At 70.7% G+C, this 57,671-nt stretch carries 47 protein-coding genes (2 of these 47 running past the window's edge); 17 read left to right on the top strand and 30 right to left on the bottom strand.

The window, feature by feature from the left end:
• The 3 genes in view from ettA to CU044_RS25945 are tightly spaced (at most 1 nt apart) and all read left to right on the top strand, a layout consistent with a single transcriptional unit that may run on beyond the window.
• Positions 1–1,242 carry the 3' portion of an energy-dependent translational throttle protein EttA gene (gene ettA, locus CU044_RS25955; RefSeq protein ID WP_129771163.1) on the top strand. 423 nt of this gene lie to the left of the window's left edge, so 1,242 of the gene's 1,665 nt are visible here — the last part of the coding sequence; the start codon falls outside the window, past its left edge; the stop codon is at positions 1,240–1,242.
• 1 nt (position 1,243) lies between these two features.
• Positions 1,244–1,714 carry a thioesterase family protein gene (locus CU044_RS25950; protein ID WP_129771162.1) on the top strand — a complete coding sequence of 157 codons (471 nt, stop codon included), beginning with the start codon at positions 1,244–1,246 and terminating at the stop codon, positions 1,712–1,714.
• Positions 1,711–2,409 carry a hypothetical protein gene (locus tag CU044_RS25945; RefSeq protein WP_129771161.1) on the top strand — a complete coding sequence of 233 codons (699 nt, stop codon included), beginning with the start codon at positions 1,711–1,713 and terminating at the stop codon, positions 2,407–2,409. Before CU044_RS25950 ends, CU044_RS25945 begins: the two co-directional genes overlap by 4 nt.
• A gap of 75 nt (positions 2,410–2,484) precedes the next feature.
• On the opposite strand, the gene CU044_RS25940 is transcribed toward CU044_RS25945, so the two are convergent.
• On the bottom strand, positions 2,485–2,889 hold the full coding sequence (locus CU044_RS25940; protein WP_129771160.1) for a globin: 405 nt from the start codon (positions 2,887–2,889) through the stop codon (positions 2,485–2,487).
• A 135-nt stretch (positions 2,890–3,024) separates the two neighbouring features.
• On the opposite strand from CU044_RS25940, the gene CU044_RS25935 reads away from it, so the two are divergent.
• Positions 3,025–4,098 carry a methyltransferase domain-containing protein gene (locus tag CU044_RS25935; protein WP_129771159.1) on the top strand — a complete coding sequence of 358 codons (1,074 nt, stop codon included), beginning with the start codon at positions 3,025–3,027 and terminating at the stop codon, positions 4,096–4,098.
• Here the strand turns inward: CU044_RS25935 and CU044_RS25930 are convergent.
• From CU044_RS25930 to CU044_RS25865, 14 genes are all read right to left on the bottom strand, one after another.
• A complete protein-coding gene (locus CU044_RS25930; protein ID WP_129771158.1) occupies positions 4,079–5,323 on the bottom strand; it encodes an FHA domain-containing protein in 1,245 nt (414 codons plus the stop codon). The genes CU044_RS25935 and CU044_RS25930 overlap by 20 nt on opposite strands.
• Positions 5,324–5,452: 129 nt before the next feature.
• Positions 5,453–6,811 (bottom strand): VWA domain-containing protein, encoded by a 1,359-nt coding sequence (locus CU044_RS25925; RefSeq protein ID WP_129771157.1) that lies wholly within the window; start codon positions 6,809–6,811, stop codon positions 5,453–5,455.
• Positions 6,812–6,937: 126 nt separating this feature from the next.
• Positions 6,938–8,455 (bottom strand): PP2C family serine/threonine-protein phosphatase, encoded by a 1,518-nt coding sequence (locus CU044_RS25920; protein WP_129771156.1) that lies wholly within the window; start codon positions 8,453–8,455, stop codon positions 6,938–6,940.
• Between the two features lie 3 nt (positions 8,456–8,458).
• Positions 8,459–11,251, bottom strand: a complete 2,793-nt coding sequence (locus CU044_RS25915; protein ID WP_129771155.1) for a serine/threonine-protein kinase — start codon at positions 11,249–11,251, stop codon at positions 8,459–8,461.
• A gap of 52 nt (positions 11,252–11,303) precedes the next feature.
• Positions 11,304–12,635 (bottom strand): hypothetical protein, encoded by a 1,332-nt coding sequence (locus CU044_RS25910; RefSeq protein ID WP_129771154.1) that lies wholly within the window; start codon positions 12,633–12,635, stop codon positions 11,304–11,306.
• Between the two features lie 105 nt (positions 12,636–12,740).
• On the bottom strand, positions 12,741–13,799 hold the full coding sequence (locus tag CU044_RS25905; RefSeq protein WP_129771153.1) for a glutamate ABC transporter substrate-binding protein: 1,059 nt from the start codon (positions 13,797–13,799) through the stop codon (positions 12,741–12,743).
• Between the two features lie 11 nt (positions 13,800–13,810).
• Positions 13,811–15,148 carry a hypothetical protein gene (locus CU044_RS25900; protein ID WP_240045847.1) on the bottom strand — a complete coding sequence of 446 codons (1,338 nt, stop codon included), beginning with the start codon at positions 15,146–15,148 and terminating at the stop codon, positions 13,811–13,813.
• 375 nt (positions 15,149–15,523) lie between these two features.
• The gene (locus CU044_RS25895; RefSeq protein ID WP_129771179.1) at positions 15,524–16,507 is read right to left on the bottom strand and encodes a BadF/BadG/BcrA/BcrD ATPase family protein; all 984 of its coding nucleotides are present in this window, start codon (positions 16,505–16,507) and stop codon (positions 15,524–15,526) included.
• A 29-nt stretch (positions 16,508–16,536) separates the two neighbouring features.
• Positions 16,537–17,802: a 6-phospho-beta-glucosidase gene (locus CU044_RS25890; RefSeq protein WP_129771152.1), complete on the bottom strand. Its 1,266-nt coding sequence runs from the start codon at positions 17,800–17,802 to the stop codon at positions 16,537–16,539.
• Positions 17,803–17,807: 5 nt separating this feature from the next.
• Complete coding sequence (locus CU044_RS25885; RefSeq protein WP_129771178.1) at positions 17,808–18,719, bottom strand: carbohydrate ABC transporter permease; 912 nt, start codon at positions 18,717–18,719, stop codon at positions 17,808–17,810.
• A 1-nt stretch (position 18,720) separates the two neighbouring features.
• Positions 18,721–19,662 carry a sugar ABC transporter permease gene (locus CU044_RS25880; RefSeq protein ID WP_129771151.1) on the bottom strand — a complete coding sequence of 314 codons (942 nt, stop codon included), beginning with the start codon at positions 19,660–19,662 and terminating at the stop codon, positions 18,721–18,723.
• An 18-nt stretch (positions 19,663–19,680) separates the two neighbouring features.
• Positions 19,681–21,015 carry an ABC transporter substrate-binding protein gene (locus tag CU044_RS25875; RefSeq protein WP_129771150.1) on the bottom strand — a complete coding sequence of 445 codons (1,335 nt, stop codon included), beginning with the start codon at positions 21,013–21,015 and terminating at the stop codon, positions 19,681–19,683.
• 156 nt (positions 21,016–21,171) lie between these two features.
• Positions 21,172–22,335 carry an ROK family transcriptional regulator gene (locus CU044_RS25870; RefSeq protein ID WP_129771177.1) on the bottom strand — a complete coding sequence of 388 codons (1,164 nt, stop codon included), beginning with the start codon at positions 22,333–22,335 and terminating at the stop codon, positions 21,172–21,174.
• A 226-nt stretch (positions 22,336–22,561) separates the two neighbouring features.
• A complete protein-coding gene (locus tag CU044_RS25865) occupies positions 22,562–23,629 on the bottom strand; it encodes a mechanosensitive ion channel family protein (RefSeq protein WP_129771149.1) in 1,068 nt (355 codons plus the stop codon).
• Between the two features lie 283 nt (positions 23,630–23,912).
• On the opposite strand from CU044_RS25865, the gene CU044_RS25860 reads away from it, so the two are divergent.
• On the top strand, positions 23,913–24,452 hold the full coding sequence (locus CU044_RS25860) for an HNH endonuclease (protein ID WP_129771148.1): 540 nt from the start codon (positions 23,913–23,915) through the stop codon (positions 24,450–24,452).
• A 326-nt stretch (positions 24,453–24,778) separates the two neighbouring features.
• Here CU044_RS25860 and CU044_RS25855 read toward each other — a convergent pair whose 3' ends face one another.
• Positions 24,779–27,823, bottom strand: a complete 3,045-nt coding sequence (locus tag CU044_RS25855; RefSeq protein WP_129771147.1) for a beta-N-acetylglucosaminidase domain-containing protein — start codon at positions 27,821–27,823, stop codon at positions 24,779–24,781.
• A gap of 288 nt (positions 27,824–28,111) precedes the next feature.
• Between CU044_RS25855 and CU044_RS25850 the strand changes: the two genes are divergently transcribed.
• The 3 genes from CU044_RS25850 to CU044_RS25840 all read left to right on the top strand — a co-directional run bounded on the left by CU044_RS25850 (position 28,112) and on the right by CU044_RS25840 (position 30,882).
• On the top strand, positions 28,112–28,345 hold the full coding sequence (locus CU044_RS25850) for a hypothetical protein (protein ID WP_129771146.1): 234 nt from the start codon (positions 28,112–28,114) through the stop codon (positions 28,343–28,345).
• Positions 28,346–28,364: 19 nt separating this feature from the next.
• Positions 28,365–30,548: a 4-alpha-glucanotransferase gene (malQ, locus tag CU044_RS25845; protein ID WP_129771145.1), complete on the top strand. Its 2,184-nt coding sequence runs from the start codon at positions 28,365–28,367 to the stop codon at positions 30,546–30,548.
• A gap of 103 nt (positions 30,549–30,651) precedes the next feature.
• Complete coding sequence (locus CU044_RS25840; RefSeq protein ID WP_129771144.1) at positions 30,652–30,882, top strand: hypothetical protein; 231 nt, start codon at positions 30,652–30,654, stop codon at positions 30,880–30,882.
• Between the two features lie 6 nt (positions 30,883–30,888).
• On the opposite strand, the gene tgmC is transcribed toward CU044_RS25840, so the two are convergent.
• From tgmC to CU044_RS25825, 3 genes are read right to left on the bottom strand one after another with little or no spacing between them, the layout of a single operon-like run.
• Positions 30,889–32,088, bottom strand: coding sequence for an ATP-grasp peptide maturase system methyltransferase (gene tgmC, locus CU044_RS25835; RefSeq protein ID WP_129771143.1), 1,200 nt, complete (start codon positions 32,086–32,088; stop codon positions 30,889–30,891).
• Entirely contained in the window at positions 32,085–33,065 is a 981-nt protein-coding gene (gene tgmB, locus CU044_RS25830) for an ATP-grasp ribosomal peptide maturase (RefSeq protein ID WP_129771142.1), read from the bottom strand. Before tgmB ends, tgmC begins: the two co-directional genes overlap by 4 nt.
• Positions 33,066–33,068: 3 nt before the next feature.
• Positions 33,069–33,335 (bottom strand): putative ATP-grasp-modified RiPP, encoded by a 267-nt coding sequence (locus CU044_RS25825; protein WP_240045839.1) that lies wholly within the window; start codon positions 33,333–33,335, stop codon positions 33,069–33,071.
• A gap of 154 nt (positions 33,336–33,489) precedes the next feature.
• Between CU044_RS25825 and CU044_RS25820 the strand changes: the two genes are divergently transcribed.
• Together CU044_RS25820 and CU044_RS39735 are read left to right on the top strand one after the other, a co-directional pair.
• Complete coding sequence (locus CU044_RS25820; RefSeq protein ID WP_129771141.1) at positions 33,490–34,854, top strand: Tat pathway signal protein; 1,365 nt, start codon at positions 33,490–33,492, stop codon at positions 34,852–34,854.
• A gap of 15 nt (positions 34,855–34,869) precedes the next feature.
• Positions 34,870–35,163, top strand: coding sequence for a DUF6087 family protein (locus CU044_RS39735; protein ID WP_129771140.1), 294 nt, complete (start codon positions 34,870–34,872; stop codon positions 35,161–35,163).
• A 33-nt stretch (positions 35,164–35,196) separates the two neighbouring features.
• On the opposite strand, the gene CU044_RS25810 is transcribed toward CU044_RS39735, so the two are convergent.
• Both CU044_RS25810 and CU044_RS25805 read right to left on the bottom strand, forming a co-directional pair.
• Entirely contained in the window at positions 35,197–35,391 is a 195-nt protein-coding gene (locus tag CU044_RS25810) for a DUF397 domain-containing protein (protein ID WP_129771139.1), read from the bottom strand.
• Positions 35,392–35,396: 5 nt separating this feature from the next.
• Positions 35,397–36,248 carry a helix-turn-helix transcriptional regulator gene (locus tag CU044_RS25805; protein WP_129771138.1) on the bottom strand — a complete coding sequence of 284 codons (852 nt, stop codon included), beginning with the start codon at positions 36,246–36,248 and terminating at the stop codon, positions 35,397–35,399.
• Between the two features lie 211 nt (positions 36,249–36,459).
• On the opposite strand from CU044_RS25805, the gene CU044_RS25800 reads away from it, so the two are divergent.
• The gene (locus CU044_RS25800) at positions 36,460–36,834 is read left to right on the top strand and encodes a hypothetical protein (RefSeq protein ID WP_129771137.1); all 375 of its coding nucleotides are present in this window, start codon (positions 36,460–36,462) and stop codon (positions 36,832–36,834) included.
• Between the two features lie 46 nt (positions 36,835–36,880).
• On the opposite strand, the gene pepN (CU044_RS25795) is transcribed toward CU044_RS25800, so the two are convergent.
• Positions 36,881–39,448 (bottom strand): aminopeptidase N, encoded by a 2,568-nt coding sequence (pepN, locus tag CU044_RS25795; RefSeq protein WP_129771136.1) that lies wholly within the window; start codon positions 39,446–39,448, stop codon positions 36,881–36,883.
• Between the two features lie 147 nt (positions 39,449–39,595).
• Between pepN (CU044_RS25795) and CU044_RS25790 the strand changes: the two genes are divergently transcribed.
• Positions 39,596–40,102 (top strand): DUF1203 domain-containing protein, encoded by a 507-nt coding sequence (locus CU044_RS25790; protein ID WP_129771135.1) that lies wholly within the window; start codon positions 39,596–39,598, stop codon positions 40,100–40,102.
• 170 nt (positions 40,103–40,272) lie between these two features.
• Here CU044_RS25790 and CU044_RS25785 read toward each other — a convergent pair whose 3' ends face one another.
• The 4 genes from CU044_RS25785 to pepN (CU044_RS25770) form a co-directional block, all read right to left on the bottom strand.
• A complete protein-coding gene (locus CU044_RS25785; RefSeq protein ID WP_129771134.1) occupies positions 40,273–41,301 on the bottom strand; it encodes an aspartate-semialdehyde dehydrogenase in 1,029 nt (342 codons plus the stop codon).
• 208 nt (positions 41,302–41,509) lie between these two features.
• Complete coding sequence (locus CU044_RS25780; protein ID WP_193564071.1) at positions 41,510–44,821, bottom strand: S8 family serine peptidase; 3,312 nt, start codon at positions 44,819–44,821, stop codon at positions 41,510–41,512.
• Positions 44,822–45,173: 352 nt separating this feature from the next.
• Positions 45,174–46,295 (bottom strand): hypothetical protein, encoded by a 1,122-nt coding sequence (locus CU044_RS25775; RefSeq protein ID WP_129771132.1) that lies wholly within the window; start codon positions 46,293–46,295, stop codon positions 45,174–45,176.
• Between the two features lie 133 nt (positions 46,296–46,428).
• Entirely contained in the window at positions 46,429–49,101 is a 2,673-nt protein-coding gene (gene pepN / locus CU044_RS25770) for an aminopeptidase N (protein ID WP_129771131.1), read from the bottom strand.
• A gap of 149 nt (positions 49,102–49,250) precedes the next feature.
• On the opposite strand from pepN (CU044_RS25770), the gene CU044_RS25765 reads away from it, so the two are divergent.
• A complete protein-coding gene (locus CU044_RS25765) occupies positions 49,251–49,874 on the top strand; it encodes a DsbA family protein (protein WP_275670222.1) in 624 nt (207 codons plus the stop codon).
• 173 nt (positions 49,875–50,047) lie between these two features.
• On the opposite strand, the gene CU044_RS25760 is transcribed toward CU044_RS25765, so the two are convergent.
• The gene (locus tag CU044_RS25760; protein ID WP_129771129.1) at positions 50,048–50,689 is read right to left on the bottom strand and encodes a superoxide dismutase; all 642 of its coding nucleotides are present in this window, start codon (positions 50,687–50,689) and stop codon (positions 50,048–50,050) included.
• A gap of 305 nt (positions 50,690–50,994) precedes the next feature.
• On the opposite strand from CU044_RS25760, the gene CU044_RS25755 reads away from it, so the two are divergent.
• Positions 50,995–51,579, top strand: a complete 585-nt coding sequence (locus CU044_RS25755; protein WP_129771128.1) for a biotin transporter BioY — start codon at positions 50,995–50,997, stop codon at positions 51,577–51,579.
• Between the two features lie 91 nt (positions 51,580–51,670).
• On the opposite strand, the gene CU044_RS25750 is transcribed toward CU044_RS25755, so the two are convergent.
• A complete protein-coding gene (locus CU044_RS25750) occupies positions 51,671–53,122 on the bottom strand; it encodes an amino acid permease (protein WP_129771127.1) in 1,452 nt (483 codons plus the stop codon).
• A gap of 197 nt (positions 53,123–53,319) precedes the next feature.
• Between CU044_RS25750 and CU044_RS25745 the strand changes: the two genes are divergently transcribed.
• Together CU044_RS25745 and CU044_RS25740 are read left to right on the top strand one after the other, a co-directional pair.
• Complete coding sequence (locus tag CU044_RS25745; protein ID WP_129771126.1) at positions 53,320–53,808, top strand: ribose-5-phosphate isomerase; 489 nt, start codon at positions 53,320–53,322, stop codon at positions 53,806–53,808.
• Positions 53,809–53,927: 119 nt separating this feature from the next.
• Positions 53,928–54,737 carry a DNA-formamidopyrimidine glycosylase family protein gene (locus CU044_RS25740; RefSeq protein ID WP_129771125.1) on the top strand — a complete coding sequence of 270 codons (810 nt, stop codon included), beginning with the start codon at positions 53,928–53,930 and terminating at the stop codon, positions 54,735–54,737.
• 52 nt (positions 54,738–54,789) lie between these two features.
• Here the strand turns inward: CU044_RS25740 and CU044_RS25735 are convergent, their stop codons facing one another.
• A complete protein-coding gene (locus tag CU044_RS25735; RefSeq protein ID WP_129771124.1) occupies positions 54,790–56,025 on the bottom strand; it encodes a GNAT family N-acetyltransferase in 1,236 nt (411 codons plus the stop codon).
• Positions 56,026–56,131: 106 nt separating this feature from the next.
• Here CU044_RS25735 and CU044_RS25730 point away from each other — a divergent pair, with 106 nt between their 5' ends.
• Positions 56,132–57,316 carry a PP2C family protein-serine/threonine phosphatase gene (locus CU044_RS25730; protein WP_129771123.1) on the top strand — a complete coding sequence of 395 codons (1,185 nt, stop codon included), beginning with the start codon at positions 56,132–56,134 and terminating at the stop codon, positions 57,314–57,316.
• 91 nt (positions 57,317–57,407) lie between these two features.
• Here CU044_RS25730 and CU044_RS25725 read toward each other — a convergent pair whose 3' ends face one another.
• Positions 57,408–57,671, bottom strand: partial view of a cation:proton antiporter gene (locus tag CU044_RS25725; protein ID WP_240045838.1) — the end only. The gene runs 972 nt beyond the window's last position; the window shows 264 of its 1,236 coding nt (coding positions 973–1,236); its start codon lies beyond the right edge, outside the window; the stop codon is at positions 57,408–57,410.

The raw sequence follows: 57,671 nt of genomic DNA, 5'->3' as shown, positions 1-57,671 counted from the left end.
GAACAGGCCATGGACGCGCTCGGCTGCCCGCCCGGCGACTGGCCCGTCACCAACCTCTCCGGTGGTGAGCGCCGTCGCGTCGCGCTCTGCAAGCTGCTGCTCGAAGCCCCCGACCTGCTGCTCCTCGACGAGCCCACCAACCACCTGGACGCCGAGTCCGTGCAGTGGCTGGAGCAGCACCTCGCCAAGTACCCCGGCACCGTCGTCGCCGTCACCCACGACCGGTACTTCCTCGACAACGTCGCCGGGTGGATCTGCGAGGTCGACCGCGGCCGTCTCCACGGCTACGAGGGCAACTACTCCAAGTACCTGGAGACCAAGCAGGCCCGTCTCAAGGTCGAGGGCCAGAAGGACGCCAAGCGCGCCAAGCGGCTCAAGGACGAGCTGGAGTGGGTGCGGTCGAACGCCAAGGGGCGCCAGGCCAAGTCCAAGGCGCGACTGGCCCGTTACGAGGAGATGGCCGCCGAGGCCGACAAGATGCGGAAGCTGGACTTCGAGGAGATCCAGATCCCGCCGGGCCCCCGGCTCGGCAGCGTCGTCGTCGAGGTGGAGAACCTCTCCAAGGCGTTCGGCGAGAAGGTCCTGATCGACGACCTGTCGTTCTCGCTCCCGCGCAACGGCATCGTCGGGGTCATCGGCCCGAACGGCGCCGGCAAGACCACGCTCTTCAAGATGATCCAGGGCCTGGAGGAGCCGGACTCCGGCAGCATCAAGGTCGGCGACACCGTCAAGATCAGCTATGCCGACCAGGGCCGTGACAACATCGACCCGAAGAAGACGCTGTGGGCGGTCGTCTCGGACGAGCTGGACTACATCAACGTCGGCCAGGTCGAGATGCCCTCGCGCGCCTACGTCTCCGCGTTCGGCTTCAAGGGCCCGGACCAGCAGAAGCCGGCCGGTGTGCTCTCCGGCGGTGAGCGCAACCGGCTGAACCTGGCGCTGACCCTCAAGCAGGGCGGCAACCTGCTGCTCCTCGACGAGCCGACGAACGACCTGGACGTCGAGACACTGTCCTCGCTGGAGAACGCGCTGCTGGAGTTCCCCGGCGCGGCCGTGGTCGTCTCCCACGACCGGTGGTTCCTGGACAGGGTCGCCACGCACATCCTGGCGTACGAGGGCGAGTCCAAGTGGTTCTGGTTCGAGGGCAACTTCGAGTCGTACGAGAAGAACAAGGTCGAGCGGCTCGGCGCGGACGCCGCCCGTCCGCACCGCGCCACCTACAAGAAGCTGACGCGAGGCTGAGATGGCCCGCCACTACTACAACTGCCCGCTGCGCTGGTCGGACATGGACGCCTTCGGGCACGTCAACAACGCGGTCTTCATCAGTTATCTGGAAGAGGCCCGTATCGACTTCATGTTCCGGCTGGCGCCGGGGGACGGCTCGCCGTCCTTCTCCGGCGGGTCCGTGGTGGCCCGGCACGAGATCGACTACAAGCGGCCGCTGGTCCACCGGCACGAGCCGGTGACCATCGAGTCATGGGTGACGAAGATCAACGCCGCGTCGCTGACGATCGCGTACGAGATCAAGGACGAGGGCCAGGTGTACGTACGGGCCTCGACGGTCGTCGTGCCGTACGACCTGGCGGCCGGGCGGCCCCGGCGGATCACCGAGGAGGAGAAGATGTATCTCCGGAAGTACCTCGACGACGAGGCCGCCACCGGCAGGGGCGAGAGCCCGCGGGACGCCGGGGACAAGGACGCGCTCGCGGCATGACGGCGCCCGAGCAGACAGTGGAGTTCGCCGACGCGCGGGAGGCGGCCGATCTCGGCGCCTTCCTCGGCCGGCTGATCCACTACGACCGCGCCGCCGCGGTACGGCTCCAGGCCGGGGGCGGCGCGCTCGCCGTCTTCGGCCGGCCGGCGTCCTTCGAGGTGCTCGCCATCCGTACGGCCAGGCTCGCAGCGCCGTACGCGCTCGATGTCACCGTCTCCGCCGGGGAATTCCTCGAGGCGATCGACGAGGCGGCGGGCAGCGCGGCCGTCCCGGCGGCCGTCACCGGCCCGCCGTGGGCCGGGGTGCTGCCACCGCGCGGCGGCTGGCGGCAGGTGCCGGGGCTGCCGGGCACGGACGCCATGCGCCGTGCGCTGGCCGCCGCGGTCGCCGAATTCCGTTCCCGCGACGAGCGGTTGACGCCCGGCGACAGGACCCGTACGGAACGCGACCGGATAGGCCGGGAGATCTGGTCCCGGACCCTCGGAGACACGCGTCTGCCGCTGCGGGCCGTGCACGCCGCGCAGGCGCTGGGGTTCCTGCGACCCGTCCGCGCCATGGTGCCGGCCGCCGCACCCGTCGAGGAACAGCCGGTGGCGCTGCTGGAGTCGGGCGGCTGGCTCCGGCTCCGCACACCGTACGGCTCGATCGCGGTACGGCGCGCGGGGATCGGCGGTCTCACGGTCACCCCGGTCTGAACCGAACGCCTGAGGACCTGAACCGAACGTCTGAGGACCGGCACGGGACCGGGCGTCGGGGGACCGGGGAGGAGATCAGCCCGCGGCGTTCACCATGGAGGCGGCGGCGTAGGTGAGGTAGTCCCACAGCTGCCGCTGGTGCGCCTCGGAGAGCCCCAGTTCCTCGACGGCCACCCGCATGTGCCTGAGCCAGGCGTCGTGCGCGGCGCTGTCCACCGTGAACGGAGCGTGGCGCATCCGCAGCCGGGGGTGGCCCCGGTTGTCGCTGTAGGTGCGGGGACCGCCCCAGTACTGCATCAGGAAGAGCGCGAGCCGCTCCTCGGCGGGGCCCAGATCCTCCTCCGGGTACATCGGCCGCAGCAGCGGATCCTCGGCCACCCCCTGGTAGAACCGGTGGACCAGGCGCCGGAAGGTCTCCTCGCCGCCGACCTGCTCGTAGAAGGTCTGCTCCTGAAGCGTGCCCCGCGGAATCTCGTTCACCTGTCCATGGTCTCAGACGGACCGGCGGAGGACCTCGGCCCTAGGACCATCCCCTGTCCGGAGGCTGTCCGAATACTGGCGCGCAGATGCCAAGGCCCACTCGCTTCCCGGCCGCTCACCCAGGACAGTGGGGGGATGGGTGCACACCGGGAGGACGTGTACGGGCCGGACGAGGCGGACGTCGCCGACGCACGCGCCGGACTGATCCGGGAGATCGCGGTGACCGGGGCGCTCGACGACCCGGCCTGGCGCGAGGCGTTCGAGGCGGTTCCGCGCCATCTCTTCGTGCCGTACTACTTCGTCGGCCGCCCCGGTGGCTACGACCGGCTGTGGAGGGGTGACCCCGACCCGGTGCGGCGCCGGCGCTGGCTGCGCGGGGCGTACGTGGACGGGCCGCTCGCGACCCGGGTACGCGACGGCGAGCTGATCTCGTCCAGCAGCCAGCCCTCGCTGATGGCCCGGATGCTGGTGGAGCTGGATGTACGGGACGGGGACCGCGTCCTGGAGATCGGCGCGGGCAGCGGCTACAACGCGGCCCTGCTCAGTCACCGGCTGGGCGACGAACTCGTCACCACCGTCGATGTCGACCCGGAGATCACCGAGTGCGCCCGCAGCCATCTCGCCGCGGCCGGCTACCGGCCCGCCGTCATCACCGGTGACGGCGGACGCGGCTGCCCGGAGCGCGCTCCGTTCGACCGGATCATCGCGACCTGCACCCTGCCGTCGGTGCCGACGGCCTGGTTGTCGCAGTGCAGGCCGGGGGCACGGATCCTGGCGCCGCTCGCCACCGGACTGATCAGCCTCCGTGTCGGGAAGGCGGCCCACGGGAACGGCGCACAGGGTGGTGGCGGGAGAGGGCGCGGCGAAGGAGAGCGCGGCAGCTGCGCGGAGGGGCACTTCCTGAACACCGCCGCCTACTTCGTACCGCTGCGGGGCGTGCCGGGGAGCACGGCCCTGGCACGCCGGCCCCTCGGCGGACTGCCGAGGCGCGCGAGCGAGAACGAACTCTTCCGCTTCCTGCTGACCCTGACCGCGGGCAGCCTGGATCCGCACGAGGCGCTCTCCCTCTGGGAGCGCGAGCGCCACCCGGAGCGGGAGCGGTTCGGCGTCACTCTCACCGGCGGGCGCCAGTGGGCCTGGCTGGACGACCCGGCGGGGCCGTACGTATGGCCCCTGAGCGCGGGTGGCGTCAGCCCCGGCGGATCGTGATCGTCGTCCAGGCGCCGACATGCACCCGGTCACCGTCCTTGAGCGGGACGGGGACATAGGGCTGTATCGGATCCTCGGCTCCGTTGAGCGTGGTGCCGTTGGTCGAGTTCTGGTCGACCACGGCCCAGCTGCCGTCCGGCTGGTGGACCAGGACCGCGTGCTGGTGCGAGACGCCCGGGTCCTCCGGCGGGACGGACAGGTCGATCTCCGGCGACTCACCGGTGGAGTGTCTGCGGCGGCCGATCGAGACCTGGTTCCCGGCCAGCGGCAGACGCTGCTCGGGGGAGTACGCCGGCAGATTCAGGCCGGTGGCCTCGGGGCCGCTGCGCTGCATCATCGCCATGAAGTACTCACGGTCGGGGCCGATGACCGCCGTCCAGCCGGCCGGCGCCTGCTGGTACTGCCGCATCGGGTCGTGCTGCTGGGGCACCTGCGCCGGTGCGTGCGGCTGCGACTGCTGCGACTGCTGTGACGAATGCGACTGCTGCTGTGAGTGCGGAGCCTGGAGGGCCTGAGGAGCCTGAGGGACCTGGGGAGCCTGAGGCTGGGCCGGGGCCGACATACCCGAGGGCGGCGGCAGCATCCAGTCGTCGTCACCGGCCGGCCGCGCGGGCGAGGGCGACCGCGGGGCGGCGGACTGCTGCTGGAAGGCGGGCGGGGGCGGCGGTCCCTGCTGCTGATACGACGGCGGGGGCGGCGGTCCCTGCTGGTGCGGGTTCTGCGGCGAGGGAGGCGGGGGTGGCGAGTGCGACGAGTGCGGCGACGCGGGCTCGGGCGACAGCGGTTCTGCGGGCCGGTTCAGCTGCGAGGGCCGCGAGCTCTGGTACTCGTACGGATCGTGCGGCCGGGGCGGCTGCTGGGCCTGGAAGCCCGGCGGCAGGTTCAGCCCGGGAATGGGACTGCTGGTGCCACCGGGGCTGCCGGGGCCCGGCTGCGGGGCCAGCGGGGTGTACGACGTCGCCGTGTTCGTCAGGAAGTTCCAGCGGCACTCCTCGCAGAACGGAGCCATCGGCTCGCGTGGAGTGCGGCACTGCGGGCACAGCTCGGACTGGGCGGTGGCACCGGGGCCGGGCCCCGGCGGATAGCCGTAGCCGGGCGCGGGCGGCGGCGGGGGAGGCGGTGGTGGTACGGCACCCGTGGGAGCGCCAGGACCGGCCATGCGATGGCCGCAGACCTCGCACCAGTCGTCGGAACCCGACTGGTGTCCGTTCGGGCAGGTCGGCATGTCGGCGCTTCCCCCTCTCCTCGTCCGGCCCGCAGGCCGCCGTTCTCTGTGTCTCCGTGCCGCGGACTCGTCGCTACGCGGATGCTTGGTGACGCCGGTCCTTCGTGACGCCGGTGCTTCGTTACGCGGTTACCTCTTGACGCGAACGGTCTTGGTGGAACGCGTTTCGAGGGTCATCTCGTCCGCGTCCGCGACCTTCGCCTTCAGTCGCACAGTACCTGTCGCCGCGTCGACGACGTCCACCACCTTCGAAAGCAATTTCGCGGTATCGGCGTTCCCCGACGACGCGGCGAGCTGCACCGCACGTCCCAGTTTCGCGGTCGCGCCGTCGAAATCGCCCGACTTACGCGCATCCAGACCCTGTTGGATGACTTGCGCCAGTTCGGCTTGACCCGTGTAGTGCGCGACCTGGGGGTTTATCGTCGTGGAGGCCGCCATGTCGTCCGTCCACACCGCCCGTACCAGCCCTTGCGACAGCACCTCGGGGGCTCCGCCGCCCTGCGTGGGGAGGATCAGCGAGACCCGCGCGGCCAGCATCTCCTGGCCGATGCCGGCCTCCGGAACCCGTACAGACACGTGGTAATCGCGCGATTCGTCGCCCCAGGACCCGGTGGGATAGTCCCCGGCCCGCGGTCCTGCCTCCGTGCGCCGGCCGGTCAAGTCCTCGACCGTGGGCGCCACCTGCTTGACGAAGGTGATCTCCACGCCGACGGGTGTCCACATCCGCAGCGCCACATCCGCGATCTCCTTGCCCATCGCGTTCTCCATCATGGTGGTGAAGTCCGCGGCCAGGCCGGCCGGATCGGCGACGATGTCGGCGCTCCCGAGCAGCGCGGAGGCGATGCCCGTGACCTCCTTCACCTCCCAGTCCGTGCCGACACCGCGGGCGTCACAAGTGAACCGTCCCGCGCAGGAGTCGAGCGCGGCCCTCAGATCCTCCGGCGCCTCGTGCTCGTTACGCCCGTCGGTGAGCAGGATGCCGTGCCGGATGGGGACATCGGCCGTGGCCAGCAGCCGGTCGGCGAGCCGGAGCCAGGTCCCGATCGCCGTACCGCCGCCCGCGCTCAGCCGGCGCAGCGCCTCCTTGGCCTGGGCTCTGGTCTGTCTGTCGGCGACCGCGAGTCTGCCGTTGCCCGGGTAGACCTCCTTCGCCACATGCGTACCGCCGACGATCGCGAAGGCGACCCCGTCGCGCAGGGTGTCGACGGCCGCGGCCGTGGCGTCGCGCGCGTTGCGCATCTTCGTCGGCGGGTAGTCCATGGACCCCGAACAGTCGACCATGATCACCACGGCCGCGTTCGGGCTGTACCCGGGAAGGACGGAGGGTGTGGACGAGGCTCCCGCCAGTGGCACTCCGCCGGTGGTGCCGCCCCCTGTCGAGGTGACCGTGACGATCGCGCTGACCTCGCGCCCGCCTTCCGGCAGGTATTCGTTCTGGTACACGTCGACGGAGAACTGCGGCACGTTCGACTTGGAGAAGTTCGCCATCTGTATCGGCTCCTTGACGCTCCACACAGCAGAGACAAGTCAGTGAAAGGGCAGTAAAAGATCTTCAATTGATCAGTAATCGGTCAGTTCAGGGGCATGCGTGATCGAGAGCGGGCAGAGCGGGAATCACGCCGAGTTGTAGGCGGATCCTGCCCCTTGCGGTGGCAGGGCGAACGGCAGCACCGCCACTGTTACGTTGTCGTGGCCCCCACCGTCGAGCGCGTGCCCGACCAGTACCTGGGCGGCGTGCAGCGGCCGTCGCGCCGCGTCGGCCGGCAGGGCCCTGGCCATCTCGTCGGCGCCCTCCGCGTAGTTCCACAGACCGTCCGTGCAGACCACCACCACACCGGGGCGGTCCGGCTTGAACGAGGCGGTGTGCGGCTCCAGTTCGTACGCGTCGGCGCCGAGCCAGCCGGTGATGGCGTGGGCGCGGGCGTCCGCGTACGCCTCCGCCTCGTTCATCAGGCCCGCCGCGACCATCTGCGCGGCCCAGGAGTCGTCCTCGGTGAGCCGGGCGGGCGGGCCGCCGCGGTCGTCCGGGATCCAGTACGCCCGGCTGTCGCCGATCCAGCCGACGACCAGCAGGCCGCCCGCGACCACCGCGCCGACGATGGTGCACGCGGGGGCGTTCTGGTGGCGGTGCGGGTCGTGCTCCATCCCGCCGCCCGGGGTCGTGGCGAGGGCGTTGACCGCCTCGGCCGCGACGACGATCGCGTCGTGCATCGACTGCTGCGGATGCGTCCCGCGCTCCAGCGCGGCCAGCAGGGACTCGTTCGCCGAGGAGGCCGCCGCGGCCGACGCCTCGTCGGGACGGGTCGCGGACGACACACCGTCGCAGACGACCGCGACCACGGCGGGGGAGCCGTCCGGCAGGGCGGCCGACGACACGGCGAACGCGTCCTCGTTGCGGTGATGACGCAGCCCGCGGTCGCTGACGGCCGCCACCGCGCCCAACTCCTGCTCCACATGGTCGCGTTCACGCGGCTGGGCGTGTCCGCAGTTCTCGCAGTAGCCGTCCGTGTCGACCCGTCCGGCCCGGCAGGCGACACAGAGCTTGCCGCCGGGCGGGAGCACGGCGCCGGGGTCCACGGTGCGCGGATCGGCGGCGTCCGGGTTCGGGCTCTCCGGGCGGGCGCTCTCCTCGTTCGTGCTCGCCGGGCCCGCGGCCCCCTGGCCCGTGTTCTCCTGGTTCGCGTAGTCGCGCGCCGAGCTGTCCCGGACCACGGCCGCGGGTGCGGCGGGCGCGGCGGGCGCGGCGGGCGCGGGCAGCTCGAAATCACCTGGATGGGCGGGCAGCCGTGAGCCGCTCGACTCCAGCCCCACCAGTTCTTCCGGCAGATGCAGCGGCGCGGGTGTGCCGGAGCTGTCGGTTCCGGTGACCGTGGGCCACTCCACACCGGTCACGGGAGCACCCGCCGCCGGAGCACCCGCCGCCGCGGCGTCGGGCACCGTGCTGTCGGGCACCCGGGCATCGGGCTCCGCCGGTCCCACGCCCTTCATCACGAGGGTGGGTCTGTCGTCCGGGCGCGGTGGCACGACCGACAGGTCGTAGCCGCACGCGCCGCAGAACAGGTCGCCGGACTCCAGCGGCTCCTCGCAGCTGGGGCAGGTCGGCAGCTGCGCCGACTTGGGCTTCTGGGACATCAATCACACCCACGTCCGGGGGCGGAAACGGTTGGCCCGCTCCACCAGTTCGATCCTTTCCTCGCCGCGCTGAGCGAGCCGGGCGAGTACCCGGTAGGAGCGTTCCAGTCCGAAACGCAGCCCACGCTCGTCCAGTTCGCTGCCGAGCAGTACGGCCCGCACCGGACGGGAGCCGGGACTACCGGAGAGTACCCAGTCCAGGGCCGTCCCCAGTACCTCTGTCGACAACCGCTCGCGCCGCACCGCGTCCAGACCGAACTGCTGGAGCGCGGACACCTGATGGGCGGCAGCCGTCAGATCGTCGATCAGCGGGCGCTCCTGGCCGGGGCCGACGGCCGCCGTCCGCGCTCCGCGCTGCCGCAGTCTGGCCCGTACGGCCGCCACCCGCGCCGCCGTGTAGTGGATCGACGCCTCGGGCACGGACTCCAGGGACCGTACGGCACCGGCCCGGTCACCGGCGGCCAGCTGCACCCGGGCGAGACCGAACGCCGCGCTGACATAGCTCGGGTCGGTCGTCCAGACGAGACGGTAGTACTCGGCGGCGTTGTCCAGCTGACCGAGCACCTCGGCGCAGACGCCCAGCGCCAGCTTCGGGGCCGGCTCGCCGGGGAACGCGTCGTATATCGCGTCGAAGGAGAGCGCCGCGGTCTCGTGGTCGCCCGTGGAGAGCGAGGCGACGCCCCGGTACCAGACGACCCGCCAGTCATCCGGACGCCGCTCCTCCAGGGCGGCCAACGACGCGGCGGCCGTGGCCAGTTCCCCCATCTCCAGCCGGGCGCGCAGCTCGCGCAGTCCGCGCTCGACGGAGTCGGCGGGGGCGGCGGCCAGCGCGGTGATCAGCTCGGCGGGGGCCGAGGCCAGCAGACCGGCGAGGAATCCGGCGTTCGGATCGTTCGGATCGACTCTCGGTACGGGCAGCGCCAGCGCGATCGCCCGGGTGTCGAGCGGCGCGAGCCGGGGCACACCGGGGCCCGGGGTGCCCGCGGCGCCCGCCGTCGTACCCGAGGCGCTCGTACCGGAGCCGCTCGTGCCCAGGACGCCCGCCGCCGCGCCCGGGGCCGCCTCCGCGCGGGGCGCCGGCAGATACGGCGGGACCGCCGGGGCGAGCCCACTGGCCCCTGCAACGCCGGGCCGTGCGCCGGGCGCGGGGAGCGCGACCGCTCCGGCCCCGGCACCCGGCGGCAGGACCGGCGCGGCTCCCGTTCCGTCGCCGCCCGCGAGAGCGGGCCCCGACCCCTCCGTTCCGGCGCGCCGGCCGAACAGACCGCCTCCCCGGGCCCGTTCGGGACGCGCCCCCAGCCGTGAGACCTCCTCGGTCAGCTCCGCGAACAGCTCCGTGTCCGTGACCCGCAGCTCGGGACCGAACAGCGTCGACAGCGACGGGCGCGGACGCCCCGTCTGCAGCGCCACCACCTCCCGCAGCACGCCCGTCAGCTGCTCCGCCATCTCCTGCGCCGACGAGAACCGGCGCGCCGGATCCGGGTCCGTCGCGCGGACCAGCAGCCGGTAGAAGGACTCGTACGTCCGGAAGACCTCGATGTGGTCCGGGTCCGGGAGCGAGTCCGCGAACACGTTGGTGTAGCCCTGGAAATCGAAGGTCAGCACCGCCAGGGTGCGGGCGACCGTGTAGAGATCGGAGGCCACCGACGGGCCGACCTCCGCGACCTCGGGCGCCTGGTAGCCGACGGTGCCGTAGATCGCCGACTCGTTGTCGTCCGTCCTGCGGACCGCGCCCATGTCGATGAGCTTGAGCTGGTCCTCGGTCTGGATCGCGTTGTCGACCTTGAAGTCGCAGTAGAGCAGATTGCGGCTGTGCAGATGGCCGAGCGCCTCCAGCGCCTCGATCCCGTACGCGCACGCCTGCTCCACCGGCAGCGGATCGCGCCTTCCCGCGGCGGTGCGCCGATCGTTGGCGATCTCCTTCAGCGATTTGCCGCCGACGTACTCCATGACTATGTAGCCGTCCATGGAGCCGGTCCGCTGGTCGAGATGTTCCACGAAGTTGTAGATACGGACGATGTTGGAGTGCTCGATCTCCGCGAGGAAGCGGCGCTCGGAGATCGCGGCCTCCATGGCGTCCTGGTCGCCGGTGTCCAGCAGGCCCTTGAGCACCACCCAGCGGTCCGAGACCGCGCGGTCGATCGCGAGATAGACCCAGCCGAGGCCGCCGTGGGCCAGACAGCCCACCACCTCGTACTGGCCGTGCACGATATTGCCCTCGTGCAGCTTCGGTACGAACGAGTACGGGTGCCCGCACTTGGTGCAGAACCCTTCCGTCCGCCCCGGCCGGTCCCCGCGCGCACGGCCAACCGGCGCACCGCAGTCCGAGCGCGAGCAGAAGCGCTTGCGCTCGGGCACTTCCGGATGCTCCATCACCGCGGAGCGCGGGTCGGGGCGCGGCACGTCCGGTACGGAGACGAGGCCCGCGCCGAGGCGGTTACGGCCCGACGCCGCCGTGGACGAGCCGGAGCTGCGTACCGACACCGACTGGGTCGACAGCCGCCCGGACAGCGTGCGCGAGAGGCGGCCCGAGACCGAGCGCCGGGACGTGGACGAACGTGAGGAACTCCGCGAGGAGGCCCGTGCGGAGGAGCCGGACGACGAGCGCGAGGACGCGCCACGGCCGGAACCGCTGCTCCGGCCGCCGCCCGTGATGCCGGTGGGCGGCGAGGACAGCGAGCCGTTGGGCGAGACGACGGGCGCCAGGCCGCAGGTGTCGCAGTACAGCTCACCGCCGCCCATGTCCTCGTACGAACCCTCGCAGCCGGGGCGCTGGCATGCGTTCGTCCCGCTCATCTGTCCCCCCGTTGACCCGTTGACGCCGGCATGCCCGTCGCGCCTCGCTCCGTCATGTGTCCCCCCTGTGGTCGGCGGCGCCGGGCCCGCGGGGGACCAGCACGTCCGCCGCCGCCCGCTGGTAGCGCAGCACCGCCTCCTCGGCCACCCGCAGATCGCAGGGCGCGCTCCACAGCATCCGGCGCGCCGCGTCGTACCGCTCGATCAGCACCGGGTCCTCGGCCAGTCCGTGCCGGGCGACCTTCGCCTTGTACGCGTCCAGCCGGCCGCGCAGCTCCGCGCGGACCGCGAGCGGCGCGGTGACCGCCGTCAAGGATTCGCGGGCCCGCAGCAGTTCGTCCTCGGCGTCCCGCTCCAGCGACTCCAGGAGCGGCGAGAGCCGGTGCCACTGCGCGTGTCTGCGGTACTCGGCGGCGGTCGAGAGCCGTTCCTGGAGGGCCGTCGGCGGACCGCTCACCGCGGGCACCTCGGTGGCGGCGATCTTCGCCAGCACCTCGCTGCGGGCCGATCGGGCCTCGGTGAGCGTACGGTCCGCGCGCGACAGTACGTCCCGCAGCCGCATCAGCCGTTCCTCGGAGTCCTGGCGCACCCGCAGGACCGCCTCGATCTCGCGCCGTACGTCCTCCAGCGCGCGGGCGGCCCTGTCGTAGCGCTCGGTGTCGGGACGGCCGCCGCCGGGCGCCGAACTGCCGGGGCCGGGCCGCCAGAACGCCAGCGGATCGGAGATCACCTGCTCGCGCAGCGTGCTCAGTTCCTGGGTGATCGACTCCAGGTCGTCGCCGGCCGGATGCTCGCCGGGCCGTACGCCGACGGAGTGCGCCAGCGAGCGGGTGCGCCGCAGCTCCGCGGAGAGCAGATCGATGCGTGCGGGCAGCGCCGACCACACCGAGTCCGCGGCCACGACCATGTCCAGGGACGACGCGTACAGCTCGTTCATCCTGGCCACCAGCTCCGCGAGCGTGAAGCGCTCGGAGAGCTTCGCCGGGCCGGTGAGGGACGCGGGCAGCTGTCCCGCGGCGCCCGCGACCACGACATCGCGGCCGCGCAGCGTCTCCGTCAGCTCCAGCAGGTCGTCGCGATTGGGCCAGCGGCGTCTGGCGCGTGCCTCACGGGCCCTGTTCAGCGCCGCGGTGTAGCTGTCGAAGTACGTCCACAGGAGCGTGATCGACAGTTCGGCGGCGGCCCAGCGGTCCTTGGTGACGCCGGTCAGGTCGGCGCCTTCGAGGAGTCTGCGGCCCGCGTGGTCCTGGAGGGCGAGCAGCGAGGTCTCGATCGCCTCGTACTCCGCTTCGAGGCGTGACAGGGCGCGGTCCACCTCGTCCCGGTCCATCACCGGTCCCGGTGGCTTCCCCGTCGAGTCGGGGAAGGAACCCGTGACGCCCATCGCTCACCTCTCCGCTCGTCTCTTCGGCCCTGCCGGAACGCCGGCCGGCGCACCGCGTGTCCGCGGGTCATCGGCGCTCGGCCGCGGCCCTCGGCTTTCGGCCCGTCAGTCTTTGTAGGTGGCTGTGGGCGGCTTCGTGATGCCCGGCAGCCCCGCCGCCAGCCATCGCGTGTACGACGTCATCCAGGGGCTGTTGGGTCCGCCCGCGCGGTACTCCTCCAGCACGTGGTTCACCCGGCGCACCAGATCGTCGTTGCCGAGCTTGGCGGCGACACCGTAGTACTCCGGCTTGAGCGGCTTCCCGCGCAGCTCGACCGCCGGGTCCTGGGCCGCCTGGCCGGCCGCGAGGGCGTTGTCCGTCATCAGCGCGTCGACCTCGCCCAACTGGAGCCGGACCAGGCAGTCGAGCTGGTTGGGCACCGTCAACTGGTCCTTGTCCGAAGGCTTCCCCTCATTCGCGTCCTCGTATATCGCGCCGAACGACTCGCTCTTCAGTGTCTCGTTCGCGATCGAACCCTCGGCCGTGCAGACCCGCTTTCCGGCCAGGGACGTGTCGTATCCCTTGATGGCCGACCCCTTCGGGACCAGTATCTGCTGGCCCGTCTGGAAGTAGGCGGTGGAGAAGGAGACGTCCTTGAGCCGGTCGCAGGTGATCGTCATCGTCCGGACGACCAGGTCCACCGTGCCACTCTTCAGCGCCTCGGTCCGCTGGTTGGTGGGGATGGTACGGAAGACGATGGCGTCCGGACTGCCCAGTATGTCCGCCGCTATGGCCTTCGCCAGATCGATGTCGAAGCCCTCCAGATCGCCGGTGTCGGGGTTGCGGGCGCCCCAGCGGTAGCTGTTCTGGTCGACTCCCACGATCAGCTTGCGGTCATCACCCGTACGGTCTCTGATCGCCTTGACGCCGGCGGCGTTGTTGTCGTCGACGGGCCGGAGACTGGCCTCGGGGGAGGGGCAGTCGTCGGCCTTCGCGGGCACGGCCGTGGCGATGCGCTGCTCGGAGCGCTCCGTTTCCTCCGAGGTCGTACGGGTCAGCGGCAGCAGGGTGACCGAGGCCGTCAGCACACAGGCGCCCGCCATGGCCGAGACACCGCCCCAGCCGCGGAGCCGCCGGAACGGGCCGGGGCCGCGGGAACGGCGCGGCCTGTCCGTCGAGGTCATCCCTCCCCCTCTCACCGGTACTCCGAAAGCCTGCGGCCGATCCCCAGGATCGCGCCCACCGCGGCCACCAGCGCCAGCGCGCCGGCCCCGATCGCCAGACCGTTCAGCGCGCCGAGACCGTCCGAGGCGTAGGTGTCGAACTCCTTCTGCTCCAGATCGATCGCCAGCTTCAGTGACGAGTCCACCTGGCGGAAGGACTCGCCGGTGGAGCCCTTCGCCCCGGTCGCCGCGGGGTCCTTCGACCCGATCACCAGCGCCAGCGCGGTCTTGTAGTCACCGGTCTTGTCCGCCTTGCTGGCCAGGGCGTGGCGCTCGCGCCATTCCGCGACCGAGGCGATCGCGTCCTTCACCGGCGTACGGCCGTCGCTGTTGTCGGCGAGCCCCTCGGCCCTGCCGAGCGCGACGCTGAGCTTGTCCATGCCCGTGTTGTAATCCGTCTCGTACTTGTCCTTGTTGTCCTCGTTGAGGACGGCGCCCCTCGCGACCAGGGTGAGGTTCTCATTCGCGCGGGCCTTGAGCGAGTTGATCCGCGCGTCGTTGAGGACCTCCAGCGACGCCTGGCCGTGCGTCTTCGCGTTGTCCAGCTCCGCGCGCGCGACGGTCTGCGCGGCGGCCAGCCAGAGCAGCAGGACCGTGGCGGCGGCTGTGGCGGCGAGCAGGCCGTGGTTGAACACGCGGTTCGTCCGCAGGTAGTTGCGCCGCTGTGCCCAGAAGAGAGCGCCGAACGCCAGCACGCCCAGCGCCGTCGAGAGGAACGGCCACAGCCGCGCGTCGTCGTTGTCCGTCGCGAGCCGGTCGGTCTCCGCCGCGTACAGCTTCTCGGCGGCGGGCAGCAGTTCGTTGCTCATCAGCTGGTTCGCGTACCGCAGATAGGCGCCGCCCAGCGGCAGCCCCTGCCGGTTGTAGGCGCGGGCCTGCTCGATCAGGCCGGTATAGCGCGGCAGTCCCTCGTTGAGCGTGGCGATCTGGCGGCCCGACTCGCCGGTGTCGTCCGTGTGCGTGGCGGCCGTGATCAGCAGTCCCGACGCCGTCGTGATGTCCGTGCTGTACGTCTTGCGCACATCCGCGGGCTCCGGCGCGCCCGCCAGGAAGCCGCTCGCCGCGGCCGTGTCGGCGTCGGCCAGCGAGCGGTAGATGTCCGCCGCGTCCACGCTCAGCGGCTGACTGCGGTTCACCACGTCATCGGCGGCGGTGAACCGGTCCGACGCCTCCCAGGCCGTCACCGCCCCGAAGGCCACGACCAGCAGGGCCAGAGCCGCGCCGATGATCCGCAGCCGGCCGGGCTCGGTCGTCGCGGCAGCGCGCAGCCGCTCCGCGGTCTCGGCCCATGCCGCCCGGCGCACGGGCAGCTGGCCGGGCGGCGGAGCCGACGGCGGCCGCGTGGGCGCGTGCGGCGGAGCCGACGGTGGCGCGGAGCGCACATTCGACGGGTTTGTCACGTGACCTCCCCCTTGGTCATGGACGACGGCGGCCCGCCCCCTGCGGGCCGGGGGACAACTCCAGGTCAGCAGTATGGCCGGAGGTACTGACAACTACACCAGGATTGACTGGATCTTGTCCTTCTCGCGTCGGCCGCGGCCGGGACGGTCCCCCGCCGTCTTCCTGCCGTCTCCCCTCCATGAATACGCCGGAGCCCCGTGAGCGGTTCCCGTTCACGGGGCTTTCGTACGGATGGGACGGCCCGGAATCCGCGTGGCCGTCCGCGCCTCATGGGGCGGCCCGGGTCAGGCGTAGTGCGCCCCGAGCCTGGCGTGCGCCTCCGCGCCCGCCCCCACCTGGTCGAGACCGAGCAGCGCGGCCCCCAGCACCGGCGGCGCCGTCACCACACCGATGACCGCCTTGGGCGCCCTGGCCGCCAGCAACTCCGCGATCCGGTCGTCCAGTTGCGGATGACGGGCCGCCAGGACACTCCCGCCCAGCAGCACCGGCACCTCCTCGTCGAGCAGCCCGAGCTTGCCGAGCGCCACCGCGGCCAGGACGACGACCTCCTCGGCCAGCCGGTCGACCACGGAGTGGGCCACCGCGTCGCCCGCCGCGCTCGTCGCGAACAGCACCGGCGTCAGCTCATGCCGGCGCGTGAACGGGATATGACCCAGATGCAGCGCCTCGATCAGCTCGTACATCGAGCCGAGCCCGAAGTGGCCGGGCAGCGTCCGCACCAGCTCCGTCGGCTCGCCGCGGCCGTCCTCGGCCCGCGCCGCGAACCACAGGGCCTCCTCCGCGAGGCCCGAACCGCCGCCCCAGTCACCGGAGATCCGTCCGATCGCGGGGAACCGCGCGGTACGGCCGTCCGGCAGCATTCCCACGCAGTTGATGCCCGCGCCACAGACGACGGCCACGCCCCGCGGCTCCGCGCCGCTCGGCAGCCCGGCGCGCAGTATCGCGAAGGTGTCGTTGCGCACCTCTGTCGTACGCCCCCAGCCGCGCGCCTGCACGGCCTCGGCCAACTCCCGCTCCTCGACCGGGAGATCGGCGTTGGCGAGACAGGCCGACACATGGCCGACGAGATCGCGCTGCGGCAGCCCCGCCGCCGAGGCGGCCTCGGCGACCGCCGCCGCCAGCACGTCGACCGCAGCCTCGATCCCGACGACCGGCGGCTGGAAGCCGCCCCCGCGGGCCGTGCCGAGCACCGAGCCGTCGGCGCCGATCACGGCCACATCGGTCTTGCTGTTCCCGGCGTCGACGGCCAGGACGCTCGCGCGCCCCACCGTCCCGCCGGCTGTGCTCACCGCCACGCTCACACCCACGCGAGATGCTCCCGGTTGTGGGCGATCAGCTGGTCGGTGAGCGCCTCGGCGTACTCGTACTGACCGATCAGCGGGTGCGCGAGCAGCGCCTTGAAGACCCGGTCCCGGCCGCCGTGCAGCGCGGCCTCCAGCGCCAGGTCCTCATACGCCGTGACATTCGCGATCAGGCCCGCGTACAGCGGATCCAGCTCGGACACCGGGAGCGGCGCCGCGCCCGACGTGTCCACCCGCGCCTGGACCTCGATCACCGCGTCGTCCGCCAGGAACGGCAGCGTGCCGTTGTTGTACGTGTTCACCACCTGGACCGGGCTGCCGCCGCCGCGCAGCAGCGAAGCGGCCAGATCCACCGCGGCCTCCGAGTAGAAGGCGCCGCCGCGCTTGGACAGCAGCTCGGGCTTCTCGTCCAGCGTGGGGTCGCCGTACATCTCCAGCAGCTGCTTCTCCATCTCGGCCACCTCGGCGGCGCGGGACGGCTTGGTCCGCAGCTCCCGTACGACCTCGTCGTGCGCGTAGAAGTAGCGCAGATAGTACGAGGGCACGACCCCGAGCCGGTCCAGCACCGCGCGCGGCAGCCGCAGATCGGCGGCGAGCGAGTCGCCGTGCTCCGCCAGCAGCCTGGGCAGCAGATCGGCGCCGTCGGGGCCGCCGAGCCGTACACCGCGCTCCCAGGTCAGATGGTTCAGCCCCACATGCTCCAAGTAGACGTCGGAGGGCGCGACGTCCAGCAGCTTCGCGAACCTGCGCTGGAAACCGATCGCCACATTGCACAGTCCCACGGCCTTGTGGCCGGCCTGGAGCAGCGCCCGGGTCACGATCCCCACCGGGTTGGTGAAGTCGATGATCCACGCGTCGGGGTTGGCGCGCCGCACCCGCTCGGCGATGTCGAGGACCACCGGGACCGTACGCAGCGCCTTGGCGAGACCGCCCGCGCCCGTCGTCTCCTGTCCGACGCAGCCGCACTCCAGCGGCCAGGTCTCGTCCTGGTTGCGCGCGGCCTGTCCGCCGACCCGCAGCTGGAGCAGTACCGCGTCGGCGCCGGCGACGCCCGCGTCCACGTCCGAGGTGGTGGTGATACGGCCGGGATGGCCCTGCTTGGCGAAGATGCGCCGGGCCAGCCCCCCGACCAGGTCAAGACGGTCGGCCGCGGGGTCGACCAGTACGAGTTCCTCGATCGGCAGGGTGTCCCTCAACCGAGAGAATCCGTCGATGAGTTCGGGTGTGTAGGTCGATCCTCCGCCTACCACGGCGAGCTTCATGGTTCTCAGCCCTTCACTCCGGTCAGTGTGACTCCCTCGACGAACGCCTTCTGGGCGAAGAAGAACACGAGGATCACAGGGGCCATGACCAGTACGGTCGCGGCCATGGTCAGGTTCCAGTCGGTATGGTGCGCGCCCTTGAAGGACTCCAGGCCGTAACTGAGCGTCCAGGCGGCCGGGTTCTCCGAGGCGTAGATCTGCGGGCCGAAGTAGTCGTTCCAGGCGTAGAAGAACTGGAACAGCGCGACGGCCGCGATCCCGGGCCTGGCCATCGGCAGGACGACCCTGATCAGCGTACGGAACTCACCGCAGCCGTCGACCTTCGCCGCGTCCAGGTACTCGTTGGGGATCGTCAGCAGGAACTGGCGCAGCAGGAAGATCGAGAACGCGTCACCGAACGCCATCGGGATGATCAGCGGCCAGAGCGAGCCCGACAGATCGAGCTGCTTCGCCCAGAACAGATACATCGGAATGATGATCACCTGGGGCGGCAGCATCATCATCGAGATGACGAGCATCAGCGACAACTGCCGCCCCCGGAAGCGGAACTTCGCGAGCGCGTACGCCACCGGGATCGAGGAGAGCACCGACAGGACGGTGCCGAGCCCCGCGTACAGCAGGGTGTTCTTCCACCAGGTCAGAAAGCCCGGGGTGTCGAACACCTTCGCGTAGTTGCCCCACTCCCAGGAGTTGGGGGTCAGATCACGGGTGAGCGCCTGCTGGTCGCTCATCACCGAGGTCAGGAAGAGGAAGACGAACGGCAGCACGAAGAAGAGCGCGGCCGCGACCCCCAGCGAGTGCACGGCGATCCAGTGCAGCAGCGCCTTGCGGCGCGCGGTGCGGGCGGCCGGCGTGCGGTCGGGCGCGTCGGGCGCGGTCGTCGTCGGCGAGCCGGGCCGGCCGAGGAGTTGTGTCATCTCAGTCACCCGATCCGATCAGTCCGCCGCGCCGCCGCATCAGCAGCGCCGTGAAGGCCATGGCCAGCGCGAACAGCACGAGCGCGACCACACACGCGGCTCCGTAGTCGAAGCGCTGGAAGCCCAGGTTGTAGACCAGCTGCGGCAGGGTCAGCGTGGACTTGTCCGGGTACCCGGGCTCGAACTGCTGCCCGGAGCCGCCGATGACGCCGGAGGCGACCTTGCCCGCCACCAGCGGCTGGGAGTAGTACTGCATCGCCGAGATGACACCGGTGACCACGGCGAACATCACGATCGGCGAGATGTTCGGCAGGGTCACGAACCGGAAGCGGTGCCAGGCCGACGCGCCGTCCAGCTCGGCCGCCTCGTACTGCTCCTTCGGCACGTCGAGCAGCGCGGCCATGAAGATCACCATCAGGTCGCCGATGCCCCAGACGGCCAGCAGGGTGAGCGCGGGCTTGGACCAGCCGGGGTCGTTGAACCAGCCGGGGGTCGGCAGGCCGAGGTCCCCGAGAATGGTGTTGACCGGTCCCGTACCCGGGTTGAGCAGGAAGACGAACGCGAGCGTCGCGGCGACCGGCGGCGCCAGATACGGCAGATAGAAGAGGGTGCGGAAGATCCCCGTACCCGTCTTGATCTTCGTGATCAGCAGGCCGACGCCGAGTCCGAAGACCACCCGGCACGTCACCATGATCACGACGAGCCAGAGGGTGTTGCGCAGGGACGGCCAGAACATCGGGTAGTCATTGAAGACGTACGACCAGTTCCCCAGACCGTTCCAGACGGGCGAGTTGAAGCCGTCGTACTTCATGAAGGAGAAGTAGACGGTCGAGATCAGCGGATACGCGAAGAAGACGGTGAAGCCGATCAACCAGGGCGACATGAACGCCGCCGTCCGAAGCGCCGACCTGCGGCGCTTCGAACGGAGCGTGTGCGTGGACATCGGTGGCTTCCCGGCCCGCTACTTGGCCTGCTCGATGTCACGGTCGATCTGCTCGGCGGTCTTCTCCAGACCCGCCTGAAGATCCTTCACCTTGCCCTGCTCGTACTGGTACCCGAAGTCCTGGAGCGTCTGCTGGTACGTCGAGCCGTTGATGGCGGCCGGCGGGGTGTTGGACCTCGGGTGCTGCGCGATGTCGAGGAAGGTCTTGAAGCGCGGGTCGAACTTCAGCCCCGGGGACTTCAGCGCCTCCAGCGTCGAGGGCACATTGCGGATGCCGTTGGCGAACTGGACGACCGCGTCGGTGTCGGTCGTCATGTACTTCACCAGCTCCCACGCGGCGTTCTGCTTCGTGCTCTGCGGCGCGATCCCCATGATCGTGCCGGAGAGGAAGCCCTTGCCGTAGCTGTCCGCCTCGTCGTCCGCCACCGGCATCGGCGCGACACCGATCTCGAACGGCACCTTGGCGTCCTCGGCCATGCCGAGCCGCCACTCGCCGTCCAGCTGCATGGCGACCTGGCCGGTGTGGAACGGGTGCTTGGCGCCCCACTCGTCACCGAACGTGGAGCGGAACTTCTCCAGCTTCGCGTAGCCGCCGAGGTCCTCGACCAGCTTCTTCTGGTACGTGAACATCTTGGCGAAGGCCGGGTCCTTCGCGATGTTGGACTTGCCGTCCTTGTCGAAGTACGCGTGGTCCCAGCTCGACATGTAGTGGTCGACGACCGTCTCGTAGCCGTGGTAGGTCGGCATCAGACCGACCTGCTCGTAGCTGTCGCCCTTGGTCTTCGTCAGCTTCTTGGCGACGGCGGCCAGCTCCGACATCGTCTTCGGCGGGGAGGCGATCCCGGCCTTCTCGAAGGCGTCCTTGTTGTAGTAGAGCCCGTACGCGTCGCTGAGCAGCGGCAGCGCGCAGCGCTTGCCCTCGAACTGCGTGTACTCCAGCAGCACCTTGGGGAACGTCTTCTCCAGGTCCAGTTCGGACTTCTGGATGAACGGGTCCAGATCGGCGAAGGCGCCCGACGAGCAGAACTTGCCGACGTTCGAGGTGGTGAAGGAGGACACCACGTCCGGCCCCTTGGAACCGCCCGCGCGCAGCGCCTGGTTGAGCTTGTCGTCATTGATGTTGCCGACGACGTTCACCGTGATGTTCGGATGGGCCTTCTCGAACCGGTCGATGTTCGCCTGGATGGCCTTCACCTCGGCGGGCGCGCTCCAGCCGTGCCAGAAGGTGATGGAGGTCTTGGCGTTCGGATCGTCGGAGGCGTCGGCGCCGGACTGCCCGGTACACGAGGTGGCGAGAACGGATATCGCGGCCACCGCGACGGCGGAGACGGCGAGACGACGGTTTCTGAGCATGGCGGTACTCCCGGTGATGGGTACGGGGGTCGGAAAGGGAGATACGGAGGGTGCGGGGGCGGCGGAAGGGAACGGGCGGGCGGTCTTCGGCAGGCGGTCTTCGGCGGTCGGTGAACACCGGTCGGTGTTCAGCAGTCGGTGTTCAGCGGGCGGCGATCAGCGGGCGGTGTCGAAGACCTCGTCGCGCGTGGTCGACAAGGCGCTCTCCAGCGCGCCCCGCAGGACGGGACGGTGCGGGACCCCACCGATGAGGAGCCGGGGGCGGGACGCGGCCAGTTCGGCCAGCTCCGCCTGGACGAGGGCGCGCAGCGGCTCACCGCCGGCGGCGGTCACCCCGCCCGCGAGGACGATCAGCTCGGGGTCGAGTACGGCGGTCACCGAGGCGAGACCGGTGGCGAGCCGCTGGGCGTACAGCCGCAGCAGCTCGGCCAGCCGGTCGTCCCGCTCGTGTCCGGCGGCGGCCCGGGTCAGCAGCCCGGCCGCGACCTCGGCGTACGGCGTCTCCGGGGTGTCGATGCCGAGGGACTTCGCGAGCCGCGGCACGGACTGGGCACCCGCGAGCTCCTGGAAACCACCGCTGTTCGCCCGGACCACCTGGCGTACCAGCGGGGTGCCGGGAACCGGCAGGAAGCCGACCTCGCCGGCGCCGCCGGTGAAGCCGCGGTGCAGCCGCCCGCCGATGAACAGGGCGGCGCCGAGGCCGTCCTCGTTCCACAGCAGGACGAAGTCCTCGTCGCCGCGGGCCACCCCGAGGCGCTGCTCGGCGACCGCCGCGAGGTTCACGTCGTTCTCGTACTCGACGGGCATCGGCAGGGCCGCGGCCAGCTCGTCGAGGAGCGTGGTGGAGTGCCAGCCGGGCAGATGGGACGCGTAGCGCAGCCGGCCGGTGGACGGATCGAACGCGCCGGGCGTACCGATCACCACCCGCCGCACGTCGGCGACGGCGAGACCGGCGGCCTTCACGGCTCCCTCCAGCGCGTCCGTGACCTGACGGACGACACTGTCGGCGCGGCGCCCAGGGGTGGGCAGTTCGAACTCCCCGACGGTCGTTCCGGTGATATCGGCGACGGCGGCCAGGATCCGCCGCGGGCTCACATCGAGCCCGGCGGCGTACGCGGCGCGCGCGTTGACCGCGTACAGCTGGGCGTTGGGCCCCGGCCGCCCCTCGGTGGTCCCGGTGGCGACGACCAGACCGGCCGCTTCGAGACGGGCGAGCAACTGGGAGGCGGTCGGCTTCGAGAGGCCGGTGAGCTTGCCTATCCGGGTCCGCGAGAGCGGGCCGTGGGCCAGCAGCAGATCGAGCGCGGCCCGGTCGTTCATGGCCCGCAGCACACGGGGTGTCCCCGGTGACGGAGTGGGTGATCCGGTCACATCGGTCACGGACTCGACACCTGCCCTTCCCCTGCTCACTCCCGACACTGTTAGGAAAGTTTCCTATCGGGTGGGAGGAAAGTAGGCCGGACGCCACGAAGGCGTCAATACTCTCCGGCACAAGACACCCCCGCGGCAACCAAAGCGTTACCTGCGGGGGCGGGTGGGAAAGGAGCTACTTCGCGAGGTTCGCGGGCGGCGTGATCGGGGCCGCCGCCAGGGACTGCGGGGACGTCGGGCTCGCCAGCGCCGAGGGAGCGGAGACCCCCGCCGAGGGGTCCGCCGTCGCGGCAGGAGCCTCCGCCGCCGGGAGAAGGCCGCCGACGATCTGGATGCCCGCCTCGTCGAACGCGCGCTTGATCCGCCAGCGCAGCTCGCGCTCCACCCCCAGCGCCTGGCCCGGCATGGTCTTCGCCGAGAGCCGCACCGTCATCGAGTCCAGCAGGACGGCGTCCAGCCCCAGCACCTCGACAGGGCCCCACAGCCGCTCGTTCCACGGGTCGTCCTTGGCCATCTTCTCCGCGACCCCCGCGATGACCGTACGGACGTTCTCCAGGTCCTCCGTCGGCCGCACCATCACATCGACACCCGCCGTCGCCCAGCCCTGGCTGAGGTTGCCGATCCGCTTCACCTCGCCGTTGCGCACGTACCAGATCTCGCCGTTGTCGCCCCGCAGCTTGGTGACCCGCAGACCGACCTCGATCACCTCGCCGGACGCCACCCCCGCGTCGATGGTGTCCCCGACGCCGTACTGGTCCTCCAGGATCATGAAGACCCCCGACAGGAAGTCCGTCACAAGATTGCGGGCACCGAACCCCAGCGCGACGCCCGCGACGCCCGCCGAGGCGAGCAGCGGGGCCAGATTGATGTTGAGCGCGCCCAGCATCATCAGCGCCGCCGTGCCCAGGATCAGGAACGACGTGACGGACCGGAGCACCGACCCGATCGCCTCGGAACGCTGCCTGCGCCGCTCCGCGTTCACCAGCAGCCCGCCGAGCGCGCTGCCCTCCACCGCCTGCACACTGCGGTTCATGCGGTCTATCAGCTTGGTCAGCGCCCGGCGGATCACATGACGCAGCACGAGCGCGATGACCAGGATCAGCACGATCCGCAGCCCGGTGCCCAGCCAGGTGGCCCAGTTCTCCTGCACCCAGCTCGCGGCGTTGTTGGCGCGGTCCGCGGCCTCGTCGAGCGTGACGGAGTCGGACGACGGGCCGGCGGCCAACGGGGCGGACCAGGACACGGCGGAAACCTCCAGGTGTTGCCGGGGCGGTCCCACCACACTAACGGGGCAGTCCGGCCCGACCGGCGCTCCGGCGGCCGGAGAGACGCGCCTCACGTATGCCGCCCACGGCCCGTCCAGCGGCCCCGCGCGGGCCTGTGCGCGGGGCGGGGGCCGTCTTGTGGTCGAAAACACTCATAGCCCGTTACCTGCACGTGGTGGCGTTTCGACCAGGCATGAGGAGAGACTGAGAACAGATCGTCCCGGCGCGAGCCACGTGCCGCCGGCGTACAAGGAGGCATCCGTGCCGCATGTCCTGGTCCTCAACGCGTCGTACGAGCCGCTCGGCGTCGTACCGCTCCGCCGCGCGCTCGTCCTCGTCCTGGAGAACAAGGCACTCTGCCTCGAGGAATCCGGCGCCTTCATGCACAGCGAAACCCGTGTCATCCCGGCCCCCAGCGTCGTACGGCTGAAGCGTTTCGTGCGGGTCCCCTACCGGGGGCCCGTTCCGCTGACCCGCCGCGCGCTCTTCGCCCGTGACGGCGGTCGCTGTATGTACTGCGGTGGCGTCGCAACCAGCGTCGACCACGTCATCCCGCGCAGCCGCGGCGGACAGCACCGGTGGGACAACGTGGTGGCGGCCTGCCGCCGCTGCAACCACGTCAAGGCGGACCGGCACCTGCGGGAACTGGGCTGGCGCCTCAACCACCAGCCCGCCCCGCCGTCGGGCCTGGCCTGGCGCATCATCGGCACGGGCCACCGCGACCCACGCTGGATGCCCTACCTCCAGCCCTACGGCGCGGAAGACGCGGTGGCCCGCATCGACGCGCCCCGCCTTTCTTAGGGCTCGGTTCGCCTCCGGGCGCTTTGAGCCCCTGTCGACGGTCGACCGTGCTCGATTCCCTCGTACCTCGGGAACCTCCGCCCGCGCGGCGGAGCCGTATATCGAGCACAGCCTCCCTTTCGACAGCGGCGCGCCCTTCGGCTCACCCGCCGCCGGAAAGACGGCACCCGGAACGCACCGGCACCCCAACCCCCAGCCGGGCGGAGAGTGGGGGCCGGCCCCCGGCACCACGACGCACCCCGCGCCGCAGGCGTACCGCACCCGCACCCCGCCGGAGGCGTACCCGCACCCCTGCCGGACGGCGCACCGCACCGCACCCACGACCCCTAGCCGGGAGGCGCCACCGCGTAGACCTCCACCGCGAACAGCGAGTACCCGAACCGCGTCCCCCGTCCCTCCCCCTGCACCCGTACGAACCGCGCGTCCCTCGCGTCCATCCCGAGCGCCTCCCGCCCGCCCCCGCCGTCCGACACCACCGCCGCCGTCCGCCATGTGCGCCCGTCCGCCGAGACCTGGATCCGGTAGCGGGTCGCGTACGCCTCCTGCCAGTGCAGCACCACCTGGCCCACCCTGGCCGGCCGCGCCAGCTCCACCTGCCACCAGGCGCCGTCCTCCGCGGGGGAGGACCAGCGGCTGGCCGGATCGCCGTCGGCCGCGGCGGCGGCCGGGAAGTCGGGGGTCTCGTCCCCGGACGACGAGGCCGTGCCCGTACGCGCCAGATCCGGGCCGCCCGTGACGGGGGAGGCACGCACCGTGAGTGTGCGCTCCTCGCCGGCGAAGGCGAGCGGCACCTCGTACGCACCGGCCGGGGTGCCTGCGGGGACACTCACCTGGACGGGGATCTTCGTGCGGGAGCCTCGCGGAACCGTCGTCTCCTCGGGCACCGTCACCCGAATGCCGGAAGGCGGCTTCGCCGTGAGCGCGCCGCGCACCTCGCCGGGGCGCTGCGCGGCGACACGTGCCTCGACCGTCTTCGGCTCCCCGCCGATCTGGGCGTTCGCCTCGCCGCGCGGCAGGTCGAGGCTGGCCCGCGGTTCGTCGGCGAACCAGGGCACGACATGCCGTATGGACGGCGTGGACCCGCCGGGTCCGCCGGGCCCGGCGCCCACACCGGACCAGGCGATCCGTACCGCGTCGACCCGCTGCCCCTTCAGCCCTTCCGCGTCCGACTCGGTCCAGCCGCTCGTCGAGAGCGGCCCCAGGGCGCGCCAGCCCTGGCCGGGGATCCGGGCCTCGACGGTCGCGCCGGCGCCTGTGCCGGGCTCGGCCATCGTGTTGACCGCCTCCAGGGGCCTGGCCCGCCCCAGCTCGACCGTGTAGGTCCGCGCGTCCTGGGCGACGCCCCCGCTCGTGCCGCTCGTCGCCTCGGTGCGTCCCGCCGCGCGGTCCGCTCCCGTCCAGGCCGACGACTCCTTGGCCGCCCGCTCCAGGAACGGCCCCAGCACGCCCTCGCCGACCGTCACGCGGCTCGCCTCCGCGGCCTCGCGCAGTGGCTCCAGGTCCACCGAGGCCCGCCACGCCGCCGCGCCGTCGCCGCGGTCCTGGGCCCGGAGCATGTCGACGGCCAGTTCGCCCGCGGTGCCGTACCGCGCGAGCTGGTCGAGCCAGGGCCGCACCTCGTCGTCCAGCTGCCCGCCGGCGGTCCCCGAGAGGTGCCGCGGGGCCTCGCGCATCGCCGAGAACGCGGCCCTCAGCCTGCTCGCCGCGGCGGTTCTGGCCGTCGTGTCCGTGGTCGTACGGGACCGCCAGAACGCGTCCAGCAGCGGCTTCAGATACGCCGACTCCGACGGGCTGAGGATCGACGAGGCGTCATTGCCCGCGAGCACGCCCAGCGCCTCGCGGGCTTTCTCGTCCTCGCCCGCGAGATCGTCGATCGCGGCACGCCAGGACTCCTGAGGCTGGTAGCCACGCGGGTTCCAGGCGTAGTCGGCCGCCGTGAACAGCGGGATACGGGACGCCGACGCCTGCTCCATCGCGTTGGCGAGCAGCCCGACGGAGCCGCTCGCCACGGCGGGTTGCCTGCCGGTGTACGGGCCGAGGAAGAGCCGGCCCTGTTCGTAGTCGTTGACCGGGTAGTTGTCCATGGTGACCAGCGGGTGCTTGAACGCCGCACGCGCGCCCATCAGTTCGCGGCCCGTGATGGTGCGCGGCACCACCCCGACGCCCGTCCACGCCACCCGCACCCGCGCGTCGAGCGCGCCGGCGAGCGCCGTGCGGTAGTCCGTGGCGCCGTCCTGGTAGTACTCGGTCGGCATGACCGTGAGCGGTTCGGCGCCGCCGTACCGGTCCGCCAGATGCCCGGCCACCGCGTTCGCGACCCGGGTCTGCGCCTCGGCCGCGGCGCCCGGCCCCGAGCCGAAGGTCTCCGCGTCCTGGTCGCAGTGCCACTCGCTGTAACTGACGTCCTGGAACTGGAGCTGGAACGCGCGCACGCCCAGCGCCCACATCGCGTCGATCTTGCGGATGAGCGCCTTGAGGTCCGCGTCCGAGGTCATGCACATCGACTGGGCGGGGGAGACGGCCCAGGCGAGCGTCACGTGGTTGCGCCGGGCGCGCTCCGCCAGCTCGCGGAACTCGGCGCGCTGCGCCGCCGGATAGGGATCACGCCAGCGTGCCTGGCGGTACGGGTCGTCGCCCGGCGCGTAGAGGTACCGGTTCTGCTTGGTGCGCCCCATGAAGTCGAGCTGCGCCAGCCGCTGTCCGTGGTCCCAGGGCCGCCCGTAGAACCCTTCCGTCGTGCCGCGCAAGGCGGTGCCGGGCCAGTCGCGTACGACCACGCCGGGCACGGCCGGCCGGTCCGCCGTCCGACGCGCGATCAGCTGGCGCAGGGTCTGCGCCGCGTGGAAGAGGCCGTCCTCGCCGACGCCGTCCAGAGCGACCGTGCCGCGGCCCGCGACGGTGCCCACGGCGATCCGGTAGCCGCCGGACGGAAGGTCGGCGCGTTCGGGCGCGCGGAGGGCGCGCAACGCGTTCCGCGCGCCGCTGCCCCCGGCGAGTACCACGGGCCCGCGGCCGGCGGGCGGCGCTCCGGAGGGCCCGGCGGACGCGGCGGGCGCGGTGACGCGGACGGTACGGACGCCGGCCGCGCGCAGCAGATCCGCCAGTGCCTGTACGGCGTAGGTGTCGGCTTCCGCGCCGGCGACGACGGTCACCTCGTCCCCGAGCGTGACCGCGCTCCCGGCCGCCCTGATCGTCTGGGGCCGTGGCCAGACCGCGGGCACCGCCGTCCCGGCCTCGCGGTCCGGGGTGGTGGCCGTGGGCGACCGGGGGTCCTGAGGGGCGGCGAGCGCGCTCGGCGTGGTGCCGAGGAGTCCGCCGATCACGGCGACCGTGACAGCGGTCGCGGTCCGCTTCCTGCGCCCGAGCTGCATGCCTCGTCCCCTCATGCTCACTGGTTTCGCTTCTTGGCACCGCCCACGTCCCGCCGGAGTCCCGACAAGCGAGCCGTCGAGCGGCACCGAGCCCACCACCCCGTGGTGAAGGTGTCAATGCGCGTGGCCGTTGTGTCGCAAATGCCCGTTTGTGATAGGCAGGACCTTCAACTGCCGCACGGGGAACGGATCGTGACTCGACACACGTTTACAGGGCGTACACGTCTGCGGCTCCGCCCGCTGGGTAGGGCTGCTGTGACCTGTTCCCTGTTCCTTGGAGGCGCCGTCATGGCCGCATCCGCACAGCTTCTGCTCTCCGCCCTCTCCAAACAGGCGGAGCCCGCCCCGCTGACCAGCGAGCCCCCGCTCGGCGGCGTCGGTGCGGGACCCCTGACCAGCGAGCCGCCGCTCGCCGACGCGGCACCCCTCACCAGCGAGCCCCCGCTCGCCGGCGCCGCCCCGCTGACCAGCGAGCCGACCGCTCCCGGCACGGCGGGTGGCACGGAGTACCCCGGAGTCTGACCTTCCGAACGGAGTGCGTATGGGTCTGGCCAGGCTCGCCGAGCTGCACGGTGTCGCCACCGCGTACTCACCTTCCCCGGGCGTCACCGTCCCGGTCCCCGACGACACCGTGGTCTCGGTGCTCGCCGCGCTGGGCGTCGACGCGTCCACGCCCGAGGCGGTGGCCGACGCGCTCGGGGACGCCGAGTCCGCCGAGGCGAGGCGGCTGCTGCCCGCGACGCTGGTCCTGTGGACCACCCGGGACGGCGCCCCGAGCGCTCCGGACGCCCAGGACGCCCAAGACGCTCAGGACGCCCACGGAGAGTTCGCGAGCCCCCTTCATGCCGCCGCCCCGCCACCCCCCGATCTGCCGCCCGCCCTGACCGCGCTTCCGCCGGGCTCGGTGCTCCGGGTGGAGACGGAGGAGGGCGAGTCGGTGGAGCTGCCGCACTCCGCCCCCGAGGAGCCCGCCGCCTGGGCGGGGCTCCCGCTCGGGGTGCACCGGCTGGCCGTCGAGGCGCCCGACGGGCGTACGGCCTGGGTGGTGCTGATCGTCGCCCCCGCTCTGGTGCCGCGCCCGCCCGCCCGTACCCACGGCTTCCTGGTGCAGCTCTACTCCCTGCTCTCCGCCCGCTCCTGGGGCATGGGCGACCTGGGCGACCTCGCCGAGCTGGCCGGCTGGTCGGGCCGGACCCTGGGAGCCGGATTCGTCCAGATCAACCCGCTGCACGCCGCCGTACCGGGCGATCCGACCGACCCCTCCCCGTACCGCCCCTCCTCGCGCCGCTTCCCGGACCCGGTGCATCTGCGGATCGAGGACGTCCCGGAGTACGCGTATGTGCGGGGATCCGACCGCGCGCGCCTCGACGCGCTGGTGGAACGGGCCGCGGCCCTGCGGGAGTCCGTCCTCGACAAGACCCCGGGCACGGGCGCGCTGATCGACCGCGACGCCGTGTGGGCGCTCAAGCGCGCGGCCCTGGACATCCTGGACACCGTCCCGCTCGGCCCCGGGCGGCGCGCCGCCTACTGGGACTTCCTGGCCGCGCAGGGCCGCGCCCTGGAGGACCACGCCACCTGGTACGCCCTCGCCGAGGTGCACGGCCCGGAGTGGCACGACTGGCCGGAGGCGCTGCGGGATCCGCGTTCCGCCGAGACGGCCGCGGCCCGCCGGGAGCTGCTCGACCGGATCGACTACCACTGCCGGCTGGCCTGGCTGACGGACGAGCAGCTGGCGGCGGCGTCCCAGGCGGCGCGGGACGCCGGGATGTCCGTCGGGATCGTCCATGACCTCGCCGTCGGGGTGCACCCGGGCGGCGCCGATGCCTGGGCCCAGCAGGACGCCTTCGCCGCGGGCATCTCGATCGGCGCGCCGCCGGACGCCTTCAACGCGCTCGGCCAGGACTGGGGCCTGCCGCCGTGGCGCCCCGATGTGCTGGCCGCGTCCGGGTACGCGCCGTTCCGCGGGCTGCTCCAGGGCCTGCTGCGGCACGCGGGGGCATTGCGGATCGACCATGTGATGGGGCTGTTCCGGCTCTGGTGGGTGCCCCAGGGGCAGGACCCCACCCGGGGAACGTATGTCCGCTACGACGCGGAGGCGATGCTCGCGGTCCTCGCCCTGGAGGCGCACCGCGCGGGCACCGTCGTCATAGGGGAGGACCTGGGCACGGTCGAGCCCGGCGTACGCGAGGCGCTCCAGCGGCGCGGGGTGCTCGGCACGTCCGTGCTCTGGTTCGAGCGCGACTGGGACGGTACGGGACGGCCGCTGCCGCCCGAGAGCTGGCGCGAGGGCTGTGTGGCCACGGTCACCACCCACGATCTGCCGCCCACGGCGGCCCGGCTCACCGGTGAGTACGCGGAGCTGCGCCACCGGCTCGGTCTGCTCACCCGCCCGCTGGAGCAGGAGCGGTCGGAGGAGCAGGCGGAGATCGCGGAGTGGCTGGGCACGCTCGCGCGCCTGGGGCTCCTGCCCGGGGGCGACGGGGACGAGGAGGAGGAGATCCGTGCCTTCTACCGCTTCCTGACGCTCACACCGGCGCGGATGACCGGCGTCTGGCTGCCGGACGCGGTCGGCGACCGCAGGCCGCAGAACCTGCCGGGCACCTGGAACCAGTACCCGAACTGGCGGCTGCCGGTGGCCGATGCCGAGGGCCGCCCGATGAGCCTGGAGGAACTGGCCGCCTCGCCCCGGCTGCACGGACTGATGGAGACCCTGCGAGGCCACTGAGGCGCTGGTGAAGGCCGCGCGCACCGGCGGAGGGGCGGCCTCCGGACAGGCCCTAAGGCACCCCGGGCGCGCGGCCCGCGGACGGGTTCGCTACGTTTGCACCGTGGACAAGAAGAACGCTCTGCGCGCCGGCGCCCTGGCGACCGGTACGACGCTGATGATGCTGCTCATGTCGTCCCCGGCGCTCGCGCTGACCCGTGACGACGGCGACGACCCGGGTCCGGGCCTGAGTGTGGGCGAGACCCTCGGCCTGTTCGTGGTCGCGCCGCTGGTGATCTTCGGCATCATCGCCGGTCTGGTGATGGTGCTCGACAAGTCGCGCAAGCAGGCCTGACGCGAGTCAGGGCCTCCTCAGCCGTAGGTCGGGCATCTGTGGGTGCAGCACGCGCTCTTCTCCGCCGTCCACGTGAAGGCGAAAAGTGTCAGGGCCCGGTCGGCCCGCCGCATCATAGGCGGTCAGGACGGCTTCGATCCGCTCCCACAGTGCGACGGTCCCGCTCTCGCGCACCAGCCAGTTGTCCCCCTCGGGAGTGAGGGTGGCCGCAGAGCCCGTGACAACATCGATCAGGTGCACCACTTCGCCCATCGTGATCATCTGCGCGTCCGGGACGGCGCTCTGGGCAAGGAATCGCAAGTGGAACGCTTCTTCAGTGGCGTCTGTGATCCGCTGCGGACTGTGCCGGGCCGGGCGCCCGCTCTTGGGGAGGTCGGCGGCCCAGTGGGTGGGGTTTCCGAACGCAGGTGCGGCATGGGTACGAGCGGACATGAAGGAGACAGTGCCGCCGAGCAGCGTCCCTTCGGCACCGCCGTCGTCATCGACAGTCAGCAGCACGCGGGCGTACCCGTAGAGCCAGCCGCTGAGGGTGAGCAGGATCTTTCCACCGGGCCTGGCCTGGGAGACCAGGGCCGGCGGTACGGAGCGGAAGGAGCAGGCTGCCACGATGCGGTCGAACCGGGCTTCGGGCCAGTAGCCGTACAAGCCGTCGGCTACCGCGAGCGTGGGTGTGTAGCCGCAGTCGTGCAGCGCCGTAGCGGCTTGTTCCAGTCGACGGCCATCCACCTCGATGGATGTAACTGCGTCGGAGCCGAGTCGTTCACACGCGAGCGCCGTCGAGTAGCCGGATCCCGTGCCCAGCTCCAGAACCGTATGCCCTTGTCGCACATCGGCGTCTGCCCACATCCTCACGACCAGGGACGGCAGGGTGGAGGAGGAGGTCGGCGCCCCACCGCGCCGGATCGCAGGCCCTTCCCAGTCGGGTTCATCGCCATCGAACTGCGTGATCAGTGTGGTGTCGGAGTACGCGGCTGCCAGCCACCGGCCGTAGTCGAGCTTCCGGGTGACGGGCTCCCACACCGTCAGCCCATGGTCCCCCGGCTGATCGGCGGGCAAGTAGAAGCCCGGCACAAATCGGTGTCGGGGCACCGTGGCCACCGCGTCTCGCCAGGCCGGGTCCGCGAGGGCGCCCTCTTCAGCGAGTGTCCTGGCCAGCTTCCCGCGCAGGCGGGCCGCGTCGTTCTCACAGTCGACGGGCACAGTCATGGATGACCGGCCTCCTTTCTGCTCAGAAGATCCGCGAACGCCTCGGTGATGGCAGGCGAGTCGGGAAGCCAGCCCCACTGGCCGTTCGGATTGCACTCGATCCAGGTCCAGTGCCCTGGGTCGTCCTCGGGGCCGGTGAGGGCGAAGTCGAAACAGCCGAAAGCCAGTCCAAAGAATGCCAGGTAGCCGTGCAGCGCCGCCTCAATCGAAGCAGGCACGTCAGCGGTTGCGTATCCGAGGTCGTTCCAGTCCCCTCGGCGCCAGTCCAGCGCGCCGTCCGGTGTCGTGATCCGACTGGCGAAGACGCGATGACCGACCACGGTCACCCGAACATCTCCCGTCTTGGGCACCTCGGACTGGAAGAGGTGTGCGGTCACGGACAGGGTGTCGTCGAAGGTGTTCGAGTCGACTCGCTGGGCCCAGATCGCCCCGGTATGGCCTTCCTCGTCAGGAGGCAGGCCACGGAAGGTCTTGTAGATGACTGGGCTGTGTTCGGCGGCGAACTCCCTTGCGTCCTCAAGGTTGTTGGTCACCAGGGTCGGAGGGATGGCGAGCCCGAGCCGAGCGGCCAGCTGGAGCTGGGCGGGCTTGAAGTCTGCACGAGTGACGGCGGCCGGGTGGTTGACGTACAGGGCGTTGTGCAGATTGTTCAGGACGCCGCCGAGGCCATGGCGGGCTTCTGCGGTGGCGAAGTCGCGCTGCTGGGCAGGGAGATGTGCGAACCGGGAGGAGTACGGGGTGGGGCGGCGGTAGTACACCGCCGCCACCTCCCCAAGCTCCACCTCGCGGCCGGCGGTGCGCAGTAGCCCGCCCCACACCGACGATCTGACGTCGATGCGGGCGCTGAAGCGTAATCCGGAACCGATGTCGGCCGGGTCGACGCGGACAAGGGGCACCTCGCGCTCGTTCAGCGCGTTGATGACCAGGTCGGCGGTGACGTCCTCCAGAGACGTGACGACCATGACGAGGGGAGCCATCGGTCAGTCCGACTCGTAGTCGGTGGTGTTGTCGTCCTGGGTCTGCGGCTGCGGTGTCTGTCCGTCCCCACCGCCGGAGACCGAAGCGGTGCCCTTGGCCTTGGACGTGCCGTGCTTGCCCATCTCGATCACTTGGCCGATGGCGTTGGTGTAGCGCGCGGTTTGCGTGGCCTCGTCGAGGATCACCGTGGTGTACGACGATGGGCCCACCGGCAGTCGGTCGGTGACCAACCGCATCGCCCAGGGGCTCTGAGATGCAAGCGTTGCCATGCGAAGTACCTTTCGTCTGTGTCCGGCGAACGGCCGACGGCTGCCCGCACAAGCAGAATCTGTCCATGTGGCAGGCCTTGACCAGTAGCGTGGGTACCGCGAATCGTGGCGAATATGTCACGTTCCGTTATCGAGCTGGGGAGTGAAGGCGCCGATGACCGGCAGAACCAGTAACCCGCATCTCTCGCTGTGGATCACCGCGTCCGGGTTGTCCCTCGGTGAGATTGCCCGCCGTGTCGCCTCCGAAGGAAGCCGCCGAGGCCATCGCCAGATCGCGCCGGACACCACCCGTATCCGGCGCTGGACTGAGGGCGAACGTCCCCGTCCCCCGGTTCCGGTCCTGCTCGCGGCCGTACTGACCGAGGCGGTCGGCCAGCCGCTCACCCCGGGTGACCTCGGCCTGACGTCCGCCGGAACGGTGCTGGATACGATTCAGCTTCCGCTTCTGACTGAGGCGGCCGCTCGGACTCTGGCCGGATGGACGCAGATGGACCTGTTTATGGACCGCCGCGAAACTCTCATGCTCGCTGTCGGAACACCGCTGATCCTGGCTGCGGAGCGGATGCTCGGTGGCACAGCCCGCCCCTTGAACCGCGGTCACCGAGGCTTCGACCTCGACAGCGTCACAGCGCTGGAAGAAGTGACCGCGTTCTTTACCCGGGCCGACGCGGCCAAGGGCAGCGGCCTGTACAGGTCTGCCATCGTTGCCCAGCTCGCAGAAGTCGCCCGCCGTATTCAGGACGGGGTCCCGGCCGGCATTCGGGCTCGGGTCTTCGCTGCGGCCGCCGACCTGGCGGCGCTCGCGGGATGGGTAAGCCATGACTCCGGTAGATTCGCGACCGCTCAGCGGTACTGGAGCTATGGCATCTATGCGGCAGGCGAGGCGGGACAGCGTGATCGCGGGGTCGAGATCGTCACTCGAATGTCACACCAAATGATCTACCTTGGCCGCCCGGATGACGCTCTCGGCCTCCTCGGTGTTGCTGCGGCTAAAGCCCGGCGGCCAGTAGTGAATGCCTTGGTCGCTTCGCAGACCGGACGGGTGTACGCGGCCCTCGGCAACGAGCGCCAGGCCGACAGGTACATGGGAACCGCTGATGAGATTCTTTCCGGCGGACTTGGCGATGTACCCGACTGGGTGGCGTACTTCGACGCCGCCGAACATGCCGGCGCCCGCGCGGTATCCGCTCGTGACCTGGCAGGACAGGGCGGTCGTCAGCGAGCCAGCGGCCACTTCCGGGATGCGCTGAGACTCCGTGCGTCCGGATTCGATCGTGTCCGGATCATGGACCGCATCGGACTTGCCGCCGCGTTGTTCGACGAGGGCGAGGCTGAGCAGGCGGCACACGCTGCCCAGCAGGCGCTGGACGATGCGGCCTGTGTCGACTCCACACTTGTGGTCGCCCGACTGAACACCCTGGTCGACGCGACCAGTTCCTACCGAAGCGCCTTGGCCGACGAGGTGAGGGCCCGAGCGAAGGACCTCGCACGGTCCCGGCCGACCACGATCGCTGCCTGAGCAGAAGGGGGAGTCATGAGCAGGCATCGCCGACCCGGACCACCGAACCAGTCATCCCGCGCTATTCCGCGTATCGATCCTGCCGCCCCACTCGCCGCGTACGAGAAACGACGCCGCGCACCACTGGACGGGCCGCGCCGCCACCGCCCCCTGCACGGCGGCGCCAGGCACCTGGATCCGCAGGCCGTGAGAGTCCTGGAGGAGTGGAACGGTTTCGCTTACGAATCGGTCGGCACCGCTCCCGATCTCCGCTCCGCCCAGGTGTGGGCAGCGGAACCTCACGCCGACCGCGTGGCTGAGGACGAGTAGCGGAAAACTGCCTTTGTGCGCCGAAAGGGCCCGTCAGAGCAGGTCGTCGAACTCCCCGGCTTTGATGGCCAGAATAAACGCCCCGAGCCTTTCATGGCTTGTGGCCACAATATTCTCCGGGCTGTCGCTCTCGCGTATAAGGATTTTTCCGGAGGCGGCGGCAATTTCTACGCACTCCCCGGCTCCCTGAGAGAATGACGACTTCTGCCATGTGATCTCTTTGGGCACGACTACTACCCCTCCTTGAGGATGCGGTTAATCATGGTCTTCGACTCATCGATGTCCAGCGAGAGATCCGTGAACGCATCAAACAGGGATCGGTATTTCCTCAACTGATCCTCTTCGCTCATGAATGCAAGCCCAAGAACACTTTCAATGATGACGGTGTCCAGTTGAGGTACGGACCCGCCCGCATAAAACATCTGTGGCACGAATCCGATGAAGGATTCTGCGGTGAACGGGATCACGCGGATGGACACGCCCGGCCAGTCGGAGGCTTCGAGCAGGAAGGTCAACTGATCGCGTGAGATTCTGCGGCTGCCGTAGTTGATCCGAAGCGCGGCCTCATGAACGATTGCCTCGTACGGCGTCGGGCGCTCTCGGTCGAAAATTTCACGCCGGGCCTGGCGATGCTGGATCCGTGCGCTCAGTTCATCAGCCGAAGCGCCGGGATTGGCTGTTGAGAAGACCGCATGCGCATACTCCTCGGTCTGGAAAATGCCCGGAACGATGAGTGCTTGGGCGGTGCGCAGAAACGTGGCGTGATGTTCGATCTCCGACAGCTCCAGCAGTATCGGAGGGAGCAATCCGTGAAATCTTTCCCACCATCCGTCGCCGCGTTCCCGTGCCATCGCGACGAGCGCGTCAACGAGGTCTTTATCAGTCGCGCCATAGTGTGAAGCAAGGAACTGAACCCGTTCGGGCTTGATTCCCCATCGACCGGCCTCTACGTGGCTGATCAGGGAGCGCTCGCCGCCGAGAAATGAAGCCGCCTTCGCGCCGGACATGGGCACGGCTTCCCGTAGCTTGCGCAACTCGGAGCCCAGCCGTACCTGACGCGAGGTTGGCCGTTTTGCGGATGCCATCGCGCTCCTTTCTCCAGCCCTGATGCTCGGGCACCACTGTGCCACAGCGTGACCACTCGTTCGAGCCTGGTGCGGTTTCTCACTGTTGAGAAACCGAGATGGTGTGCCCTATGGTCCACTCAACGCCATGAGGCGCAGCCGGCAGGAGTCCAGGGGGCTGCTCCCGCGCCGGTTGCGTATCGCCATGAGTGTGCGAACAGAGGAGCAAGCCATGACCGACAAGGCGCCGCCCGATGAGGGTTCGCCGGTCCTGGACAGGACAACGGGCAGACTGGCCGAGTTCACCGGTCGTACGGCCGATTGCTGGCGTCTGCGTCCCGTGCTGGGCGGAGCCGAGTGGGAGGTGCGGCCCGAAGATGTCTGGCTGACGGAAGAGATCAGAATCTCGCTGAGCGGTTCCGCTCCCTACGTGGCCCCCGAGCCGGTCGCCGAGTGCGATGAGTGCGCCGACTGGTGGTGGGCGGAGCGATACGCCACGGACGCGGATGAGTTGAGCGAGGCTGCTGACTGCCAGGTGTTCCTCTGGCGTCACCTGGCCGTGCGACACGGCCGTGCGGGAGATGTGTGTGTGGAGGGTTCCCTGTGACGAGGGACACGTGGGGCGCGCGCCACCGAGGCGCGCGCCCCAGACGTTATGCCGCCGCGTCCGCCTCCTGCGCCTTCAGCGCGCGCTCGACGCCCGACCTCGACTCCGAGACCAGCCGGTGCAGCGCCGCGTTCGGGCCCGCCGAGGCGAGCCAGGCGTCCGTCGCGTCCAGCGTGGCGCGGGAGACCTGGAGCGCCGGGTACAGACCGACCGCGATCTGCTGGGCCATCTCGTGCGAGCGCGACTCCCAGACCTCTCCGACCACCGCGAAGAACTTCTCCGCGTACGGGGCCAGCAGCTCACGCTGGTCGGTCTGGACGAACCCGCTGATCACCGCCTCCTGGAGGGCGTTCGGCAGCTTGTCGCTCTCCACCACCGACGCCCATGCCTCCGCCTTCGCCTCGGCCAGCGGACGCGCCGAACGGGCCGCGGCGGCGTGACGTTCGCCCGCCGCCGTACGGTCGCGGTCGTACTCCGCCGAGATTTCCTCCTCGTCGTGCAGCCCCACCGCCGCGAGCCGCTGGACGAACGCCCAGCGCAGCTCGGTGTCGACGGCCAGGCCCTCGATCGTCTCCGTACCGTCGAGCAGGCCCTGCAACAGGTCGAGCTGCTGCGGCGTACGCGCCGTCGCCGCGAACGCGCGTGCCCACGCCAGCTGGTGGTCGCCGCCCGGCTCGGCCGCCCGCAGATGCGCCAGCGTGGCGTCCGTCCACCGGGTCAGTCCCGCCTCGCGCCACGCGGGCGCCGCGTACAGGTCGAGCGCCAGCTTCACCTGGCGGTGCAGCGACTGCACCACCCCGATGTCCGACTCCTTCGCGATGCCCGAGAGCACCAGCTCCAGATAGTCGCGCGTGGCCAGCTCGCCGTCGCGGGTCATGTCCCAGGCCGACGCCCAGCACAGCGCGCGCGGCAGCGACTCCTCGAAGTCGCCGAGGTGTTCGGTGACGACCCGCAGCGACTCCTCGTCGAGACGGACCTTCGCGTACGACAGGTCGTCGTCGTTCAGCAGGATCACGGCCGGGCGCGGCGTGTCCGCCGGGAACGGCACCTCCGTGCGTTCGCCCTCCACGTCCAGCTCGATCCGGCTCGTACGGACCAGCTTGCCGTTCCCGTCCAGGTCGTAGCAGCCGATCGCGATCCGGTGCGGGCGCAGCACCGGCTCGCCCTTGGCCCCGGCCGGCAGCGCCGGCGCCTCCTGCCGTACGGCGAGCGAGGTCACCCGGCCCGAGGCGTCCAGCTCGATCTCCGGGCGCAGGACATTGATGCCGGCCGTCTCCAGCCACGCCGTCGACCAGGTCTTCAGATCGCGCCCGGACGTCTCCTCCAGCGCGCCCAGCAGATCGGACAGCCGGGTGTTCCCGAACGCGTGCGCCTTGAAGTACGCCTGCACGCCGCTGAAGAACTCGTCCTGGCCGACGTACGCGACCAGTTGCTTCAGCACGGACGCGCCCTTGGCGTACGTGATGCCGTCGAAGTTGACGAGCACATCGTCCAGATCACGGATGTCCGCCATGATCGGGTGGGTGGAGGGCAGCTGGTCCTGCCGGTAGGCCCAGGTCTTCATGGAGTTGGCGAACGTGGTCCAGGAGTGCGGCCACTTCGAGCCCGGCGCGTACGCCTGGCAGGCGATCGAGGTGTACGTGGCGAACGACTCGTTCAGCCACAGATCGTTCCACCACTCCATGGTGACCAGATCGCCGAACCACATGTGCGCCAGCTCGTGCAGGATCGTCTCGGCCCGCGTCTCGTACGCCGCGTCCGTCACCTTCGAACGGAAGACGTACTGGTCGCGGATCGTCACCGCGCCCGCGTTCTCCATCGCGCCCGCGTTGAACTCCGGCACGAACAGCTGGTCGTACTTGGCGAAGGGGTAGTCGTAGGCGAACTTCTCCTGGAACCAGTCGAAGCCCTGCCGGGTGACCTCGAAGATCGCGTCCGAGTCCAGATACTCGGCGAGCGAGGGCCGGCAGTAGATGCCCAGCGGCACGGACTGCCCGTCCTTCTCGTACGAGCTGTGCACCGAGTGGTACGGACCGACGATCAGCGCGGTGATGTACGACGAGATGCGCGGCGTCGGCTCGAAGACCCAGATGTGGTCCCTGGGCTCCGGCGTCGGCGAGTTGGAGACGACGGTCCAGCCCTCGGGTGCCTTCACGGTGAACTGGAAGGTCGCCTTCAGGTCGGGCTGCTCGAACGAGGCGAACACCCGCCGCGCGTCCGGCACCTCGAACTGCGTGTACAGGTACGCCTGTTCGTCGACCGGGTCGACGAAGCGGTGCAGCCCCTCGCCGGTGTTCGTGTAGGCGCAGTCCGCGACGACCGTCAGTTCGTTGGGGCCCTCGTGCAGATGCGTCAGCGCGATCCGCGAGTCCCGGAAGACGGCGGCGACGTCCAGGGATGTGCCGTTCAGCACGACCTCGTGCACCGCGGGCGCCACCAGATCGATGAAGGTCTCCGCCCCGGCCTCCGCGCTCCGGAAGCGCACCGTGGTCACGGACCGGTAGGTGCCGCCCTCCTGTGCGCCGCTGAGATCGAGATCGATCTCGTACGAGTCCACGGTGAGGAGGCGTGCGCGCAGCTGCGCCTCTTCGCGGGTCAGATTTGTGCCAGGCACCCGGGTCATCTCCTCGGTTCGTGACGTTTGGGCCCATCCTTCCACGCGGACGGGGCTCGACGCCCGGCAGTAACCGGCGTGCGCGGCGGTCAGCGCGAGGTCCGGAAACCGCCGGTCACGGGCGGGTGGCCACGCGACGCTGAACCCATGACGAACCATCTCGCACGCCCCATCACCCCCGCCGCGCTCAAGGAACTGCGCGACACCGACGACTCGGGCCACACCCGTGCCCCGTTCACCGACGAGGAGGGCGGCGCGCCGCTGCGCTGCTGTCTGCGGCCGAGCCGGAGCGGGGAGAGGCTGCTGCTCGTCTCGTACGCCCCGCTGCGCCGCTGGGCCGCCGAGAGCTGGGCCCAGCCGGGCGCGTACGACGAACAGGGACCGGTCTTCATCCACGCCGAGGAGTGCGGGGGGCCGGCCGGCGGGGGCTATCCGTATGCCAGGCCCGGCGCGCTGCGCACCGTGCGGCGCTACAGCGCCGAGGGCCGGATCCTCGGTGGCCGGCTTCTGGAGCTTCCGGAGAACGCCGACGCGGGGCTCGACGCGGCCTTCGACAAGGCATTCGACGAAGCCTTCGCCGATCCCGAGGTCGCGCTGGTGCATGTGCGCGCGGTGGAGTTCGGCTGCTTCCACTTCGAGGTTCGCCGCACCTGACCGCCTGACCGCCTGACCGTCCGATCGCCCGGCCACTGACCGTCTGATCGCCAGACCGGCGCCCCACCATCCCCGGCACCGGATCCGGCGCGGCGGGATCCCCGTACCGCCTGTACGGCCCGTACGGCTCGTACGCAGGGAATCCCGCCACGCCGGGCTGAGCGGACCGCTCAGCCCGTGAGCTCGGCCGCGACCAGCTCCGCGATCTGGACGGCGTTGAGCGCCGCGCCCTTGCGCAGATTGTCGTTGGAGAGGAACAGCGCCAGACCGTTCTCCGCGGTCTCGTCGTTCCGGATCCGGCCCACGTACGAGGCGTCCTTGCCGGCCGCCTGGAGGGGCGTCGGGATCTCGGACAGCTCCACCCCCGGCGCGTCCTTCAGCAGCTCATAGGCGCGCTCCACGCTGATCGGGCGGGTGAAGCGGGCATTGACCTGGAGGGAGTGGCCGGTGAAGACCGGCACCCGGACACAGGTCCCGGAGACCTTCAGCTCCGGGATCTCCAGGATCTTCCGGGACTCGTTGCGGAGCTTCTGCTCCTCGTCGGTCTCGAAGGAGCCGTCGTCCACGACGGAGCCCGCGAGCGGCAGCACGTTGAAGGCGATGGGGCGCTGGTAGACGCCGGGCTCGGGGAAGTCGACGGCCCCGCCGTCGTGGGTGAGCCGGTCGGCCTCGGCGATGACCTTCTGCGCCTGGCCGTGCAGCTCGGCCACACCGGACAGGCCGGAGCCGGACACGGCCTGGTAGGTGGTGGCGACCAGCGCGGTCAGCCCGGCCTCGGCGTGCAGCGGGCGCAGCACGGGCATGGCGGCCATCGTGGTGCAGTTCGGGTTGGCGATGATGCCCTTGGGCCGGTTCTTGATCGCGTGCGGGTTGACCTCGGAGACGACCAGCGGGACCTCGGGGTCACGCCGCCAGGCGGAGGAGTTGTCGATCACGACGGCGCCCTGGCCGGCGACCTTCTCCGCGAGCGCCTTCGAGGTGGCGCCCCCGGCGGAGAAGAGCACGATGTCGAGCCCGGAGTAGTCGGCGGCGGACGCGTCCTCGACCGTGATCGCCGTGCCCTGCCACTCGACGACGGAGCCCGCGGACCGCGCGGAGGCGAAGAGCCGCAGCTCGGTGACCGGGAAGCTCCGCTCGGCCAGGACCCTGCGCATGACTGTGCCGACCTGACCGGTGGCTCCGACGATTCCGACCTTCACTGGGGCTCCTTCATTCGCGACTGTCCCGGGCACATGTCCCGCTTCATCATGCGTCTGTCCCGGGGCGGCTTGTCCAATCCATTGTCCAGGGGGCGGACAAGCCGGGGCGTACAGGCGGAGGACGCGGGAGAGGCGGGCAGAAGGGGCGGGCGCCCGTACGGACGCCCGCCCCCTGGTGCTGCCTCTCGGCTTCCTACGTTACGTCCCGTTACGGGGTAACGCTCTCGATGATCACACTGCCGGTGCCCGCGGCCGTGCCGCGCGCGTTGAGCAGCTGGACCTCACCGAAGAACTGCCGGCCCGCCGGGGCCGCGCTCTTCACCAGCACCTCGGCCGCGACCTGCGCCGAAGCACCGCTGGCGAGCTTGACGGGACCGTCCGCCTCGACCGAGCCGAGCGAGTCCGAGTAGTACACGTCGCGGTAGTCGTACGCCGTGGACCCGGCCGGGACCGCGTAGGCGTCGACGGTGATCGTGTACGTACCGGCCGCCGGGTTGGCCAGGCTGACGGACTCCGCCGAGCCGGCCGTCGTGGACTGGCCGAGGGTCCGGCCGTCCTTCTCGACGAAGAGGTCGAGGTCGGCGCCCGTGTCGCTGGTGCCGCCGATCGCCACGTCGAGCCGCTCGACGCCCGCACCGATGGTGACGGTCGTCACCTGCTGGTCGCCGTCCGCGATCGTCGGACGGGAGACCTTCGCCGAGCCCAGCGAGCCGCCGCCGAGCGTGCCGTCGATGGCCGCGTAGCCGTTGGTGACCTTCCAGGACACCGGCGCCGGGGTGCCGATCTTCGCCTCGGGGATCGTGGTGACCGCCGGGTCGAAGACCGTGCCCATCAGCGTCGTGTCCAGCTTGTACTTGTTGTCGAGCAGCGGCGACGTACGGCGCGACTCGACCTCGATCTCCCAGACGCCGGGCTGCGGGTCCGGGTACGACCGCACGTCCGGGCGGCAGGTGTTGGCCGGGTTCGGGTAGTTCGGGTAGCAGAAGATCGTGGAGCTGTCCTCCATCTGCACGCCGTACGGGCTGATGGCGATGAACCGGGTCTGGCTGTCCTTGGCCAGTCCGCCGAGCGCCACCTCAAGGGTCTTCGCGCCCTCGGGCACCGTCACGAAGTACGACTTCGACGCGTTGCGCTGCACCGAGCCCGACGCCGAGAACGCGTACGCGGGCTTGGCCAGCTCCTTCGAGACGACCACGGTGGTGAGGACCTGCTTGTCCACCCCCTCCGTACGGCGGTCATCGACCTCCAGGATCGCGCTGTGCACCCCGGCGGAACCGGGCCTGGCCTGCACGGTCACGGTCACCGGCTGGTTCAGCGGCAGCTTGATCCGGTCGCTGCCGAGCAGCCGGAAGGTCTTGTCGTCGTACTTCCACTTCAGCCGGTGCTCCAGCGCGCCCTTGGCGCCGGTGGTCCGGGTGAGGGTGATGTCGTACGTCCGGCTCTTGCCGGCCTTCAGACCGCCCTCGCGGTCGTACAGACCGGTGCCGAAGCCCGGCGTCTTCAGGAGCTGGTCGAGGGCCGTGTCGACGGGGGCCTTGACCGTGTACTCATGGGCGGTGGCGCCCTTCTGGATGGACTTCCACGCGCCCTCGACATCGATCAGACCGGCGCCCTGCTCATGCGCCTGGAGACCGGCGATCTTGGTGGCGCTGCTGGTGAGCGCCGTCCGCAGGGTGGCGGGGGTGAGGCTGATCCGCTTCTGCTTGGCGGCGGAGAGCAGCAGCGCGCTCGCGCCCGCGGCCTGCGGGGAGGCCATCGAGGTGCCCTGGAGCATGGAGTAGCCGGGCGGCAGCTGGTAGCCCGCCTCGGCGACCGGACCGCCGGGGGCCCAGGTCTGGGTGCTGTTGATGGCCGCGCCGGGAGCGGTGAGGGTCGGCGTGAAGCCGCCGTCCTCGCGGGGGCCGCGGGCCGAGAACGGCAGCAGCGCGTACTTCGTCGTCACACCGGAGCCGTAGTTGGCGGCCCAGGTCTCCTTGGAGATCGACGCGGCGACGGAGATGACCTTGTCGGCCAGGGCCGGGTCGCTGATGGTGTTGGTGCCCGGACCGTCGTTGCCGGCCGAGATCACGATCTGCACGCCGTACGTGTCGATGAGCCGTGTGTACAGCTGGGCACGGGCGTTGTTGCCGTCGTTGAGCGGCGGCAGGCCGCCGATCGACATGTTGACGATGTCCACACCGCGGTTGGCGACGAGGTCGATCATGCCCTCGGTCAGCGCGACGCTGGTGCAGCCGCCGCTCCAGGAGCAGGCGCGCGAGGACACCAGCTTGGCGCCGGGGGCGGCGCCGTTCATCTTGCCGCCGAACAGGCCGTTGGCGGCGGTGATCCCGGCGACGTGCGAGCCGTGCGCGCCCTCGATGACACCGATGTTGACGAAGTCGGACTTCGCGCCCTCGGCGTTGTAGACGACGTCCTTGCGGATCTCGACCACGAACGGGATGCGCTCGACCACGGAGGTGGCCGGATCGTCCTTGCCGAAGTAGCCGATCTGGAAGCCGTTCTTGTACGGCTTCATGGCGGTGTCGTTGGTGAAGTTGCCGTCGTTGTTCAGGTCGACGCGTACGGTCCCCTTGGCCGGGTCGTAGAGCACGCCCCAGGTGTCGGTGGTGTCACCGTCACGGTTGAGGTCGCCCGCCATCTCGCCGCCGAGGGTGGCGTCCTCGCGGAACGCGCGGTACTTGAACGAGCCCGCCGGGGCCTTCCACGTACGGCCGTCGGCCGTGAAGGACGGACCGGACACCGCGGTGTCCATCCGGCGCCAGGTGCCGTCGCCGTCGGACACCGGGTCCGTGGCGGTCACCCAGTCGACGATCTTGCGCTCGCCGGTGGTGGTCTTCTGGAGCGCGGGGTGGCCCAGGTCGACACCCGAGTCCAGGATGCCGATGGTGACACCGCGGCCGTCGGCCTTCGGGTTCTTCTTGACGAAGTCCACCGCGCCGGTCTCGAAGGACGGGTTGTACGGGTTCTTCGCCGGGGTCTCGCTGCTCGGCGCCGGGTACTTCCTGGCGGCCGAACCGCCCGCGCCCTTCGCGGCCTTCGCCGTGTCCGCGGCGGGCCTCGGGTCGTCCAGCGCGATCTCCTGGTTGAGATCGATGCCGTGGACGGAGGAGAGCTTCTGGGCCGCCCTGATCGCGGCGTCCGCCTTGGCGGTGGGGAGCGTGGCCCGTACGTAGCCGAGCTTGTCGTTCGTCTTGCCGACCACGGCGCCCGCGACGGCGTCCAGTTGACCGGCGACCTGCTCGGTCGCCCCCGGTGCGGTGGCGACCATCATGGTGATGTTCTTCTCGCCCTTGGCCTTCGCCTTGGCGAGCAGACCGGCGTCGGCCGCCCCGAGCTTGTCGGAGGCGTCGGAACCGGAGGACGACTTGACGGGGGCGGCCGGGTCATCGGCGCCCGTCGCGGAGAAGGCGGGCACCGCGCCGGTGGCTATCAGCGCGGCCACCAGACCGGCGGCCGCCGCGACCCTGGCCACGCGTCTCGCCCCGGATATGGAGCTCTCGGATTCGGAGGTCATCAGCATCCCTGCGTCGTGAAAGAGACAGTCCGGAATTCGGTACCGGATGACCGCTCAGCTTTTCGTAAGTGACAGGGTTTTGTGGAGGGTTGTCAGGGGCGAGTTTCAGTCATGGCGGACACCCGCCAGTGGTGCGCCTGCGCCACCGGGGACCAATGGGGCGAAATCCGGGCCGATACCGGGGAGCTGGAGGGGCGGGCCGGGGTTGAGGACCGCAGGCCGGGGCCACGGGCCGGGTGCCGGGGAGTCGGTGGCCGGGCACCGGCTCCCCGGCACCGCGCGCCGGTCACCGCGCGCCGGTGCCCTCGGCCGGCTCCGGCGCGCACGCCCCGGCCCGCAGGTCCCCTCGCCGCGTCGTTCATCTCGGCAGGATGACCACCTGCGCGGCCGGATCCCGGTCGTTCGCCGCCATCAGGGCCGTACGGACCACCGTCGCCTGCTGATCCAGCGCCTCCCGCAGCTTTCTGGGCGTGAGATGGACGACCGTGATCCCGAGCCGCTCCAGATGCTCGCGCTTACGGACGGCCGCCGACCACAACTCGTCCTCGTCGTCCGTCCGGTCCTCCTCCCGGCCGCCCGGCCTCGGTGCCCTGGTGTCCAGTTCGACGGCGACCGCCTGGTCCGGCCAGTAGGCGTCCACGCCGCCCAGGTACGGCCCGCCTGGCAGCCGCAGATCCACGTTCCACAGCGGCTCCTGGAGCCCGTACACCCGCACCAGTTCGTACAGCCGGCCCTCGGCCAGGGTCCGCCCCTCGGCGAGCAGGGAGTCCACCGCGTCCACCACATGCCGCCGCGCGAGCAGCCCGGACCGGCTCAGCTCCCGTACCACCAGGGCCGGTTCGCAGTGCCCGGCGCGGACCGCCTCGGTCAGCAGCGCGACGACGGTGTCCGCGTCGGACAGTTCCGCCACCGCGTCGGCCAGCGCGCGTCCCACGGGCGCCACCGGCATCCCGTCGATCCGCTCGGGGCGCGGCAGGGAGTGGGCACGGATCAGCCGGGCGTACCCCGTGGACCGCAGCCGCCGGGTGCGCGGTACGAGCACATCGATCCGGTCCAGCGAGAGCAGCGGGGGAGTGGACGAGAATCCGTACAGCGCCAGCGCCGCCAGCCCCGTGATCATCACCGCCCCGTACGGAGACACGGACGCCGCGGACCCGGACCCGGTCCCCGACCCGGACGAGGACGAGGGCGAGGACGCGGAGGTGGGCTGGGCCGGTACACCCCGGGAGCTCTCCGCGCTCGGCCGCCCCGCGTACAGCAGTACCGCCCGGAGCCGCTCGTCGGCGGTCGGCGGCCCGGCGTGCAACAGGAAGACCCCCGGCAGCGGTTGCTGCCAGGGGCCGCCGGGCCGGCACTGAGCGGTGGCCCGGCCACCGGGGACACCGCGCTCACGCAGCTGCGCGAGCGAGAGCACACGACTCCGGGCGTCGTCGGAGAGGTGGCTGAGGGGGCGGGGGGAGACCGGGGTGTTGTTGTTCATGTCCCGGTGTCTCCCCCTACTCAGGCGTCCCTCTAACCCCCGTTACCCGTTTGTCGGCAAAACAGGACAAGATCGTCCTAAAGTAAGGGCGTTCGACTGCCGATCAGGGGCCCGCCCATACGCTCATATGCCGTCAGCCGGCCGCCGCCGTACCGCAGGCCGCGTCGCATTCCTGGCCGCGCAGCGCGCGCGCCAGATCGTCCGTCGCCTCCAGCACCAGCCTGCGCAGGGCGGGGGCCGCGTCCCGGTGCGTGTCCAGCCAGGCCGTCGCCGCGTCCAGGGTCCTGCGGTCTCCCTGGAGCCCCGGGAACAGCCCGCGCACCACATCCATGCCGATCTGGATCGAGCGCTCGGCCCACACCCGCTCGATCACCGCGAAGTACTTCGCGGCGTACGGCGCGAGCAACTCCCGCTGGTCCGGCCGGGAGAAACCGGCGATCGTCGCCTCGGCCAGCGCGTTCGACAGCGCGTCGGACTCGACGACCTGTGCCCACGCCTGCGCCTTGACGGCGGCCGACGGCCGGGCCGCCAGACAGCGCACCTGGTGGCGCTTGCCCGACGCCGTGTCGTCCCGGGCCAGTTCGGCGTCGATGACGGACTCGTCCGCCCGCCCGTGCGCGGCCAGCGGTCCCAGGAAGGCCCAGCGCAGCTCCTGGTCGACATCGAGTCCGTCGATCTTCGCCGTACCGTCCAACAGCCCTTGCAGCAGCTGGAAGTCCGCGTCGGAAGCGGCGACGGCGGCGAAGAAACGGGCCCAGGTCAGCTGGTGCTCACTGCCCGGCTCGGACAGCCGCAGCTCGCGCAGCGCGCCCTCGGCCAGCAGCCGCCCGCCCTCCTCGCGCCACGCCGGCGCCGCGTAGTGGGTGAGCGCCGACTCGGCCCAGGCGTGCAGCATCTGGAGCACGCCGATGCTCGTCTCGCGGCCCGCGTGGGTCAGTACCAGACCGATGAAGTCCCGGGCCGGCATGAGCCCGTCGCGCGTGAGGTTCCAGAGCGCGGACCAGCACAGGGCACGGGCGAGCGGGTCGGTGAGGTCCCCGAGATGCGCGCGCAGGGTGTCGAGCGAGCCCGCGTCGAAGCGGATCTTGCAGTACGTCAGATCGTCGTCGTTGACGAGGATCAGCTCCGGCCGCTCCGCGCCGGCCAGTTCGGTGACGACCGTACGCGGCCCGGCCACATCCGTCTCGGCACGGGCGAACCGTACGAGCTCGCCCTGCGGCGTACGCCGGTAGAGCCCGATGGCCACGCGGTGCGGCCGGAGTTCCGGATGCGACTCCGCCGCGTCCTGCACCACGGCCAGCTCGGTGACGCGTCCCTCGGCGTCGAAGATCACCTGTGGGGTGAGGGAGTTGAGCCCGGCGGTTTCCAGCCACGACCGGGACCAGCCCGTGAGGTCGCGCCCGGAGGTCTCCTCCAGTACGGAGAGCAGATCGGCCAGGCGCGTGTTGCCGTACGCGTTCCGCTTGAAGTAGCGCCGGGCACCCTCCAGGAACGCGTCCTGGCCGACGTACGCCACCAGTTGCTTCAGCACCGACGCGCCCTTGGCGTAGGTGATGCCGTCGAAGTTCAGCTTGGCGTCCTCCAGATCACGGATGTCGGCCGTGATCGGATGGGTGGACGGCAGCTGGTCCGCGCGGTACGCCCACGCCTTGCGGTTGTTGGCGAAGGTCGTCCAGGCATGGCTGAAGCGGGTCGCCCCCACCTGCGCGAACGAGCCCATGAAGTCCGCGAACGACTCCTTCAGCCACAGGTCGTCCCACCACCGCATGGTCACCAGATCGCCGAACCACATGTGCGCCATCTCGTGCAGGGTGGTGTTCGCCCGGCGCTCGTACGACGCCTGGGTCACCTGGCCGCGGAAGATGTACTCCTCGCGGAACGTCACCAGACCGGGGTTCTCCATCGCGCCGAGGTTGTACTCGGGCACGAACGCCTGGTCGTACTTCCCGAACGGATACGGGTAGTCGAAGTGGTCGTGGAAGAAGTCCAGGCCCTGCTTGGTGATCAGGAAGATGTCGTCCGCGTCGAAGTGCCGGGCGAGCCCCTTGCGGCACATCGCGCCGAGCGGGATCTCCAGGACCGTGCCGTCGTCGAACGTACGGCGATAGGAATCGGTCACATAGTGGTACGGACCGGCCAGAACCGCCGTGATGTATGTCGAGATCGGCTTCGTCTCCGCGAAGTGCCAGACCCCGTCGATGAGCGTGCCCTCGCCGTTGCTCCACGCGGTCCAGCCCTCGGGCGCGGTCACCCGGAAGCGGTACGGGGCCTTGAGGTCGGGCTGCTCGAAGTTGGCGAAGACCCGGCGCGCGTCGGCCGGCTCGTACTGCGTGTAGAGATAGACCTCGCCGTCCTCCGGGTCGACGAAGCGGTGCATGCCCTCGCCGGTGCGGCTGTACGCGCACTGCGCGTCCACCACCAGGACGTTCTCCGCCAGCAGGCCGTCCAGCGCGATCCGCGCGCCGTCGAAGACGGCGGCCGGGTCCAGCTCCGTCCCGTTGAGCGTCACGGCGGTCACGCCCGGGGCGATCAGATCGGCGAAGGTGGCGGCACCCGGCTCGGAGCAGCGGAACCGGATCGTCGTCACGGAGCGGAAGGTCCGCGGCGGGCTGTCCGCGCCCGGTGCTTCCCTGTCCGGTGCTTCCCTGTCCGGTGCCCCCGCGCCCGGTGCCTCGGCGCCCGGTTCGCCCGAGCCCGGCACCTCGCCGACCGCCGAGCGCAGGTCGAGGTCCACCTCGTACCCGTCTACGGTCAGCAGGTCGGCCCGCTCGCGGGCCTCTTCGCGGGACAGGTTCTCACCGGGCACGGTCACTCCTTTGTGGCTCGCCTTCGTGGCTCGTCCGAAACAGGAACGATCCTCGCACGCGCCACTGACGCGCCGCATACGGGAATGCTCCCGGCGGCCCGTGGTGTTCCCGTTGGCAGGTGCGTCCGCAGCCGTTCATGAGGAGAGACATGTCCGAGAAGACCCCCGTCGACTTCTGGTTCGACCCGCTGTGCCCCTGGGCCTGGATGACCTCCCGCTGGGTCCTCGAAGTGGAGAAGGTCCGCGATATCGAGGTCCGCTGGCATGTGATGAGCCTGGCCGTCCTCAATGAGGACAAGGACATCCCCGAGGAGTACCGCGAGGGCCTCGCGAAGGCCTGGGCCCCGGTCCGTGTGGTCATCGCCGCCCAGCAGAAGCACGGTGACAAGGTCGTGGGACCGCTGTACACCGCGCTCGGCACCCGTTTCCACAACCAGGGCGAGGGCGCGACCCGCGAGGCGATCGCCGCCGCCCTGGCGGACGTGGACCTGCCCGCCGATCTGATCGACTACGCCGATTCCGACACCTACGACAAGGAGCTGCGCGCCTCCCACAAGGAGGGCATCGACAAGGTCGGCCAGGAGGTCGGTACGCCGGTCATCGCCGTCCCCGGCGCCGACGGCGAGCAGATCGCCTTCTTCGGCCCGGTCGTCACCCCGGCCCCCAAGGGCGAGGAGGCCGCGAAGCTCTGGGACGGCACGCTGATGGTCGCGTCGATCCCGGGCTTCTACGAGATCAAGAGGACGAGGACGCAGGGCCCCATCTTCGACTGACCTTTGTCTGTCATTGCCGGCTGCCCGATGTCACAGCCCGATGTCACAGAGGGACCCCCGCGAGTCACGTCCTCGCGGGGGTCCTTCCTCATTCCGCCCGCACGTGAAAGGTGAGAAGACGATCACGAGCAGGACGCGTACGGCCGGGGGCCGGGCCCGCCGGTCCGCCGGGCCTACGGGGCGAGCAGCAGGTTGTTGGCCCGCTCCTTGGCGGACGCGTAACGCTTCGCCACGTCCTGCCAGTTGACGACGCGCCACATGGCCTCGATGAAGTCCACCTTCTGGTTCTTGTACTGGAGGTAGAAGGCGTGCTCCCAGGCGTCGAAGACCAGGACGGGCACCGAGCCCTGGCCGACATTGCCCTGGTGGTCGTAGACCTGCTCGACGATCAGCCGGCCGCTGACCGGCTCGTACGCGAGCACGCCCCAGCCCGAGCCCTGGGTGGTCGCGGCGGCCTTGGTCAGCTGGGACTTGAAGCCGGCGAAGGAGCCGAAGGACTCGGCGATCGCGTCCGCCAGGTCGCCGACGCCGTCCGCGGCGAGCGGCTCGCCGCCCCCGTCACCGGTCATGTTGTGCCAGTAGATCGAGTGGAGGATATGGCCGGAGAGATGGAACGCGAGGTTCTTCTCCAGCCCGTTGATCGCTCCCCAGGACTCCTTGTCGCGCGCTTCCGCGAGCTGGTCGAGGGTGTCGTTGGCGCCCTTGACGTAGGCCGCGTGGTGCTTGTCGTGGTGCAGCTCGATGATCTGCGGATTGATGACCGGTTCGAGCGCCGCGTAGTCGTACGGAAGTTCAGGAAGCGTGTATACCGCCATGGTCAAACCCTCCGGCCTCTTATTGCACATCCTATGCAACTGCACGCTAACAGCAACATGGCCGGGTGCTGATCAGGCCGTGGTCCTAGGTCTTCCGTGCCGTGCCGGGGTGTGCCCGTAACGCGGCGCGCGTTGTTTGGAGCGGCACTTTGTGCCATCTCCGACAACGCGCTGACGTCCGCTTTGTGGGCGACTGACGGTGATTCGGCGCGGGGCCGTCGGCTACCGTCGGGCTGTTCGACGCCTGATCCCGAAGCCCGTAACCCGACGTCGGGAGACCGACGCCCCACGACCGCGGAGACCCCATGAGCACTGCTGCCGCCGCCCCCCGTACCGGAGCGGTACTCGCCGATCTGCTCCCCGCCACCCGCACCCGGGACATCGCCCTGGTCGTCGGGGGAGCGGTGCTCACCGGAGTGGCGGCGCAGATAGCCGTCCCGGTCCCGGGCTCCCCCGTACCGGTGACCGGCCAGACCTTCGCCGCGCTGCTCGTCGGCACCGCCCTGGGTGCCCGCCGCGGCTTCCTCTCCCTCGCGCTCTACGCCGTGGTCGGCATGGCCGGGGTGCCGTGGTTCGCGGAGGGCCGCTCGGGTCTGAGCTTCGCTTCCTTCGGCTATGTCCTCGGCATGCTGCTCGCCGCCACGGTGGTGGGCGCGCTGGCCCGCCGTGGCGGCGACCGCTCCGTACCGCGTACGGCCGGGACGATGGTGCTCGGCTCGGCGCTCGTCTACGCGGTGGGCGTGCCCTACCTGGCGCTGTACACCGGCATGTCACTGAGTGCCGCCGTCAGTGCCGGTCTGGTGCCCTTCCTGCTCGGGGACGCGCTCAAGGCGGCCCTGGCGATGGGCGCGCTGCCCGCCGCCTGGAAGCTCGCCGGCCGCCGCGGCTGACGAGCTTCCAGGGTCATTCCGGGTTCCGGGGCGTGGTTCCGGCGGATCCGGGGCGTGGTTGCGGCGGAACAGGTTCCTCCCGGCGTGCGGCTCAGCCCCGGCCGTCGGCCTCCGCCGCCTTCTCCCGCCGCCCACGCGCCTCCTTGACCAGCGCGATCCCCACCACGAGCGCCGCCACCAGCAGGGACAGCAGCACCTGCTCGCGCGCCGCGTCGTCGGTGAGCATGTAGACCAGCACGAACGAGATCATCGCGATCGTCGCCCAGGTCAGATACGGGAAGAGCCACATCCGTACGACCAGCTTCTCCGGCTCCTCGCGCAGGATGATCCCGCGCATCCTCAGCTGCGTGAAACAGATGACCAGCCATACGAACAGCGCCACCGCGCCGGACGAGTTGAGCAGGAACGCGAAGACCGAGTCGGGCCACTGGTAGTTGAAGAAGACGGCGACGAACCCGAAGAGGACGGACGACAGGATCGCGGCCGTGGGGACACCGCGCGCGTTCGTCCGGGCGAACGCCTTGGGCGCGTCCCCGCGCAGGCCGAGCGAGAAGGCCATCCGGGACGCCGTGTAGAGACCGGAGTTCAGACAGGACAGCACGGCCGTCAGCACGATGAAGTCCATCACCTGCCCGGCGTGCGGGATCCCGATCGAGTTCAGCGCCGCGACGTACGAGCCGTCCTTGACGATCGACGGATCGTTCCAGGGCAGCAGCGTCAGCACGACGAAGATGGACCCCAGGTAGAAGACGGCGATCCGCCAGATCACGCTGTTGGTCGCCTTGGCGACGGCCCGCTGCGGGTCAGAGGACTCTCCGGCGGCGAGCGTGACGATCTCGCTTCCCATGAAGGAGAAGACGACCATCAGCACACCGGTCAGGATCGCGCCGGCCCCGTTGGGCAGGAATCCGCCGGTGTCCGAGAGATGCGAGAGACCCGCGCCCGGATTGTCGGACCCCGGCAGCAGCCCGAAGACGGCGAGCAGACCGACGACGACGAACGCCCCGATCGCCACGACCTTGATGCCGGCGAACCAGAACTCGAACTCACCGTACGAGGCGACCGACGCGAGGTTCGTGGCGGTCAGTACGACCATCACGATCAGCGCCCACGCCCACTGCGGCACCGCCGGTATCCAGCCCTCCAGGATCTGGGCGCCCGCGGTCGCCTCGACCGCCAGCACCACCACCCAGAAGAACCAGTAGAGCCAGCCGATGGAGAACCCGGCCCAGCGGCCGAGCGCCTGGTCCGCGTAGGCGGAGAAGGATCCGGAGCTGGGCCGCGCCGCGGCCATCTCGCCGAGCATGCGCATCACGAGCACGACCATCAGGCCGACCAGCGCGTACGACAGCAGGATGCCGGGGCCCGCGGCGGCGATACCGGAAGCGGAGCCGACGAACAGCCCGGCGCCGATCACACCGCCGATCGCGATCATGGACAGATGGCGGTTCTTGAGACCGGCTTTCAGGCCGTCGGAGGACTGCGGATTCCCAGGTTCGTTGGGAGTTCCGCCTTCCTTCGTGGGGGACGGCAGGGAGGTCATGCGGCAATCCTTACGTCTACGGTCCACTCAAGTAATGAGTCCCGGCATTCAAGCGTCCGGCCACCCGATGTTGGAAGTGGCGACTCCGTTTCGTTACCCGGGGGGCGGGCGCCGACGCCCGGGTTACCGGAGCGTTGATCCCGCTGACCGCTACCCAGCGGAGCGCGAGCCACACCCCGCGTGCCACACTTCGGTCCATGCGCGTGTATCTCGGTTCCGACCATGCCGGCTACGAACTCAAGAACCACCTCGTCGAGTGGCTCACGGCCCACGGCCACGAGCCCGTCGACTGCGGACCCCACATCTACGACGCCGAGGACGACTATCCGCCGTTCTGCCTGCGCGCCGCGGAGCGCACGGCGGCGGACCCGGACAGTCTCGGCGTGGTGATCGGCGGCTCCGGCAACGGCGAGCAGATCGCCGCGAACAAGGTCAAGGGCGTCCGCGCCGTCCTCGCCTGGAGCGAGCAGACAGCGGCTCTCGGACGCGAGCACAACGACGCCAACGTCATCTCCGTCGGCGGCCGGATGCATACGCAGGACGAGGCGACGAAGTTCGTCGAGATCTTCCTCGCCACCCCGTACTCGGGCCTGGAGCGTCACGCGCGCCGTATCAAGATGCTCACCGACTACGAGTCGACCCACGAGCTGCCGCCCGTCCCGGCCCACCACCCGCAGCAGGACTAGCACTGTCCGGACTCACCACGTGCCGCCGGGTGCCGCCCCGGCGGCACAGCCATGCCACGGCGCACGGCCCGTCCGTTCACCGAGGACGATTCACCCCACTCGTCACAGAGGAGTCCCCCGTGCCCGAGGGGCATACGATCCACCGCCTCGCCGAGGACCATCTCGACCGCTTCGGCGGCCGGCCCGCCCGGGTCAGCAGCCCCCAGGGCAAGTTCTCCGACAGCGCGGCGCTCCTCGACGGCCGGGTCCTCGACGCCGTCGACGCCCACGGCAAGCATCTCTTCCTCGGCTTCGGCGACCAGGGCTGGGTCCATATCCACCTCGGCCTGTTCGGCAAGGTCGGCTTCGGTGACGCGCCCGCCCCGCCGCCCACCGACACCGTCAGGCTGCGGCTCGCCTCCGACACGGCGTACATGGATCTGCGCGGCCCCACCACCTGCGCCCTGATCACCGTCCCCGAGAAGGACGCGATACACGACCGCCTCGGCCCGGACCCGCTGCGCCGCGCGGACGACGGCGAGAAGGCGTGGGAACGGATCTCCCGGTCCCGTACGACCGTCGCCGCCCTGCTCATGGACCAGAAGGTGATCGCGGGCGTGGGCAACGTCTACCGCGCCGAGGTCCTCTTCCGGCACGGCATCGACCCGTACCGCGCGGGCAAGGACCTCACCCGCCGCGAGTGGGACGCGATCTGGGCGGATCTGGTGGCGCTGATGCGGGAGGGCGTACGGCACAACCGGATCGACACCGTCCGTCCCGAGCACACCCCCGAGGCGATGGGCCGCCCGCCGCGCGTCGACGATCACGGCGGCGAGGTGTACGTCTACCGCAGGGCACGGATGCCCTGCCTGCTGTGCGGCGACGAGATCCGCACCGCGACCCTCGCCGCCCGCAACCTGTTCTGGTGTCCGGGCTGCCAGCAGCGCTGAACACCCGCTCCTCCGGCCCTGCGGCCCCTCCGGCCCCCTCGGCTCCGCCGGCTCAGAACCCGTGGGGCAGCCAGGGCGCGATCTCCGACGAGAACCCGGCCGACGCCTCGCTCAGCGCTCCGGACCGTATCTCCCGTACCCGCCCGGCGCGCGCCAGCGCGGCCAGGGAGACGCCGCCCAGATACGCGGCGCTCAACTCGTTGACGGACAGCGCCAGCTCGGCCTGATCGGCGGTGCGCTCGCAGGACGCGCCCTTGGAGTCGCCGGACAGCCGCCAACGCCCCTCGTTCCACGGGCAGAACGCGTCCGTCACCTCCACCACCACATCCACCGGCGTCCGGTACGTACGGGCCTCCAGCGCGGCCCCGACCTCCACCGGCCGCAGATACAGCGAGTCCCGCAGCCGCACCTGGCACCGCCGGATGTCGGAGACCAGATACTGGAACGGATCGTCCGCGGGCCGGTTGCCCGCCTGGATCGCCGACGTCAGATCGATCGAGAAGAGGAAGTTCCAGAGCGACGCGTACGCCACCGGGTCCAGGGCGTACAGATCCCGCAGCTCGATCGTGCCCTTGGGGCCTGCCCCGTCCCACTCCGGCTTGTTGTGGAAGAGCGTGAACCCCACCACCTCGCCGTCCCGCTCCGCCAGCACGCACTGGAGCGCCGACTTCCCGTCCCGCACCTTCCCGGCGTCGACGACCGGATGCCGCTCCCAGCCCGGCCGGCGGGCGAGCATGCCCGGCCGCTCCGCGACCTCCGCGGCGTACACCGCCTCGCACGCGTCACGTACAGCCGGGTCATCCGGTTTCACCCGACGAAGACGTACATCACCCGAACCTTCGGGAATCGCGATCCGCACCCGGGAGGTGTCTATCTCCGCCGAGAGCTGCTCGGTCGCGGCGCTGTAGCCGTACCGTCCGTAGATCACCGGCTCGGACGCCGTCAACACGGCGAGCGGCTCGCCCCACGACCTGACGTCATCGAGCTGGCGCCGCATCATCGACGTCAGCACCCCGCGCCGGCGGTGCGTCGCCGCCACGCTCACCATCGTCACGCCCGCCGCGGGCACCTGGGCACCGCCCGGTACCGAGAGCCGGAAGCTGAACGCCCCCGCCGTGCCCACGCACTCGTCGCCGTCCCAGACCCCGATCGAACGGTCGAACTCGGTGAGATCTCTCATCAGCCGGGTCTCCCCGATGGTCTCCGGGACACCGCCGAACGCGAGCTCCAACGCCCCGAACCAGGTGTCCCATTCGGCCGGTTCCAGTACCCGTAGGTCGATAGTCATATGCCATCAGTACCAGGGGTACGACAACGAGGCGACCCGATTTCGAACGCAATGTCACAGGGGTCCCCCTGCACGCCGGGCGGACGGATCGATAGGGTCCACAACAATGGCCGGTGTCGCGGGAGCGGAGTCGTACTCGGCCCGGATGCGCAGGAAGCTGCACCGGGTCCGCAACGGCGTGCGCAAATCCGGGGTCGACTACTTCCGCGGAGACGGCTCGGACTGGGTCGCCCTCGTCGGTCTGCTGCTCACCGTCCCGGCCATCACGCTCACCACGATCGCCGTCCCCGTCTGGTGCGCGCCCTCCGCGCTCGTCCTCCCGATCGTGGCCGGCGGGCTGCTGCTGCGGCCCGCGAGCCTGCTCAGTCTGTACGCGGCCGCGGCCGCCGCGCTGATCGTCGAGTCGATGGTCCTCGGCCCGTATCCGGACGGCCCGGCGCGGGTCACCCCCGGCACGGTGCTCGTGGTCGCCGCCTGCGGACTCTTCGGACTGCTGATCGCCCAGTTCAGGGCGCGAGTCGGGGTGCCCTGGCGGCGCGGCGGGACGATGCTCTTCGACCTGCGGGAACGGATCAGGGTGCAGAGCGCCCTGCCCCGGCTCCCCAAGGGCTGGCACCGCGAGATGGCGCTGCGCCCGGCCGGCGGCCAGTCCTTCTCCGGCGACTTCGTGGTGGCCGCCCGTACGAACGGCGGCCGGACGCTCGAAGTCGTCCTGACCGATGTCTCGGGCAAGGGCATGGACGCGGGCTCCCGCGCCCTGCTGCTCTCGGGCGCCTTCGGTGGACTCCTCGGCTCGCTCCCGCCGCACAGCTTCCTTCCCGCGGCCAACGGCTATCTTCTCCGGCAGGACTGGGACGAGGGGTTCGCCACCTCCATCCATCTCGTCCTCGATCTGGACTCGGGAGACTTCGAACTGCTGTCGGCGGGCCATCTGCCCGCTCTCCAGCTGCACGCGGGCAGTGGCCGCTGGGAGGAGAAGTCGGGCGAGGGCCCGCTGCTCGGGGTGTACGACGGGGCACAGTTCGACCCGGTCAAGGGCTCACTGCGCCCCGGTGACGTGCTGATGCTCTTCACGGACGGGCTGGTCGAGGCCCCGGGCCGCGATCTGGGCGAGGGCATCGACCGCCTCACGGGCGAGGCCGACCGCTATGTCGTCCCGGGCTTCGAGGGCGCGGCCTGGCATCTGATCGAGGCGGTCGCGAAGGACGTCAACGACGACCGCGCGCTGCTGCTGATCTGCCGCGAGCCGGGCCCGCCGGCAGGTACCGACCCGTATCCCGGCAGGCGCTGACCCGCAGACAGAACTCCCCTCCGCCGTCACGGGCGGAGGGGAGTTCTGTGGGTACCGGGGGCCGTCGCGGGTGGTGGTAAGGGCATGGGCGTCAGCTCGTCACCGGTGCCCCCCTGTCGCCCGCGTCCTTGGTGTACGGGCGTTCGTTCCCCTCGGGCCCGCTGCCGGGTCCGCTGTTGCCGCCGTCCCTCCCGCCACCGGGCAGGATCCGGGCCAGCCAGTGTGACCTGCCGGCCGCCAGCGGGCCGAGGACCGCGAGGACCAGGACGTATCCGGCGATGAACGGCGCGAGCCGGCTGTCGAGGCCCGCGGCCGCCGCCATCGTGGCGAGGATCAGCGCGAACTCGCCCCGGGC

The organism is Streptomyces sp. L-9-10, from assembly GCF_004151105.1.
GTDB lineage: Bacteria > Actinomycetota > Actinomycetes > Streptomycetales > Streptomycetaceae > Streptomyces.
Note: the sequence above shows the minus strand (reverse complement) of the source record. Positions and strands in the feature narration are given on the sequence as shown.

Bases quoted from the DNA above. Each gene is read 5' to 3' on its own strand.
- CU044_RS25820 (WP_129771141.1), top strand. From the start codon at position 33,490: ATGACCGGCAGAACCAGTAACCCGCATCTCTCGCTGTGGATCACCGCG.
- CU044_RS25950 (WP_129771162.1), top strand. From the start codon at position 1,244: ATGGCCCGCCACTACTACAACTGCCCGCTGCGCTGGTCGGACATGGAC.
- CU044_RS25905 (WP_129771153.1), bottom strand. From the start codon at position 13,799: ATGACCTCGACGGACAGGCCGCGCCGTTCCCGCGGCCCCGGCCCGTTC.
- CU044_RS25775 (WP_129771132.1), bottom strand. From the start codon at position 46,295: ATGAACAACAACACCCCGGTCTCCCCCCGCCCCCTCAGCCACCTCTCC.
- CU044_RS25935 (WP_129771159.1), top strand. From the start codon at position 3,025: ATGGGTGCACACCGGGAGGACGTGTACGGGCCGGACGAGGCGGACGTC.
- CU044_RS25750 (WP_129771127.1), bottom strand. From the start codon at position 53,122: ATGACCTCCCTGCCGTCCCCCACGAAGGAAGGCGGAACTCCCAACGAA.
- CU044_RS25930 (WP_129771158.1), bottom strand. From the start codon at position 5,323: ATGCCGACCTGCCCGAACGGACACCAGTCGGGTTCCGACGACTGGTGC.
- CU044_RS25855 (WP_129771147.1), bottom strand. From the start codon at position 27,823: ATGCAGCTCGGGCGCAGGAAGCGGACCGCGACCGCTGTCACGGTCGCC.
- CU044_RS25745 (WP_129771126.1), top strand. From the start codon at position 53,320: ATGCGCGTGTATCTCGGTTCCGACCATGCCGGCTACGAACTCAAGAAC.
- tgmB (WP_129771142.1), bottom strand. From the start codon at position 33,065: ATGGCTCCCCTCGTCATGGTCGTCACGTCTCTGGAGGACGTCACCGCC.
- malQ (WP_129771145.1), top strand. From the start codon at position 28,365: ATGGGTCTGGCCAGGCTCGCCGAGCTGCACGGTGTCGCCACCGCGTAC.
- CU044_RS25920 (WP_129771156.1), bottom strand. From the start codon at position 8,455: ATGTCCCAGAAGCCCAAGTCGGCGCAGCTGCCGACCTGCCCCAGCTGC.
- CU044_RS25885 (WP_129771178.1), bottom strand. From the start codon at position 18,719: ATGACACAACTCCTCGGCCGGCCCGGCTCGCCGACGACGACCGCGCCC.
- CU044_RS25765 (WP_275670222.1), top strand. From the start codon at position 49,251: ATGTCCGAGAAGACCCCCGTCGACTTCTGGTTCGACCCGCTGTGCCCC.
- CU044_RS25760 (WP_129771129.1), bottom strand. From the start codon at position 50,689: ATGGCGGTATACACGCTTCCTGAACTTCCGTACGACTACGCGGCGCTC.
- tgmC (WP_129771143.1), bottom strand. From the start codon at position 32,088: ATGACTGTGCCCGTCGACTGTGAGAACGACGCGGCCCGCCTGCGCGGG.
- CU044_RS25880 (WP_129771151.1), bottom strand. From the start codon at position 19,662: ATGTCCACGCACACGCTCCGTTCGAAGCGCCGCAGGTCGGCGCTTCGG.
- CU044_RS25805 (WP_129771138.1), bottom strand. From the start codon at position 36,248: ATGGCATCCGCAAAACGGCCAACCTCGCGTCAGGTACGGCTGGGCTCC.
- CU044_RS25875 (WP_129771150.1), bottom strand. From the start codon at position 21,015: ATGCTCAGAAACCGTCGTCTCGCCGTCTCCGCCGTCGCGGTGGCCGCG.
- CU044_RS25780 (WP_193564071.1), bottom strand. From the start codon at position 44,821: ATGCTGATGACCTCCGAATCCGAGAGCTCCATATCCGGGGCGAGACGC.
- CU044_RS25755 (WP_129771128.1), top strand. From the start codon at position 50,995: ATGAGCACTGCTGCCGCCGCCCCCCGTACCGGAGCGGTACTCGCCGAT.
- CU044_RS25925 (WP_129771157.1), bottom strand. From the start codon at position 6,811: ATGGCGAACTTCTCCAAGTCGAACGTGCCGCAGTTCTCCGTCGACGTG.
- CU044_RS39735 (WP_129771140.1), top strand. From the start codon at position 34,870: ATGAGCAGGCATCGCCGACCCGGACCACCGAACCAGTCATCCCGCGCT.
- CU044_RS25945 (WP_129771161.1), top strand. From the start codon at position 1,711: ATGACGGCGCCCGAGCAGACAGTGGAGTTCGCCGACGCGCGGGAGGCG.
- CU044_RS25790 (WP_129771135.1), top strand. From the start codon at position 39,596: ATGACGAACCATCTCGCACGCCCCATCACCCCCGCCGCGCTCAAGGAA.
- CU044_RS25890 (WP_129771152.1), bottom strand. From the start codon at position 17,802: ATGAAGCTCGCCGTGGTAGGCGGAGGATCGACCTACACACCCGAACTC.
- CU044_RS25910 (WP_129771154.1), bottom strand. From the start codon at position 12,635: ATGGGCGTCACGGGTTCCTTCCCCGACTCGACGGGGAAGCCACCGGGA.
- CU044_RS25730 (WP_129771123.1), top strand. From the start codon at position 56,132: ATGGCCGGTGTCGCGGGAGCGGAGTCGTACTCGGCCCGGATGCGCAGG.
- CU044_RS25870 (WP_129771177.1), bottom strand. From the start codon at position 22,335: ATGAACGACCGGGCCGCGCTCGATCTGCTGCTGGCCCACGGCCCGCTC.
- CU044_RS25915 (WP_129771155.1), bottom strand. From the start codon at position 11,251: ATGAGCGGGACGAACGCATGCCAGCGCCCCGGCTGCGAGGGTTCGTAC.
- CU044_RS25850 (WP_129771146.1), top strand. From the start codon at position 28,112: ATGGCCGCATCCGCACAGCTTCTGCTCTCCGCCCTCTCCAAACAGGCG.
- CU044_RS25825 (WP_240045839.1), bottom strand. From the start codon at position 33,335: ATGGCAACGCTTGCATCTCAGAGCCCCTGGGCGATGCGGTTGGTCACC.
- CU044_RS25735 (WP_129771124.1), bottom strand. From the start codon at position 56,025: ATGACTATCGACCTACGGGTACTGGAACCGGCCGAATGGGACACCTGG.
- CU044_RS25800 (WP_129771137.1), top strand. From the start codon at position 36,460: ATGACCGACAAGGCGCCGCCCGATGAGGGTTCGCCGGTCCTGGACAGG.